Annotated in this window: 27 protein-coding genes (1 of these 27 running past the window's edge); 26 read left to right on the top strand and 1 reads right to left on the bottom strand. The window is 29.0% G+C overall.

Annotated features, from left to right (window positions below; translation table 11 throughout):
* The 3 genes in view from ACQPVP_RS00135 to ACQPVP_RS00125 are tightly spaced (at most 18 nt apart) and all read left to right on the top strand, a layout consistent with a single transcriptional unit that may run on beyond the window.
* Positions 1-778, top strand: the 3' portion of a protein-coding gene (locus ACQPVP_RS00135; RefSeq protein ID WP_430846054.1) for a beta-glucoside-specific PTS transporter subunit IIABC. 1,082 nt of this gene lie to the left of the window's left edge; the window shows 778 of its 1,860 coding nt (coding positions 1,083-1,860); its start codon lies off the left edge, out of view; it ends in the stop codon at positions 776-778.
* Positions 779-796: 18 nt separating this feature from the next.
* Positions 797-2,245 (top strand): glycoside hydrolase family 1 protein, encoded by a 1,449-nt coding sequence (locus ACQPVP_RS00130; RefSeq protein WP_430846052.1) that lies wholly within the window; start codon positions 797-799, stop codon positions 2,243-2,245.
* A gap of 6 nt (positions 2,246-2,251) precedes the next feature.
* Positions 2,252-3,160, top strand: coding sequence for an AEC family transporter (locus tag ACQPVP_RS00125; protein ID WP_430846050.1), 909 nt, complete (start codon positions 2,252-2,254; stop codon positions 3,158-3,160).
* A gap of 258 nt (positions 3,161-3,418) precedes the next feature.
* On the opposite strand, the gene ACQPVP_RS00120 is transcribed toward ACQPVP_RS00125, so the two are convergent.
* Positions 3,419-3,571, bottom strand: a complete 153-nt coding sequence (locus ACQPVP_RS00120) for a zinc-ribbon domain-containing protein (protein WP_195263724.1) — start codon at positions 3,569-3,571, stop codon at positions 3,419-3,421.
* A 275-nt stretch (positions 3,572-3,846) separates the two neighbouring features.
* Between ACQPVP_RS00120 and ACQPVP_RS00115 the strand changes: the two genes are divergently transcribed.
* The 23 genes from ACQPVP_RS00115 to ACQPVP_RS00005 all read left to right on the top strand — a co-directional run bounded on the left by ACQPVP_RS00115 (position 3,847) and on the right by ACQPVP_RS00005 (position 57,529).
* Positions 3,847-5,928 carry a BglG family transcription antiterminator gene (locus ACQPVP_RS00115; RefSeq protein ID WP_430846048.1) on the top strand — a complete coding sequence of 694 codons (2,082 nt, stop codon included), beginning with the start codon at positions 3,847-3,849 and terminating at the stop codon, positions 5,926-5,928.
* 308 nt (positions 5,929-6,236) lie between these two features.
* Positions 6,237-6,521 (top strand): PTS sugar transporter subunit IIB, encoded by a 285-nt coding sequence (locus tag ACQPVP_RS00110; RefSeq protein WP_430846046.1) that lies wholly within the window; start codon positions 6,237-6,239, stop codon positions 6,519-6,521.
* Positions 6,522-6,559: 38 nt separating this feature from the next.
* On the top strand, positions 6,560-7,828 hold the full coding sequence (locus tag ACQPVP_RS00105; protein WP_430846044.1) for a PTS ascorbate transporter subunit IIC: 1,269 nt from the start codon (positions 6,560-6,562) through the stop codon (positions 7,826-7,828).
* Between the two features lie 196 nt (positions 7,829-8,024).
* Positions 8,025-8,474, top strand: a complete 450-nt coding sequence (locus ACQPVP_RS00100; protein WP_430846042.1) for a PTS sugar transporter subunit IIA — start codon at positions 8,025-8,027, stop codon at positions 8,472-8,474.
* Between the two features lie 323 nt (positions 8,475-8,797).
* Positions 8,798-10,774, top strand: a complete 1,977-nt coding sequence (locus tag ACQPVP_RS00095; protein WP_430846040.1) for a KUP/HAK/KT family potassium transporter — start codon at positions 8,798-8,800, stop codon at positions 10,772-10,774.
* 244 nt (positions 10,775-11,018) lie between these two features.
* Positions 11,019-12,800, top strand: coding sequence for a sensor histidine kinase (locus tag ACQPVP_RS00090; protein WP_430846038.1), 1,782 nt, complete (start codon positions 11,019-11,021; stop codon positions 12,798-12,800).
* 14 nt (positions 12,801-12,814) lie between these two features.
* Positions 12,815-14,026: a response regulator transcription factor gene (locus ACQPVP_RS00085; RefSeq protein ID WP_430846036.1), complete on the top strand. Its 1,212-nt coding sequence runs from the start codon at positions 12,815-12,817 to the stop codon at positions 14,024-14,026.
* Positions 14,016-15,902 carry a substrate-binding domain-containing protein gene (locus ACQPVP_RS00080; protein WP_430846034.1) on the top strand — a complete coding sequence of 629 codons (1,887 nt, stop codon included), beginning with the start codon at positions 14,016-14,018 and terminating at the stop codon, positions 15,900-15,902. Before ACQPVP_RS00085 ends, ACQPVP_RS00080 begins: the two co-directional genes overlap by 11 nt.
* A gap of 210 nt (positions 15,903-16,112) precedes the next feature.
* Positions 16,113-22,373, top strand: coding sequence for an immunoglobulin-like domain-containing protein (locus ACQPVP_RS00075; RefSeq protein ID WP_430846032.1), 6,261 nt, complete (start codon positions 16,113-16,115; stop codon positions 22,371-22,373).
* Between the two features lie 414 nt (positions 22,374-22,787).
* Entirely contained in the window at positions 22,788-23,774 is a 987-nt protein-coding gene (locus ACQPVP_RS00070; RefSeq protein ID WP_430846030.1) for an ABC transporter substrate-binding protein, read from the top strand.
* Positions 23,775-23,868: 94 nt separating this feature from the next.
* Positions 23,869-25,383, top strand: a complete 1,515-nt coding sequence (locus ACQPVP_RS00065) for a sugar ABC transporter ATP-binding protein (protein WP_430846028.1) — start codon at positions 23,869-23,871, stop codon at positions 25,381-25,383.
* Position 25,384: 1 nt separating this feature from the next.
* Positions 25,385-26,470 carry an ABC transporter permease gene (locus tag ACQPVP_RS00060; protein WP_430846026.1) on the top strand — a complete coding sequence of 362 codons (1,086 nt, stop codon included), beginning with the start codon at positions 25,385-25,387 and terminating at the stop codon, positions 26,468-26,470.
* A complete protein-coding gene (gene yjfF, locus ACQPVP_RS00055) occupies positions 26,427-27,416 on the top strand; it encodes a galactofuranose ABC transporter, permease protein YjfF (protein WP_430846024.1) in 990 nt (329 codons plus the stop codon). The genes ACQPVP_RS00060 and yjfF overlap by 44 nt, the downstream gene beginning before the upstream one ends.
* Positions 27,417-27,740: 324 nt before the next feature.
* Positions 27,741-29,051, top strand: a complete 1,311-nt coding sequence (locus ACQPVP_RS00050; RefSeq protein WP_430846022.1) for an ABC transporter substrate-binding protein — start codon at positions 27,741-27,743, stop codon at positions 29,049-29,051.
* 228 nt (positions 29,052-29,279) lie between these two features.
* Positions 29,280-30,176, top strand: coding sequence for a carbohydrate ABC transporter permease (locus ACQPVP_RS00045; protein WP_430846020.1), 897 nt, complete (start codon positions 29,280-29,282; stop codon positions 30,174-30,176).
* On the top strand, positions 30,169-31,014 hold the full coding sequence (locus ACQPVP_RS00040; protein WP_430846018.1) for a carbohydrate ABC transporter permease: 846 nt from the start codon (positions 30,169-30,171) through the stop codon (positions 31,012-31,014). Before ACQPVP_RS00045 ends, ACQPVP_RS00040 begins: the two co-directional genes overlap by 8 nt.
* 71 nt (positions 31,015-31,085) lie before the next feature.
* On the top strand, positions 31,086-34,145 hold the full coding sequence (locus tag ACQPVP_RS00035) for a glycoside hydrolase family 2 TIM barrel-domain containing protein (RefSeq protein WP_430846016.1): 3,060 nt from the start codon (positions 31,086-31,088) through the stop codon (positions 34,143-34,145).
* Positions 34,146-34,214: 69 nt separating this feature from the next.
* Complete coding sequence (locus ACQPVP_RS00030; protein WP_430846014.1) at positions 34,215-35,753, top strand: response regulator transcription factor; 1,539 nt, start codon at positions 34,215-34,217, stop codon at positions 35,751-35,753.
* A complete protein-coding gene (locus ACQPVP_RS00025; protein ID WP_430846012.1) occupies positions 35,753-37,504 on the top strand; it encodes a sensor histidine kinase in 1,752 nt (583 codons plus the stop codon). Before ACQPVP_RS00030 ends, ACQPVP_RS00025 begins: the two co-directional genes overlap by 1 nt.
* A 313-nt stretch (positions 37,505-37,817) precedes the next feature.
* The gene (locus ACQPVP_RS00020) at positions 37,818-43,124 is read left to right on the top strand and encodes a beta-N-acetylglucosaminidase domain-containing protein (RefSeq protein ID WP_430846010.1); all 5,307 of its coding nucleotides are present in this window, start codon (positions 37,818-37,820) and stop codon (positions 43,122-43,124) included.
* Positions 43,125-43,380: 256 nt separating this feature from the next.
* A complete protein-coding gene (locus ACQPVP_RS00015) occupies positions 43,381-47,607 on the top strand; it encodes an alpha-L-fucosidase (protein ID WP_430846008.1) in 4,227 nt (1,408 codons plus the stop codon).
* A 49-nt stretch (positions 47,608-47,656) separates the two neighbouring features.
* Positions 47,657-52,042, top strand: coding sequence for a glycoside hydrolase family 2 TIM barrel-domain containing protein (locus ACQPVP_RS00010; protein WP_430846006.1), 4,386 nt, complete (start codon positions 47,657-47,659; stop codon positions 52,040-52,042).
* A 468-nt stretch (positions 52,043-52,510) separates the two neighbouring features.
* On the top strand, positions 52,511-57,529 hold the full coding sequence (locus ACQPVP_RS00005; RefSeq protein ID WP_430846004.1) for a S8 family serine peptidase: 5,019 nt from the start codon (positions 52,511-52,513) through the stop codon (positions 57,527-57,529).
* The last annotated feature ends 142 nt before the right edge of the window (positions 57,530-57,671 follow it).

Raw genomic sequence — 57,671 nt, 5'->3', positions numbered from 1 at the left:
TATTACTGAACCAGCATTATATGGAGTAACTTTTAAATTTAAAAAGCCATTAATAGCAGTTATGATTGGTGGTGGAGTTGCTGGTTTATATGCAGGTATTACTCGATTAGTACGTTTTTCATTCGGATCACCAGGTTTTGCAACACTTCCAGTATTTATTGGAGAAGATCCATCTAATTTTAAAAATGCATTAATTACAGTAGCAATTTCATTTATAGTTACATTTGTACTAACTTGGATAATAGGATTTGAAGATGAAATAGATGAAAATAATAAAGAATCAAATAAAGAAGAATTTAATCAACAAAAAATTAATTTAAATAATCAAACTGTAGAAATTATTACTCCACTTCAAGGAAGAGTAGTGCCTTTATCTGAAGTAAATGATCCAACTTTCGCAAGTGGGGCAGTTGGTCAAGGGGTAGCAATACTTCCAACAGATAATAATATTTATTCACCAGTTAACGGAGAAGTTGTAACTGTATTTAATAGTAAGCATGCAATTGGAATTAATGGTGAAAATGGTGAAGAAATATTAATTCATTTAGGAATTAATACTGTTGAATTAGAAGGTAAGTATTTTGATATTAAGGTTAAGGATGGAGAAAAGATTACAAAAGGTCAATTACTAGGAACTTTTGATAGAGAAAAGATAAAAAAAGCTGGGTATGAAATTATATCTCCAATTCTTATTACTAATTCAAAGTTATTTTTAGAGGTTATTCCAACAAAGAATGAGTTAGTAGGCAAAGATGATAAGTTAATTACATTAATATAGAAAGAGAGGAAAATAGATATGTCAAAAAGATTTCCAACAGATTTTTTATGGGGTGGAGCAATTGCAGCAAACCAATGTGAAGGAGCATATTTAGAAGATGGTAAGGGCTTAAATACAGCTGATATGATTAAAGGAGGAACTCATACAACTCCACGTAAAATTACAACGACTTTAGAAGAAGGAGCATATTATCCTAGTCATGAAGGAATTGATTTTTATCATCATTATAAAGAAGATATTAAATTATTCGCAGAAATGGGGTTTAAAGTATTTCGTTTCTCAATTAACTGGTCAAGAATTTATCCTAATGGTTATGATGAAGAACCAAATCAAAAGGGATTAGACTTCTATGATAGAGTATTAGATGAACTTAAAAAATATAATATAGAACCTTTAATTACGATATCACATTATGAAGCACCATTTGCAATGGTACAAAAGTGTAATGGATGGGCTTCTAGAGATATGATTGATGCTTATGTTAAGTATTGTAAGACTTTGTTTGAACATTTTAAGGGAAGAGTAAAATATTGGTTAACATTTAATGAAATTAATTGTCTATCTAGACCTTTAGGAGCATTTTTTGCAGGTGCATTATTAATTGATGATAGTGGTACATTTAATAACACTAAGGTAGATAGTTTACAATTAAGATTCCAAGCTTTACATCATCAGTTCTTAGCAAGTGCAGAAGCTTGTAAATTAGGTAGAAGTATTGATGAAAATTATAGATTTGGTTGTATGATCACTTATCACAACTATTATCCATACAGTTGTAGTCCAGATGATTCATTATTGGCGCAAAAAGAAGATAACATTTCAAACTTCTATTGTAGTGATGTACAAGTAAGAGGGGAATATCCATTTTATGCTAAACGCTTTTGGAAAGAAAATAATTTAAATATAGAAATGCAATCTGGGGATGAACAGATCTTAAAAGAAGGTTGTGTGGACTTTTATTCATTTAGTTACTATCAACCTGTTACTGTTGGAGTAAATCCAGATACTAAGGACCTTACTAATGGAAATATTATTGGTGGAATTAAGAATCCATATCTTGATTGTAGTGATTGGGGATGGGAAATAGATCCAAAGGGATTACGTTGGTCATTGAATCATATTTATGCACGTTATCAAATTCCACTAATGGTTGTTGAAAATGGGCTTGGTGCTGTAGATAAGGTAGAGGAGGATGGAAGTATTCATGACAATTATCGTATAGCATATTTAAAAGGACATATAGAGCAAATGCGTGAGGCAATTGAAGATGGTGTTGACCTAATGGGATATACTTGGTGGGGACCAATTGATTTAGTAAGTATGAGTACAGGGGAAATGAAAAAACGTTATGGTTTTATCTATGTTGATAAGCATGATGATGGAACTGGAACATTAAAGCGTTCGAAGAAAGATTCATTCTATTGGTATAAAAAAGTTATAGAAAGTAATGGGGAGAATTTAGAGTAGTCATTAATGGGTGTTGTTTTAGAAAATGCCATTACATTCTTTTTAATTATCTTTCTTGGATACTTGTTTAAAGCAAAGCACATTCTGAAAAAGGAAGATGGTAAAAAAATTGCGAAAATTGTTCTAAATATTACATTACCATGTGCCTTAATATCAAGTGTTTCGAATTTAGAAGTTGGAACAACAATGTTTTTACTAATTTTATCTGGAATTTGTTTTAATGTGATAATGTTAATTATAGGATATATTATGTCTAGAAAAAGAGATAAAGAAATTCAAGCATCCCATATGCTGAATGCCTCAGGATACAATATTGGAAATTTTGCAATTCCTTTTGCTCAATATTTTTATCCTGGATCAGGAATATCATATATAAGTATGTTTGATATTGGAAATGCATTTATGGGATTAGGATTGAGTTATTCTATAGCATCTAGTGTTGTAAATAAAGAAAAGGGTTTTAATATAAAAGATGTTATTAAGAAACTAATATCTTCTATTCCTTTTGATACTTATATGTTTATATTTTTAATTTCTATATTAAATATTCAAATTCCAAAATTTATTCAGGATATTACTCTAAGATTAGGAAATGCAAATACTTTCCTTTCCATGTTTATGGTTGGACTTTTATTAGATTTTAAAATTGATCGTAGTGAGATAAAGGATGTATTGAATATAATTATTACACGAAATGTTATAGCAGTACTATTTGCTATAGGTATTTGGAGATATATGCCAGTTACGATTTTGGCTAAGAAGATGTTAATAATTTGTTTATTTTCACCTACGACTAGTGTAGCACCTATATTTTCTTTGAAATGTGGATATAAAAAAGATATGCCAGCTATGATAGGTTCTATTAGCATGTTGGTATCTATCATAACTATGTCTGCAATAATTACTTGGTTGTAATCATAATAAAATTTGAAAAGTCTTGTCTTAGATATAATGTAATAAATTTAAGATTCAACAGAGTTTTAAATTAAATAATAAAAAAGCAACATATAGTGTAATAAAGTTCCTACAACTTTAGATATAGTTTTTCTATTGTTTTGGTAGGAGCTTTATTTATTTCTTGGAATAATATCTTTCATAGTCTTCCTGATGAATGATTATATATTAAATAACAAAAAAGCTATAGTTTTCACTATAGCTTATAACAATCTAAAATTATCTTCTATTTTGTTCTTTTCTAGCTCTTCTACAAGAAATACATCTTGTTGGCTCATTATCGAATCCTTTTTCTTTATAGAATTCTTGTTCTCCTACTGAAAAAATGAATTCGCTACCGCAATCTCTGCATGTTATTGTTTTATCTGACATATATAGTCCTCCTAAAATTAAAGATTCTACTTTGGATAATAATCTCTAATTTTGAGAAACTAATTATCTAAATGAAACTTTTTTATTTTGTTAGCATTTTTGCTACTCATTTATAATATCACACATATAAATATAATGCAATACTATTTATTAAAAATATTAATTATTTTTAGAAAATTTTAAAATTAACTTTTATATAAGTATATAGGAAATATTATCTATATACTTGGCATATGGTATAGTAATGCAAGTAAGGATTATAGAGGAGTGGAGGAATGGATAAAGAGTTAGTAGTAATTATAAAATTGTTATTAGAGAAAACATTGGTAACAATAAAAGATCTAGAAGATGATACTGGACTAACAACTAGACAGGTTACATATAGACTTAATAAAGTAAATAATTTATTAAAATCTAATGGTTCAGAAATTATAGCTTTAAAACATAAAAAGGATATAATTCTTAAATCAGAAATTAGGGATTCACTTCTTGAGATTCTTAATGAGTATAGTAAAGAAAATATTTATTATTTAAGTAAAGATGAAAGACTAACATTTATATATTTAACTCTTTTTATTAACCTTGAATATCTTTCACTTAATCATTTTATTAATTCAATGAAAGTAAGTAGATCTAGTGTCCTTTGTAATATTAAAGAGTTAGAGGACATACTTAAAGAAAGTAATATATATATTAAAAATAATAGGACTTTAGGATATTATTTAGTAGGTCCAGAAGTAGAAATAAGAAGGTTTATGATATCTTTTGCTAGTAAATCATTATCTGGAAATAGAGATTGTAAAATTTTGGATTTATTAATAGATGAATATGACTTAGATAGCTTTAAAGACTCCAGAGATATTATATCTAAGCTAGCAAATGACCATAATATCACTTTTGTTGAAGATAGATTGCAAGATTTTATTTACATTTATATATTTCTTAAATCTAGAATGTTGTCTAATGAAAAAAAAGAATATCCTATATCTAAATTATCTAATATCTCTGTAATGGAATCTATGAAGGAATATGATTTTGTAAAGGATTTACTGAAAAATCACGGGAATATTGATAACATTAAACCTTTTGATTTAAATTATATAAGTGCTTGGATTATTGGGATATCAGTAGGAAATATCAAGGATAAAACAGCTGATATGGCGATAATATCTAGAATGGTAATAAAGATAATGAAAAGATTTGAAAATATAAGTGGGTTTCATTATATAGATCAAGAGAAGATATTTGAGCAATTATATTCTCATTTTAGATCTGCCTATTATAGACTCCTATTTAAGCTTCCTATAGATAATCCTCTTTGTGAAAGAGTTAAAGAAGAGTATAAGGAGTTGTATAAGATAGTAAAAGAAACAATGAAACCTTTCAATGATTTATTTGAACAAGAAATACCAGAGGATGAGATAGGATACTTGACTATACATTTTGGAGCTATTTTGTTTAATGAAAGAGAGCATACAATATCTACTAAAAAGATAGCACTTATAACTTGCTCTGGAGGGGTGGGAAGCTCAGCTCTACTTTATGCAGAGCTTAATAACTTATTTCCAGAGTTAAACTTTCTATTACCAGTTGAGATATCAAAGTTAAAAGAGTTTGAGGAAAGTGTAGATATAGTTTTTACTTCGAATTATTACGATGAAGTTATAAAATTAAAAAAGCCCATTATTAAAGTAAATCCTGTAATGACTTTAAAAGAAAAGAATAATATTAAGCGTGATGTAAGTATTTTGTTAGGAAATGGATTATTAAAACAACCAAAGGTAGAGGAGGTAATTAGTATTATTAAGAAATATGTACAAGTATCATCAGAATCTATGTTATATAATGAACTTGCAGCATATTTTTATAACATGGAAAATCTAAATCATACTAAAAATACAGGTATTACCTTAAGTAATATGATAAATGAAAATCTTATTTGTTTTAATGTTAAAGCTAATAACTGGGAAGATGCTATTAGAAACTCTGCTGCTGCGTTAGTAGATAATAAAGTAGTTACAAGTGAATATGTAGATTCTATGGTAAATATAGCTAAAGACTCTGGTCCATATATAGTTGTAACAAAGCATGTTGCATTACCACATGCAAAGCCAGAAGATGGAGCAAAAGAAACTGCAATGGGTATTGGAATTTTAGAAAATCCAATACATTTTGGTAATAAAGCTAATGATCCTGTTAAATATGTGTTTAGTTTAAGTTCGTTAGATAATGAAAAACATCTCCAAGCAATGTCGGAACTAATAGGACTTTTAGAAGATGAAGAATTTTATAGTGTTTTAGATAACGCACAAAATGCTAAAGAAGTAATGGATTATATAAAAAGCTGTGAATTGTAATAGGTGAAAAAGACTGTAAGTGAAATTAAGCTTATAGTCTTTTTGTTTTATAAATAATTTTTATATTAGGCATAAATATAATTAAAATTTACAAAAGTTGAACTAAATAAATAGAAAATATGAAATCAATAAATGAGGTGTGAGTTATATTTATTTTATAGACATAAGTTAAACCCAATAACTGTTGTAAATGTATACAGAGAAAAATAGAATTAATGTATAAGGATAATAAATAATTTATTTTCTATGATGCCGGCAAAATTAGAAAATAAATTTTGAAATTAAATAAAAGTGAGAGGATGAAAGTTATGTATAATGCATTAGTTGCTTGTAGAACAGGAATGGGATCAAGTATGTTGCTTAAAATTAAGGTAGATCAAGTAGTAAAAGAAAATAATTACCCAATACAAGTTGTTCACTCTAATCTTGATGCTATAGAAGAGAGAAAATGGGATTTCATTGTAACAATGGCTGATATAACAGATGACGTGAGAGAAAAGGTTCAATATTGTATATCCATACACAATTTGATGGATAAAAAAGAAATAAAAAAAGGAATAGAGGGCTTTTTGGAATTTATAAAAAATAAATGATGATAAAATAAATTATAAAAATAAGGAGTGAAATAATAGTGAAAATTATTATTAGTTTGTTAAGTAATGCTGGAATTTTAGTGGGAATTATTTCGATGATAGGATTAATATTACAGAAAAAATCAGCAGATGAGGTATTTAAAGGAACTGCAAAAACTATTATTGGCTTTATGATTTTTAATATTGGTAGTTCAGCAATTAGTGGAACACTAGGAAATTTCAATAAGTTATTCCAAACAGGGTTTGGAATTCAGGGGGTAGTTACTCAAGTTGAAGCCGCAACTGCTCTTGCTCAAGATAAGTTTGGAACTATAGTTGCAATTGTAATGATAATTGGTTTTGCTATGAATTTATTTTTTGCTAGATTTACAAAATTTAAAAATATATTCTTAACTGGACAACATAGCTTATACTTTGCGTGTGTTTTAACTTTAGTATTAAAAGCTTTTAATGTTAGTGATGTAGTTACTATTATTTGTGGAGGTATTATTTTAGGATTTAGTGCTGCAAGCTTACCAAGTCTATGTCAAAATTATATGAATAGGATAACTGGCAGTGATAGTTTAGCTATTGGACACTATAATCATATGGGTTATGCACTTTCAGGATTTATTGGTTCTAAGATAGGAGATCCAGAAGAAAGTACTGAAAATTTTAAATTTCCAAAATGGTTATCAATTTTTAGAGATTTTTTAATGAGTATTGCTATTGTTATGATTGTATTATTTTATGTTGCAGCTATTGCAGCAGGGAGGGAAGCTACACAAGAACTTGCAGGAAGTGCTCATTGGCTAGTATTCCCATTGCTTCAAGGTTTACAATTTACAGCTGGTATGAGTGTTTTAATAACAGGTGTTCGTATGTTTATATCAGAAATTACTGCAGCTTTCGTAGTAATTTCCGAAAAGTATATACCAAACTCAAGGCCTGCTGTTGACTGTCCAGCAGTATTTCCATTTGCCCCTACAGCAGTTATTCTTGGCTTTATAAGTGCTTATGCAGCAGGACTTGTAGCAATGGGATTTATGATCTTATTTAATAGTCCGATTATAATGATTCCAGCTGCTAGTATAGCATTTTTCTCAGGTGGAACTGCAGGTGTATTTGGTAATGCAACAGGTGGATGGAAAGGATGTATTGCAGGTTCCTTCATAGTAGGAATATTATTAGTAACACTACCATTATTACTATATCCTATATTTGCTGATATGGGTATTGTTGGAGCATCTTTCCCAAATATAGATTACAATATTATAGGAACTATACTTTATAAGATTACTGAATTTATAACATCAATATTTCATTAATTAAATAAAGTGCTAAGCATTTAGTTTAGAACAGTTTATGTATTTAGAGCAGACAAAACTTGAACTTAAATAAGATTGAATAATTTATATTGAAAATTTACAATGTATATATTGGTAGATTAGATATATTAATATAAACAAAACAATGTTATTAACACTTGTAAAGGTATTCAAATATAAAAGGAGATGGAACATTATGTTAAGCAGTTATATAAATGAAAATCTTATTAGACTTAATGTATTAGCAAAGGATTGGGAGGATGCTATTAGAAAAGCAGGTTCTGCTTTATTAGAAAACAATAAAATTACAGAATCATATATTGATGCAATGGTAGAGTCTAAAAGGGAATTTGGACCATATATAGTTATAACAAAGCATGTGGCTCTTCCTCATGCTAGACCTGAGATGGGAGCTAAAGAATTAGCAATTGGAATAACTACTTTGAAAAATCCTATTGAGTTTGGCAATAAGGCTAATGATCCTGTTAAATATGTTTTTTGTTTAAGTGCTAAGGATGGTGAAAGTCATATTCAAGCTATGTCAGAATTAGCAGAACTTCTTGAAGAAGAAAAGTTCTACAGTATTTTAGATAATGCTAAAGAACCTTCTGAAATTATGGATTATATAAGGGAAAATGAAAAATAAAAATTAGCTATTTAAAATCCCAGTGGAAGTACCATTGGGATATTTTTTTAGGAAGATTTATGGAAGTGATGAAATCTTAATTGCTAATTTTTGTATCTAAGTTATTAGTATTTTAAAGGTGTATTCAAAATAAAAACGGTTTCACATTAATAAATATTAATAATTTATTAATAAATAGATAAAAATTAGAAAAATGATTAGAAAAATTATTAAAGTAGTAAAGTTTCTGAAAAAGAACTTCCAATGTAGACACTTTACATTTAGAGGACTATAATCTAGTGAGTTAGACTTTTAGTACAATTTATGGAGGAAATAAACTAAAAATGAAAAAGAAGGTTAGTATAGCATCGTTACTTATAGCATTAGGGATAGTGTATGGAGATATAGGTACATCCCCTTTATATGTTATGAAATCAATGTTAACAGTAAATCATGGACAAGTTTCAAAGAATCTTATTTTAGGAGGAATCTCTTTAGTAATTTGGACTTTAACCCTTCAAACTACTATAAAATATGTAATGATAACATTAGAAGCAGATAATAAGGGTGAGGGAGGAATATTTTCTTTATATACATTAGTTAGAAGAAATGCAAAATGGCTTATTATTCCGGCTGTAATAGGAGGAGCTTCCTTACTGGCAGATGGAATGATTACTCCGCCTGTAACAGTAACATCTGCAATAGAAGGTTTAACATTAGTTTTACCTATTGATACAGAAGGAATAATACTAATAGTAGTTATAATATTAACTATTTTGTTTTCAATTCAAAGATTTGGAACAGATGTAATTGGAAAACTATTTGGACCAATGATGGTTTTATGGTTTTCGATGCTTTTCATATTAGGATTTATTCAAATATTTACATATCCAGAAATAATAAAAGCTTTAAATCCTTATTATGGTATACATTTAATTTTAACAAGTCCTAAAAGCATATATATTTTAGGTGCTGTATTTCTTTGTACAACAGGTGCTGAGGCATTATATTCAGACTTAGGACATTGTGGAAAAAGAAATATCCACTATACATGGGTTTTTGTCAAGATATGCTTAATTATAAATTATTTAGGACAAGGTGCATGGCTTATTGCAAGAGAAGGAATTATGATAAAAGATAATCCATTTTTCTTAATTATGCCAGAATGGTTTATAGTACCTGGAACAATAATAGCAACAATAGCAGCTATTATAGCTAGCCAAGCCCTTATAACAGGATCATTTACTTTAGTATCAGAAGCAATAAAATTAAATTTATTTCCAAAGCTTAGAGTTAGATACCCTAATAACGATAAAGGAAAAATTTATATACCGGCTGTAAATATTCTACTTTATATTGGATGTATATTGTTAGTTTTTAAATTTAAAAAGTCAGAGAATATGGAAGCTGCCTATGGATTAGCTATTACAATAACAATGCTTATGACAACAATTTTATTAACACAGTATTTAAGATTTAATAAGAAGAAAAAAGTTTTATCTTGGATAGTTTGTATTACATTTATGACAATTGAAGGCGGATTCTTATATGCAAACTTATTTAAGTTTTTACATGGAGGATATGTAACTGTAATTATTGCAGGACTTCTTATTTTCCTTATGTATATATGGATATATGGGACTGTTATTAGAAAAAGATTTAGGCAGTATGTTAATATATTAGATTTTAAAGATCATTTTAAAGATCTTCAAGATGATCAAGAATTACCTCTTTATGCAACTAATATAGTATATCTAACAGAATCTTTAAATTATAAAATGGTTGAGAAAAAAATAGTTTATTCTATATTTAATAAGCAGCCAAAACGAGCAAAATTTTATTGGTTTGTAAATATAAAAGTAACAGATGAACCATATACAGAAGAATATGTAGTTAGAACTATAGTTCCAAATGAAGCTTATAGTGTTCAGTTTAATCTTGGATTTAGAATAGATCAAAGAATAAATATATTTTTATATAAAGTAATTCAAGATTTAGCTAAAAACGGAGAAATAAAGTATGACCCAAAGAAGTATATGATGAATCAAGAGAGTGAATTTGTATTTGGAGATTTTAAATTTATATTATTAGAAGAAGTTCTTTCAAATGAAAGTGAGCTTTCAAGATGGGATAATTTTATAACAAGTACAAAGTTATCAATTAAAAAGCTAACAGTATCTCCAGCAAAATGGTTTGGAATAGATACTAGTAATGTTGAGATAGAAAAAGCACCTATTATAATAGGACATAAAGAAGTTCCAAATTTAAAAAGAGTATTTCCAAAGTGTATGAAACCTTGCACGGGAAAGAAAGTATTGTAGAATGGATAGGGCTGTTGCACAAACAGTCCTAATTAAGAATTTAAAATTAAGAATGAAGAATTATTGATGTAATTCTTACAGAATTACTAAAATTAATTTCCTTTCAAAACTCTTTCAGGAGTTTTGAAAGGAAATTAATTTTTTGTTGTACGACATCTTTATTATTTTTCCAAAAACTTTCCAATTATGCTTTCGTTTTATGTATGTTAAATGTATAATTTTATTAGGGGGTATTTGGATTTTTATGTATAAAAGAAAAATAAGAAATAGGCTTTTGATATTCTTTTTGGTTATTACTTTTTTGCCTATAACAACTTTAGGGGTGTTTTCTAACTTAATTTATACAAAAATTGTTGAGAAAAAAGTTAATCAGCATACAGAACAAATGATAAATCAAATAGAGTTAAATATAGATAACTATATAAAATCAGTAGAGAATATTCTTATGTATATAGCTAATTCAGAGGATATAATAAACTTTCTAAATCAATCAGATGAAAGTAATGAAACTTATGAATTAAATACTTTGGAGGATAGAATAAAAAGAAGTTTAGAAGTATATACTGATATAAATTCTGAAATATTTGGATTATTAATTGTTAATAATGATGATAAATATATAAGCAACGAATTAGAGAAAAAAACAAGAGATTCACTGACAATGGAAATATGGTATAAGGAATCTATTAATGAAAGTGAAAAGGTACATTTTTTTAGTAAGCCTATTGGACGGAATTTAAGGGCATATAAAAGTTATAGTGCAGAAGATATAATATCTATCAGTAAAGCAGTTATAGACAAAAATACTAATGAGCCTATAGGTGTTGTTATGGCTGATATTAATTTAAAGAAATTTGATGATATAATAAAGGACAATTATATTGGTGAAAAGGGATTTTTTTATCTTTTAGATAATAACAATAATATAGTGTATTCTCCTGTTAATCCGATAATATATAGAATAAATAGTAATAATTTTGATAGTAATACAGATAGCTTTATAAGATCTATAAATAATGAAACCTTTAAGATAATGTATACTACAAGTAATGTAACTGGATGGAAAAGTATAGGTGTATTTTCATTTAAGGATATATCTAAAGACATAACAGTTATGGAAAGGTTTACTTTGGTAATAGCTATAGCTACTTCTTTTTTAGCTGTATTTTTTTCACTTTTATTTACAAATAGTATAGTAACGCCTATTAAGGAGTTAAAAACTTTAATGAAGGGAGTAGAGTCTGGAGACTTAGATTTAAAGTTTGAAGAGGAGAAATATAGAAATGAATTTGGGGAGTTAGGTCATAGTTTTAATCATATGGTAAGCGAAATAAAAAAACTTATCAATATGGTATATAGGGAGCAAAGAAGTAAAAGAAAGGCTGAGATAGAGACTTTACAAGCTCAGATAAAGCCACATTTTTTATATAATACCTTAGATACTATAGCTTGGATGGCAGAAGATTATAATGCAAAAGATATTGTTAATTTAGTTGGAGCATTAACAAAGGTATTTAGAATTGGATTAAGCAAGGGGAAGGAAGTAATTAATCTTAAAGATGAAATTGAACATATTAATAGTTACTTAATTATACAAAAATATAGATATGAAGATAAATTAAGCTACGAAATAAATTTTGATAAAGATATTTTAGATACATTAATTTTAAAGCTTATCACTCAACCAATAGTAGAAAATGCTATTTACCATGGTATAAAAGAAAAGAGAGGAAAGGGTAGAATAAGCATTAGTTTTAGAAAAATTGATGATGAAATAATAATTACTGTTGAGGATAATGGAGCAGGAATTCCAGAGGAAAAACTAGAAAATATAAATTCCATGTTAGATACAAGTAATAGCTTTTGTATTGATTCAGAAAGTGGATCAGGATATGGAATATCTAATGTTAATACTAGGATTAAGCTTACTTATGGACAAATATATGGCTTACGATATTACAGTAAATTAGGAGAGGGGACAAAGGTAGAAATAAAATTACCATTTGAAAATAATTATAAGGGGTAGGAGGGAAATTATCTTTGATTAAAGTTTTGATTGCTGATGATGAGCCCAGAATAAGAAGAGGAATTAAAAGTATAATAAACTTTGAAGAAGAGGGATTTGAATTAGTTGGTGAAGCAGAAGATGGAGAGGAAGCATTAAGTTTAGCGAAAGAAAAAAATCCAGATATATTATTATTAGATATTTGTATGCCTTTTTTAAATGGTATTCAATTAATAGAAGAGTTAAATGGAGTTTTATATAATCCAGTTGTAATAATAATATCAGGACATGATGAATTTAATTATGCACAAGCTGCTCTAAGACTTAAAGTTTTTGATTATATTTTAAAACCTATAGATAGAGATAATTTTAAAACTTTGCTTTTTAAGGCGAAGGAAGAGGTTATTTTTAGGAGAAAAGAAAGTGAAAGAGAAAACTTCAAAAATATGATTCTTGAAAATAATATTTCTTATTTAAAGGATGATTTTTTTAAGTCTTGGGTAAGTGGAAAAATAGAGTGTGATGAATTAAAAATAAAAATGAAGAATTTTAATATAGATTATTCTAATAATATGGGACTTGTATTAATAAAAATATTAGAAAAAAATTTTGTTGGTATTGTTAATAAAAATGAAAGAGAATTAATTTCATATGGGATTGTTAATCTTTCAAAGGATTTTATGAATAGTTTTAATAATCTATATGTATTTCAATATTCATCCTCTAGAGTAGTGCTATTATGTGAGGTAGAATCTATAAGGTTATGGAAAGATACTTTGTTAAATTTAGAAGAGAAAATAAGTAGTTTATTTAGTATTGATATTATAATTGAAAATTCTTTATTAAGTAAGGACCCTGTGGAGATTAAAGATGTCTTTAGTAAATTAAAAAGTAATGTTTTAGAAAAAAGCAAGAAAACACCTATAGTTTTAGAGGTTGAGAAATATATAAAAAAGAATTATGGAGATGAAAACTTATCTATTGAGAAGCTATCTAACAGACTTGGAATTAGTCAGACTTACTTAACACGTTTATTAAAGAAGGAGCTTGGAATGAATTTTATTGATTACTTAACCTATATTAGGATTCAAAATTCCATAGAGCTTATGAAGGAGTCTTCTATTAAAATATATGAAATTGCTAGTTTAGTAGGATATAGTACTCAGCATTATTTTAGTAATGTATTTAAAAAGCATATGGGGATGTCTCCAAATGATTATAGGATGTGCATGAATAATGAAGATTAAGTATGAGGATTCTATTTATTTTATTGCTATTGTTTTACTTGCAGTTTTCTCTATATTTACAATAGGAGTTATTGGTTGTAGCAAAGTAATTATAAATGATGAAGAAGAGGAAAAGACATTTATAATAGGTGTTTCTCAATCTCAATTAATGGAACCTCTGCAAATTAAAATAAATGAAGAGATAAAAAAAGAAGCTAACAATTATAATAATATTCAAGTTATATATTTAGATGCAGTAGGAAGTGCTAGTAAGCAAATTGATGATATTGATAAGCTTATGAATTTTGATATAGATTTATTAATTATTTCTCCAGCAAATTCTAAGAGTGTTACTAAAAAGGTTTCAGAAGTTTATAAAAATATACCAGTAATAGTTTTAGATAGGGGCGTAGAGGGATATGATTATACATTATATATAGGGCCAGATAATAGTACATTAGGAAAACAAGTAGGTGATTATGCTATAGATTTATTAGGTAAAGATGGTGGAAATGTAGTTGAGATAAAGGGAAACTTGGATTCTAATGCAACTATTGAAAGAAGTAATGGTTTTAGGAGTAAGATTAATCAAAGTAATAATATAAATATAGTCAGTGATATAAGCATAAATTGGAATCGTGATGAAGCAGAAGATAAAATGAAAGAGATTTTTGAGAATAATGATAATATTGATTTAGTTTTTGCTCATAATGATGCAATGGCATTAGGAGCATTTAATGCATATAAAAATTCTAATTATAAGAAGAATGTAAAGTTTATTGGTATTGATGGATTAACAGGAGAAATGGGAGGATTAAATTTAGTTGAAAATGGGATTTTTAATTCAACCTTTACTTGTCCAACAGGGGGAAAAGAAGCAATTCAATATGCAGTCGATATTTTGAATAAAGAAAAGGGAATTCCTAAAAAAGTTATATTAAGAAGTAGTTTAATTACCAAAGATAATATTAATGAGTACACATTACAAAAAGAAATAAATAAAGAAAAGGATAAAATAACTTTAGGATTTTGTAATGTTGGAGATGAAGGCGGTTGGAGAGAAGCTAATGAGAAATCAATAAAAAATTCAGCTAATGATTTTGGAATCGATTTAATATATGCTGAAGCAGATTTAAATTATGAAAAGCAAATAGATATACTAAATAGATTTATAGATTTAGATGTAGATATAATTTCATTTTCTCCTGTTAAGGAAGATGGATTTGAGGAAGTGTTAAAACGAGCAAAAAAAGCTAATATACCAGTTATCTTAGCGGATAGAACTATAAATATAGAAGATAAAACCCTGTATAATACTTTTCTAGGATCAGATTTTAGAGAAGAAGGAAGGCGAGCAGCCAGATGGTGTATTGATAATTTAGGAAATAGTGTAAAGGTTTTTGAAATTCAAGGGATTTTAGGTTCAACACCAACTACTGAAAGAAAAAAAGGCTTTGAAGAAGTTATAGCATCCTCTAATAATGATATAAAAATAGTTCAGTCTGATAGTGGGGATTATAACTTTGAAGGTGGAAAAAAGGTAATGTGGAATTTTCTTAATGAAAGCTATAAAAAATATAGTGATTCACAAATATTAGTTTTTTCTCATAATGATGACATGGCGCTTGGAGCAATAGAAGCAATTGAGGAGTATGGACTTAAACCAGGTGTAGATATAAAAATAGTATCAATAGATGCTATAAAACAAGGAATTTTAGCAATGAAAGAAGGAAAAATAAACTGTATTATAGAATGTAACCCACTCATTGGTCCAGAAATAATGAAAATTTCAAAAGATATATTAAGTGGAAAAGATACAACAAGCATGATAATTACAGACGAGAAGATATTCGAAGAACAAGATTTTGATAGAGAATGGCTAAATAGAACATATTAGAATTATTACCTTAAGTTTTGAAGTGCTTCTATTAATTTTGCGATGACTTGGAGCGAATGCGACGGAATAAGCAAAATTATATAGAAGTACTTTTTTATTTTGTGCAGAAAATCGAAAATCAGTTAGTTTTTTTATAAATACTTACATGGTAAAAAATGTTAATATATATCTGATATTTATAAAAATTTGAAAGGGGAGATGTAAATGCTAATGAATAAGTTAAAGCGCTGTATATCAACTTTATTGATGCTAGTATTTTTACTTTCTATGTGTTTCGAAAACGTTGTATACTCTTTGAACTTAGAATCTGAGGTAGGCTTAAATGATTTACTTTTATATTATGAGTTTAATGAAACATCAGCTACTTCTGGGACAATAATTAAGGATTCTTCTGGAAATGGAAATGATGGGGTGTTAAAGGGAAGTGGTGCAGAAATTAGTGATGGTGTATTAACATTACCAGGGGGAAATGCTAATAGTAATGCAGCTTATGTTGAAATGCCAAAAGGACTTTTGGATGGTAAAGATACTTTAACTATTTCAGTGTGGTTAAAAAATGAAACGGGTGCAGGAAATTATAGCGCTATGTTTTTTGGAACTACAGAAAGTTTACCAACTCAATACTGGCTTTTGAATCCATCAGCGCCTAATGGATGTTTCAAATCTGTATTTACTAATTCCATGAATGTAAGCCAACCATGGTCAACGGAAAGAGGAATTTCATCAGGACAAAAAACTGATAATACCTGGGCATTATTTACAACAGTAATAACGCCAAAAACTGATAGTAATAATGGTGAATTAAAGGCATATTACAATGGAAAATATATAGGAGGAGATGTTTTAACTAGAAATGTAAGTGATTTTGGTAAGAATTTAGTAGCTTATATAGGAAGATCATCTTATTCAGATATTTTCTATAAAGGTAAGGTGAAGGAAGTAAAAGTGTATAATAAAGAACTTTCAGATGAGGAAATAAAAGAAGATTATTTTAATTTAGCAAGTGAAGAGTCTATAAATAATGCATTATTAGAAGATAGTAATGCTTTAAATATAGAAAATAGCAACATTATTGAAGACATATCCTTACCACAAAAGGGAAGTATACATTATTCTAAAATAACATGGACTTCTTCTAATGAAGAGTATATTTCAAATAGTGGTGTTGTTAATAGACCAGAAGATAGTGATAAGGAAGTATCTTTAAATGCAACATTGACATTGGGTGGAAAGAGTATTGATAAAACTTTTAACTTAACAGTTTTAGCAAGCAATGTTCAAAATGACTTAAATGAAGTAGTGAGAAATTTTAATTTAAATGTAGGTTATGTAGATAAAGATTTTATATTACCTAATACGGCGGGAAAGGACTCTAAAGTAAAATGGACTAGTTCCAATGAAGACTATATAACTAATGAGGGAAAGGTAACAAGACCTAAAGTAGGAGAAGGAAATAAAGAAATAACTTTAAAGGCTGAAATTGAATTGAATGGTATAAAGGCTACAAAGGAATTTTTAGTAACAGTTATAGAAGAATATTATGGATATCTAATGAGCTATACAAAATCAGATAATGGTGTTTTAGATAATAGCTTACACTTAGGATATAGCAGTGATGGAAGCAATTTTACAGCATTGAATTCTAATAGTGGAATTTTATTTGCTAAAAATACATCTACTACTAAAAATGATAATAAAAATGGACTTAAATCTCCATTCATATTTAGAAAAAATAATGGAACATATGGAATAATTGCAACAAATAATGATAGCTCTTCATACGTTTATATTTATGAATCTAAGGATTTAATTAATTTTTATAATGAGACTAAGATAACTTTAAATAAAAGTAATATAAAAGTATTAGCTCCCCAATGTTATTATGATAATTCTACTGGAGATTATATTATAAATTGGACGGATGGTAATAATAAGTATAAAAATACAACTAAAGACTTTATAAACATAAGCCAACCTATTGAAGAAGAGTATGAAGTTTTAGGAAAAAATGATAATGTAGTTTTACCTGATAAGGCTATAAATGGAAGTATAATTGAAGTTACAAAGGAGGAGTATTTTAAGGTAGTTAATAAACTAGGGGTTATATCCAACACAGGAATAGAAGATGTTAATATAAATATTTCAAATAATGAAGAGCTTAACTTACCAGAATTAGTAACTGGAAATTATAGTGATGGATCTACTGCATCACTTTCTGTTGAATGGAGTCAGGAAGATATAGATAAAATTGATTTTAGTAAACCAGGAGTCTATACAGTAAGTGGCTCTGTTAGTAGAAAAGAATATGAAAATCCATTTATTGAAGAAAAGGCAGATCCATGGATTACAAAAGGTAGTGATGGATATTATTATTTTACAGCATCTTATCCTATGTATGGATCAGGTGATAAAAATGGATACAGCAAGGTTACTTTAAGAAGATCAGAAACAATAGAAGGACTTATGGAGGCAGATGAAATTACAATTTGGGATAGTAAGAATTCTAGTAAAATATTTAGATATATATGGGCTCCAGAAATTCATGAAATAAATGGAGTTTGGTATGTTTATTTTACAGGTAGCACAAGTTCTAGTAATGTTTGGGGAATTAAACCTCATGTGCTTCAATGCACAGGTGATAACCCAATGGATTCAAGTTCTTGGGTAGAAAAAGGAGTATTCCAAACAACTGAAGGTGATAGTTTCTCCTTTAAAGATTTCTCATTAGATATGACTTACTTTGAGAATAATGGTGAGCATTATGTTATATGGGCTCAAAAAGGAGTAGCATCAGATTTATATATGGCAACTATTAATCCAGATGAGCCTTGGAAGCTAACTTCTAAGCCTATGTTATTAACCACTCCTGAATATGCTTGGGAGAGAATATATGAGAATGTAAATGAAGGGGCAGCTGTAATTAAGAGAAATGGTAAGGTATTTGTTTATTATTCAGCTTCTGCAACTGGTGTTGAGTATTGTATGGGAGTTTTATCTGCAGATGAAAATTCAGATTTAATGGATCAAGAGTCTTGGAGTAAAAATCCATATCCTGTTTTAACATCTGATGATGTTCCAGGAGAATATGGACCAGGGCATAACTCATTTACTATTGATGAAAATGGAAATGATGTTTTTGTTTATCATGCAAGATCTGAAGAGTGTTATGAAGATAAATGTGATTATGCAAGTGAATCACCTTTATATGATCCATGTAGACATGCAAGAGTTAGAAATGTTCACTGGGCAGCTGATGGAACGCCAATATTAAAAATGACAAGTGAGCAAGCAGTTTCTTCAGAAAATAAAAATATAGAAGCAACAATTACAGTTGAGGGAGTTGTTGAAGAAAGTAGTAATATACTTCATTATGATATGACTATTGAAAATGGAACATTAGTAGATAAGTCAGGTAATAAAAATGGTAGTATAAAAAATTTAAAGGACGAAGATATAAAAGATGGTAGATTAGTATTTAATAATGATAGTGATCCTTTATATGTTGAGATACCAGATGGAACAGTAAATGGATTAAAAGATATTACAATTTCAGCTATAGTAAATTGGAAGGGTGGAGTCAATGCATCTTGGTTATATACCTTAGGAAGTGATAGTGGTAAGTATTTATTCGTGACTCCATCTAATAATTCATCTAAGCTTCAATCGGGTTTTGCATATGGAAGTAATTTAAATGGTTGGCAGACTGAAAAGGCAGCATATCACACAACAAAATTAGCATCTAATGAATGGTCAATGGTTACGATTACTTTTGATTCAGATAATAACACATTATCTCTATATCTAAATGGAAAGTTAGTAGGAGAAAATAAAAATATTAGTTATAAATTAGCAGATATATTAAAAAGTGGAAGTGTTAATGGATATATAGGAAAATCTTTTTATTCTGCTGATCCTTATTTTACTGGAGAGTTAGCTGATTTTAAAATATTTAATAAAGCTTTAAATTCAGATGAAATTACTGAATTAAATAAGGAAAGTGATGATTTAATATTAGATCTTTCGGCAAGTTCTGTGGAGTATGAAACTATATTAAATGGAAATAAGGACAAGGATAATATAGTAAGTGATTTAAATCTTCCAACTTCAATAGGAGCTGTAAGTATAGAATGGGAAAGCTCTGATGAAAGTGTTATATCAAAGGAAGGTAAGGTAATAGCTTCTACAGAAAATAAAGAAGTAGTACTAAAAGCTAAATTTAAATATGCTAATAAATCTATTGAAAAAACTTTTAATTTTACAGTGTTAAGAGAAATGACTTCATTAGAAAAGTTAAACTATGATAAAGATTTATTAACAATTAACAATATTGATGATGTTAGAGGAAATTTAACTTTAATAAATAATGGATACTATGGATCTAATATAACATGGACATCATCTGATGAAGCTATAATTACTTCAAAGGATAATGGGGATATTAAGGCAGGAGTTGTTACTAGACAAGAAGATGATGTGGAAGTTAAGCTAGTTGCAACATTGACCTTAGATAATGAAATAGTAACAAAGGAATTTGCAGCTAAAGTAAAGGCAAAAGTAAAGAATCTTGATTATAAAGGATATATATTTACCTATTTTATAGGAGAAAACTTTGCAAATGGTGAACAAATTTATTTAGGAGCAAGTAAGGATGGACTAAATTGGGAAGAGTTAAATGATAATAAGCCAATTTTAACCTCTGACTTAGGGGAAAAGGGGGTAAGAGATCCATTTATAATTAGATCACCAGAAGGAGATAAGTTCTATTTAATTGCTACAGATTTAAAAATCTATAATGGAAATGGATGGGGAGCAGCGCAAAGTAGTGGAAGTCAAAGCATTATGGTATGGGAATCTACTGATTTAGTTAATTGGTCTAATCAAAGAATGGTAGAGGTAGCAATTGATACAGCTGGATGCACTTGGGCACCGGAGGCAGTGTATGATAAAACAACTGGAGAGTATGTAGTATTCTGGGCATCAAAAGATAATGATAGACCTGATTCAAATGGAAATTATCATCATAGAATCTACTACGCAAAGACTAGAGATTTTTATACCTTTACTGAACCAGAGCTTTATTATTCAATAGAGCTAGATAATAATTCAGCAACAGATGTAATTGATACAACTATTATTGAAGATAATGGAACCTATTATAGATTTACTAAAAATGAAGTAACAAAGAAGGTATTTTTAGAAAAGAGTGATGCTATATTTGGAACATGGACTAAGGTAGATTCAAATGTCACAGGCTTTGGTGGTGTTGAAGGACCAACTATTTTTAAATTTAATGATAGAGATGAATGGTGTCTATTATTAGATGAATATGGTGGAATAAAGTATTATCCGTCAGTAACTGATAATTTAGAGGGGGGACAATTTGTAAAGTTAGATACATCAGAGTATTCATTACCAAAGGGTGCTTCACCATACGGGCCAAGACATGGAACAGTGATATCAGTTACTCAAGAGGAATATGACAATATAATGAAAGCTTATGGAGATGGTAGTTATGTTGCTAAGTATAATTTAGAAATAGCAGTTTCAGAAGCAAGAAAGATAACTGATGAGAACTTAGAAAATGTAATACCAAGTGTTGCTATAGAGTTTAGAGAAGTATTAGAAAATGCAGAAAGTATATTAGCTGATGAAGCATCAACTCAGGAGCAAGTTGATATAGTTACAGATAATTTAAAAACAATAATGATAAAATTACTTTCATCCCTTAAGGGAGATAAGAGTGATTTAATTGAATTAGCAAATAAAGTAGAAGTTTTAGAAGGGGATAAGTATTTCTTAGAAGGCTGGAATAAGCTTCAAAGTGAATTAGAAAATGCAAAGATTGTTATAAATGATGAGAATGCATTAGAAGAAGATGTTAATAAGGCTTATACATCTTTATTAGAAGCATATTTAAATTTAAAGCCAAGACCGAATAAAGAATCCTTAATTAATTTAATAAATAGTGCAAAGGATATAGATTCTTCAAAATATACAAAGGAAAGCTTGGAAGTACTTAAAAGTGCTTTAGTACTTGCTGAAGAAGTGTTAAATAATGAAGAAGCTACAGAAGAAGAGGTTCATAACGCTGAGGATATTTTAAATGAAGCTATTAGTAATTTAAAAGAAGATGACTCTAATAATCCTGGAAATGGCGATGATGATAATGGAAACAATAATAACGGCAATAACAATGGAAATAACGGTAATGGAAATAATAATGGCAACAGTGGAAACAACAGTGGCGGAAACAATAATGGAAACAGTAATGGAGATAACAACGGAAACAATAGTGGCAATGGTAATAATGATGGTAATAACAATAATAGTAATAATGGTTCAAATAATAATAAAAACAACAGGCTACCAAGTACAGGAGGAAGAAATACTTCATTAATTTTCTTAGGTGCAGTATTAGTAATTGGAGTAGGAGTTTTATTTATAAAGAAAGAAAAAATAAAAAAAGAATAAGATAAATAAAAATTGAAATTAAAAAGATTGATTTCTTAATTAAGTGATCAATCTTTTTTACTCTTTATGAAATTATAAAAATGTTACCCTATGAATAACTTTTTATAATTTCCTTCCTTCAGCTCTGAAGTATTAAAATATCATAGCAAGGTGAATTGAAGGTTACGACATAACAAAAATTCTTAATTCCGAGGAATGAGGAATTATTACCTTCAGTTTTTAGAAGTAAATATGTTATATTAGTTGCTCCGTCGCAAGCTCCAAGTCGCCCTAAAATAACATATTTACTTGTTTTTTATTTTAGTTGTGCAGAATTTTATAAATTATACTTTTTTATTATAAATACAATTTCTGTAAAAAATATTAAAATTTAATTGTAATCGTAATCAAAGAAGTTTATGAGGGGGATTAAAAATGAAATTAAAAAAATTATTAGCGTTAGTATTAGCTGGAGCAATGGCTCTTTCTATTGGATGTTCTAGTGGTGGAAAGCAAGCTGAAGGTGAAGGAGGGGATTCTTCAGGAGATAAGAAAATTGTTGTAGGTTATGCACAATTAGGAGCAGAAAGCGAATGGAGAACTGCATGCACAAACTCAATTAAGGAGGAAGCTGAGAAGAGAGGGATAGAATTGAAATTCTCTGATGCACAGCAAAAACAAGAAAATCAAATTAAAGCAATTCGTTCTTTTATAGCACAAGGAGTAGATGTTATAGGTGTATCTCCAGTTGTCGAATCAGGATGGGAAACTGTATTTAAAGAAGTTAAGGATGCAGGAATTCCACTAGTATTAGTTGATAGAAAAGCTGATGTTTCAGAAGATCTTTATACTAGTTATTTAGGTTCTGACTTCGTAGAAGAAGGAAGAAAGGCAGCAGATGAGCTTGCAAAATTAATAAATTCAAAGGGAAATATAGTTGAACTTCAAGGAACTGTTGGATCTTCAGCAGCTGTTGGAAGACAAGAAGGATTCTTAGAAAGATTAAATGAAAAATATCCTGATATTAAGATTATTAAGTCTCAAACTGGTGATTTTACAAGAGCTAAAGGAAAAGAAGTTATGGAAGCTTTCTTAAAGTCTGATGGTGAAAATATAGATGCTTTATTCTCTCATAATGATGATATGGCAATAGGAGCTATACAAGCTATTGAAGAATATGGTAAGAATCCAGGTCAAGATATAAAGATTGTTTCAGTTGATGCAGTTAAGGGTGCTTTTGAAGCTATGATAGCTGGTAAATTAAATGTTACAGTTGAGTGTAATCCGTTACTAGGACCTCAATTCTTTGATGTTTGTGAAGATATAGTTGCAGGTAAAGATGTTACTAAGTACATTCCATCAGAAGAGGGTGTATTTAGACAAGATACAGCAGCACAAGAGCTTCCAAATAGAAAATATTAATTTAAATTAATTTTCTTTAATTTAATGTGAGCTGTTGCATATAGAAACTTATACTGCAACAGCTTGTATTAAATCTAAAAAAGGAGTTGTAGCAATGAAAGAAAAAGATGTATTACTTAAAATGAAAAATATAAGTATAGAGTTTCCAGGAGTAAAGGCATTAGATAAAGTTAATTTTACTTTAAGAAATGGAGAAATACATGCACTAATGGGTGAAAATGGAGCAGGAAAGTCAACTTTAATTAAGGTATTAACAGGAGTTGAAAAACTAGATAGTGGAGATATTGTTTTTTTAGGAAATAAAATAAATCCAAAATCAACATACGAAGCTCAAGAGCTTGGAATAAGTACAGTATATCAAGAGGTAAACTTATGTAACAACATATCAGTGGCAGAAAATATCTTTATTGGAAGAGAACCTATGAAGTTTGGCAGAATCAATTGGAAGGAAATGAATAGAAGGGCAATTTTAGCTATGAAAAAACTAAATATAGATATTGATGTAACAAAGAGCTTAGATAGTTATTCTGTTGCTATTCAACAAATGGTTGCAATTGCAAGAGCAGTTGATATTGAAGCTAAAATATTAATTTTAGATGAACCAACAGCAAGTTTGGATGAAAAAGAAGTTGAAAAATTGTTTGAAATAATGAGAAATTTAAAATCTCAAGGAATAGGAATAATATTTGTTACTCATTTTTTAGATCAAGTATATGAAATTACAGATACTATTACAGTTTTAAGAAATGGAAAGTTAGTTGGAGAGTATAAAACTAGTGAATTATCTAAGGTTCAATTAGTAGCTAAAATGATTGGAAAAGATTATGGTGAGATAAATTATAATATCAAGCCAGTTGAGGATATAAATACTGAAAATGAAAGAGAAGTTTTATTAGAAGCAATAAATCTAGGAAAAAGAAATTCTATAAATCCATTTGATACAGTTATTTATAAAGGAGAAGTACTTGGGTTAGCGGGGTTATTAGGTTCTGGTAGAACTGAACTTGTTAATTTATTATTTGGAATAGAAAAGGCTGATACAGGAGAAATAGTTATTAATAATAAAAAGAAAAAAATGGACAATCCTTTAGTAGCTATGAAAAATGAAATTGCGTACTGCCCTGAAGATAGAAAAAAAGAGGGAATAATACCTAATCTATCAATAAGAGAAAATATTATGTTAGCTCTTCAAGTAAAGAAAGGTTGGTTTAAATATATTCCAATTAAAGAGCAAGAGAAAATCGCAGAAGAATATATTAAGTTATTAGACATTAAGACTCCATCAGCAGAAAAACTTGTTAAGGAGCTAAGTGGAGGTAATCAACAAAAAGTTATTTTAGCAAGGTGGTTATTAACAAAGCCAAAGCTTTTAATCTTAGATGAGCCTACAAGAGGAATAGATATTGGAACAAAGGCTGAAATTCAAAAATTAGTATTAGATTTAGCAAAACAAGGAATTTCAGTAATATTTATTTCTTCAGAATTAGATGAAATGCTTAGAACTTGCAGTAGATTAGTAGTTTTAAGAGATAAAATTAAAATTAAAGAGCTTATAGGTAAAGACTTAGAAAGTAATATTATTATGAATACTATAGCAGGAGGGAAGTAGGATGAATGCATTAAAAAGTATAAGAAAACATCAGGTATTTTGGCCTCTTGTAGCACTATTTTTAGTTTTATTATTTAATTTATTTTTCACCCCAGGTTTTTTCAAAATAGAAATGAGAGATGGCCATTTATTTGGAAGTTTAATAGATATTATTAATAGAGGAGCTCCATTAATGATTTTATCTATAGGATTAACTCTTGTAATAGCAACAGCTGGAACAGATATTTCCGTTGGATCTGTAATAGCAATTACAGCAGCTGTAGTAGCAAGTTTAATTGGTGGACAGATGACTTTTGTAGATGGGGTTCAAGAATATGTTAGTTTAGTTCCAATGCCTTTAGCAATTATAATTGGGTTAGTATTAGCTTCTCTTCTTGGCTTTTGGAATGGAGTATTGATAGGAAAGATAGGAATACAACCAATTATTGCAACTATGATATTGATGGTTGCAGGTAGAGGAATAGCTCAGCTTATAACAAAGGCTCAAATTATTACAATTTATTATAAGCCATACTTCTTTTTTGGAGGAGGATATTTGTTTGGATTACCATTTTCAGTTTATATAGTGGCGGCTTGCCTTTTAGTTATTATGCTTATTGTTAAGAAAACTGCATTTGGACTTTTTATAGAATCTTCAGGTTCTAACTCTACAGCAAGTAAATATGTTGGAATTAAAGTTGATTGGATTAAAGTTGCTGTTTACACAATATCAGGTTTATGTGCAGGCATTGCAGCAATATTATTAAGTTCTAATATTAAGTGTGCCGATGCAAATAACCTAGGTTTATATATAGAGCTTGATGCAATTTTAGCTGTTGCTATTGGAGGAAATTCTATGTCAGGAGGTAAGTTTTCTATTCCATGTAGTATAGTTGGAGCCTTAATTATCCAAAGTCTAACAACTACAATTTACTCTTTTGGTGTTCCACCTGAAGTAACTTTAGTTGTAAAAGCTTTAGTTGTAATAACTATTTGTTTATTACAATCAGAAGAATTTAGAGCTATCTTTAGGAATTTGTTTGATAAGAAGAGGGGGGCTAATAGTGAAAAACTTACTAGTGGTAAAAAACAAAATATTACAAACTAAATACTTACCTATTTTTGTAACAATAGTTTTATTTTTAGGATTATGTGCATTTGGAACTTTTAAATATACTGGTTTCTTTAGATTACAAACATTTTTAAATCTATTTATTGATAATGCATTTTTGCTTATAACAGCAATTGGGGTTACTTTTGTGCTAATTACAGGAGGGATAGATATATCTGTTGGAGCTGTAATTGCCTTCGTATGTATGCTCTCTGCATATCTTCTTGAAAATAAGGGATGGAATCCTTGGATTGTTATTATACTTATGCTTATAATTGGGTGTATTTTTGGAACTATCATGGGGGTTTTGGTAACAAAATTTAAAATTCAACCATTTATAGCAACTTTAGCAGGAATGTTTTTGGCTAGGGGATTATGCTATCTTGTAAGTATAGATACAATAACTATTAGCAATGAAACTTATGCAAAGATAAGTCAGGCTAGAATTAACATTGGTAATGGTTTTATTTCATGGAGTGTAGTTATAGCTTTAGTAGTTTTGGTATTAGCTATATATATTTTACAGTATACAAAGTTTGGAAGAACAATATATGCTATAGGTGGAAATGAACAATCAGCAAGGCTTATGGGACTACCTGTGGATAGAACAAAAATTTTAGTTTATACATTAAGTGGATTTTGTTCAGCTCTTGCTGGTGTAGTATTTAGTTTTTATATGCTATCAGGATATGGACAACATACAGTTGGATTAGAGATGGATGCAATTGCATCAGCTGTAATAGGTGGAATAATGCTAACAGGTGGAGTTGGTTATGTGTTTGGTACTTTACTTGGAGTATTAACACAAGGAGTTATACAAACAATAATAACTTTTGAAGGAACTTTAAGTTCTTGGTGGACAAAGATTGTTGTAGCTGCACTTTTGTGTTTATTTATAATTTTACAGCGAATATTTATTATCATTAAGGATAAAAAAGCCTAATTTGAACTTTAATTAATTTAAAAATAAATAAAATATATAGAATCCAAAGGAAATTATATTCACCTATGGATTCTTTTTTGTATGAGAAAAAATATCTAAAAATAATCCTAATATCTAAAAAGATTAAAAAATTTATGTAAAATTAAAATTACAATCTAAAAATATTAAAAGTTTTAATCAATAATTTTCTAAATTAATTATAACTTCATATGGTAATATAATTATAGAAGATGTAAAGCATTACAAAAGACTTGTAAATACTAACACTAATAAGTTATTTTGTTGGTAATTTACATTATTATATATTGATATGGAGGGATATAAATGAAAATTAAAAAAATAGCATCAATTTTGGTGGCAGCAGCAATGACTTTTGGACTAGTTGCTTGTGGTGGAAATTCAATGGGTGGAACGGATGATAATAATACTACTAATACTGGAAGTAATAAAATTACTATATGGGCTTGGGATGAATCATTTAATATAGTGGCGGCAAATAAAGCAAAGGAGATATATTTAAAGGATAATCCAGATGCAGAAGTTGAAGTTGTAACCATGGCTCAAGATGATATAGTTGCAAAATTAAATACAAGCTTATCATCAGGATCTTATGAAGGACTTCCTAACATTGTGTTAATTGAAGATTACAAAATACAAGGATATTTAACAGCATATCAAGATGAATTTGCCGATTTATCTTCAGTAGCTACTCCAGATGATTTTGCAGAATATAAAACTGGTGTTAATTATATAGATGGAAAGTTATATGGAATTCCTTTTGACAGTGGAGTTGCAGCAACTTTCTATAGAACAGATTTAATAGAGCAGGCCGGTTATACTCAAGAAGATATGCAAGATTTAACTTGGGAAAAATATATTGAAATCGGAAAAGCAGTTAAAGAAAAAACTGGAGTTGATATGTGTACATTAGATCCAAGTGACTTAGGACAAATAAGAATGATGTTGCAAAGTGCAGGGGAATGGTATACAGATGCAGATGGTAAAGTTTCTATAGCAGATAATCAAGCATTGAAAGATGCAATTAAGATATATAAAGATTTAACAGAGTCAGGAGCTGTAAAGCAAGTTGCAGATTGGGATCAATTCGTTGGTGCATTTAATAATGGTGAAGTTGCATCAGTAGTTACTGGTTGTTGGATTGCACCTTCAATTAAGAAGGCAGAAGATCAAAGTGGAAAATGGGCTGTAGCATCATTCCCTAAGATGAGTGCTAGTAGTGATTCAGTTAACGCATCTTCAATAGGTGGAGGTGGATGGTATGTACTTAAGAATGTTGGAAATACAGATATGGCAGTAGATTTCTTAGGTAAGACCTTTGCATCAAATGTAGATTTAATGAATGACTTAGCAGACTCAATAACTTTAGTTAGTACTTTAAATAAAGCAGCTGAAGCACCGAATTATTCAAAGGCAAATGATTTCTTCGGTGGACAAGAAGTATTTGCTGATCTTGCTAAATGGACAAGTGAAGTACCTTCAGTAAATTATGGTTTACACACTTATGCAATCGAAGATATTATGACAGAAGCTATTCAAACTATCTTAGGTGGAGCAGATATTGATTCAACATTACAAACCTTCCAAACTCAAATTGAATCAGCAGTTGCTCAATAAAAAAGTATTAAAATATTATATCAGTGTTCTGTCGCAAGCTACAAGTCACTCTGCTACGATATTTTAACACTTCAAAGCTGAAGGAAATTAATAATTCCTCATTTCATTTGGAATTATGAAAAGGGATAATGGATAATTTCTTTATAAATTCATAAATAATAAAAATAGCTATTTATTAAAGGAGAAATTAGTAAATGGCTATTTCTTTTCTAAAGGAGGGAAATAAGGTTGAAAGATAGCAGTATAAATATATCATTAAAACGTAAATTAGATAGAAACGCATGGTTATTTATTTTACCAAGTATAATTTTAGTAACAGCCTTTGTATTTTATCCTATGGTACAAGCTTTTATTATATCCTTGAAAAGTGGAATGGGTAATAATTTAAGCTTCACTGGGATAGATAATTATAAAAGATTACTTACAGATTCAACTTTCAAAAAGGCATTATTTAATACAATCCTATATTTAATAATTCAAGTTCCAATTATGATAATTTTAGCTCTTGCTGTTTCTGCATTATTAAATGATAAAAAATTAAAAGCAAGAGGATTTTTTAGAACAGCAATATTCTTACCTTGTGTAACATCTTTAGTTGCTTATTCTATAATTTTTAAAAGTTTGTTTGCTACAGATGGATTTATAAATATGTTTCTAATGCAGATAAATGTAATTTCAGAACCAATAGCATGGATTACACATCCAATTTGGGCTAAAGTTCTAATAATTATAGCTATAACATGGAGATGGACAGGATATAATATGGTATTTTATTTAGCAGGAATGCAAGCAATTGATGATTCGATATATGAAGCAGCGGAAATAGATGGAGCAAGTGCTTTTATGAAGTTTAAAAGCATAACCCTTCCATTATTAAAGCCTATTATTTTATTTACAACTATTAATTCTACAATTGGTACATTACAATTATTTGATGAAACTGTGAATATTACTAATGGGGGACCTGCTAATGCAACTATAACTATTTCACAATATATTTATAATCTATTATTTAAATATTCACCAAACTTCGGATATGCAGCAGCAATATCATATGTAATAGTATTAATAATAGTAGTATTGTCATTTATTCAATTGAAAGCCGGAGGTGATAAAAATGACTAAAAAGTTTAGAATAATAAGTCTTTTAAAATATACTTTTTTAAGTATATTATCATTTGTTTCTATTTTCCCATTTATATGGATGATAATTGCAATTACTAATAAATCTGTAGATGTAACAAGGGGAACTTTAATTCCGGGAACTTATTTTATTCAGAATTTAAAGAATTTATTAGCATCAGATTTAAAATATACTACTGCCTTTAAAAATTCTTTAGTAATTGCAGTTATTACAACTGTATTAGCCATGATAATTTCATCTTTAGCAGGATATGCTTTTGAGGTTTATAAAAGTAAAACTAGAGAAAAAGTATTTAATTTCATATTACTTTCTATGATGGTTCCTTTTGCAGTTTTGATGGTACCTTTATTTAGATTATTTAGTAAATTTAAAAGTATGGGCCCATTAAAAGTCATAGGGTTAAACACTAATGGATCAGTAATAATAATAGCTATTGCTACAGCATTCTTAATATTTTTCTTTAGACAAAATACAAAAAGCTTTCCTAAGGATTTGATAGAAGCAGCTAGAATAGATGGTCTTGGAGAAGTAGGAATTTTCTTTAGGATTTATATGCCAACAATGAAATCAACTTATGCAGCAGCAACAATAGTAACATTTATGGCAAGTTGGAATAGTTATTTATGGCCGCTTATTGCTCTACAATCACCAGAAAAGAGAACATTACCATTGGTTATATCAGCCTTAGGCTCATCTTACACACCAGATTATGGTATAATAATGACAGCAGTTGTTATAGCAACATTACCAACAGCAATAATATTCTTTTTAATGCAAAAGCATTTTGTAGCAGGTATGACAGGATCAGTAAAGGGTTAATAGAAATTAATGATCCCCTGGGATTCTTGAAATGAATTTCAGGGGATTAAGCATTGATAGGAGGTTTAAAAATGGTAATAACAGAAATTAATCCAACTTTAGAATGGTTGGAGGATCCAGAAGTATTTAAGGTAAATAGAATAGATGCTCATTCAGATCATTTATATTATGAAAGTATTGAAGAGATGTCACTAGGATATGATATTCCACTTAGACAAAAATTAAATGGTAAGTGGAAGTTTTCTTATGCTATCAATCCTTACAGAAGAGAAAGGGATTTTTATAAAGAAGATTATGACTGTAGTACTTTTGACTATATAAATGTACCAGGGCATATTCAAATGCAAGGCTATGATAAATGCCAATATATTAACACAATGTATCCTTGGGATGGAGCAGAAGAACTTCGACCTCCATATATATCAAAGGAATACAATCCAGTTGGAAGTTATATAAAGTATTTTAAAATAAAAGATGAACTAAAGGGAAAGAAAACTTTTATATCTTTTCAAGGAGTTGAAACGGCATTTTATGTATGGATTAATGGAAAGTTTGTTGGATATAGTGAAGATACTTTTACTCCATCAGAATTTGAAATAACTAATTATATTAAAGAAGATGAAGAGAATAAATTAGCAGTTGAAGTATATAAAAGAAGTAGTGCAAGCTGGATAGAAGATCAAGATTTTTGGAGATTTTCAGGTATATTTAGAGATGTATATTTATATGCAATACCAGAAATTCATATAAGAGATATATTTATAAAATCATTATTAGATGAAGGTTATAAAAATGGTAAGATAAACATTGATTTAGAATTAATTAAATCGAATGAAAATAAAAATTTTAAAATAAAGTCGTATCTTAAGGATAGGGAAGATAAGTTAGTTTATGACTTTGGAGATATTAGTCCTAAAAAAACAATAATAAATTTAAATACTGTAATTAAAGATGTAAAGTCTTGGAGTGCTGAAAATCCTTATTTATATACATTATATATTGAAATTTTAGATGAAAACAACAAGTTAATTGAGATAGTTCCTCAAAAAATTGGGTTTAGAATCTTTGAATTGAAAAATAATATTATGCATATAAATGGAAAAAGAATAGTTTTTAAAGGTATAAATAGACATGAATTTAGTAGTAAAAGAGGTCGTGCAATAACTGAAGAAGAAATGTTGTGGGATATAAAATTTATGAAACAGCATAATATTAATGCAGTTAGAACGTCTCATTATCCAAATAAAAGTTTATGGTATGACCTTTGTGATGAGTATGGAATTTATTTAATAGATGAAACTAATTTAGAAAGTCATGGTTCATGGCAAAAGATGGGGGCTTGTGATCCAGAATGGAATGTTCCAGGTTCACTACCAGAATGGAGAGATGTAGTAATTGACAGAGCAGAATCCATGCTTCAAAGAGATAAAAATCATCCATCAATTTTAATTTGGTCCTGTGGAAATGAATCTTATGCAGGAGAAAATATCTTGGCTATGACAAAGCACTTTCATAAGAAAGATGATACAAGATTAGTTCATTATGAAGGTGTTTTTTGGAACAGAGAGTTTGATGATGCTAGTGATATGGAAAGTAGAATGTATGCTAAGCCTAAGGATATAGAAGAATATTTAAATAGTAATCCTAAGAAACCATATATTAGTTGTGAATATATGCATGCTATGGGAAACTCTTGTGGAGGAATGAAGCTTTATACAGATCTTGAGGATAAATACCCAATGTATCAAGGAGGATTTATTTGGGATTATATTGATCAAGCTATAGAAATAGATAGAGATGGAGTAAAGACATTAGCCTATGGAGGGGACTTTGATGATAGGGCAACAGATTATTGTTTTTGTACAGATGGAATAGTTTATGCAGATAGAACAATATCTCCAAAGGCTCAAGAAGTTAAATATCTTTATTCTAACGTTAAGATAATCCCAGATAAAAATGGTGTTAATATTAAGAATAATAATTTATTTATAGGGACAAAAGATTATGACTTTATAGCTTATATTGAAAAAGAAGGAAAGAAAATATTTGAGAAAAAATTAGATAATGTAGATATAAAACCAGGAGAAAGCCAATATATAACTATAAATTATCCATTAATTGAAATTTTTGGTGAATATAGCTATAATATATCTATGAGGATAAATAAAGATGAATTATGGGCAGAAAGTGGGTATGAAGTAGCCTTTGGACAATCTGTATATAATGTTATTTCTAATGAATGTAAAGGTTGTAAGAAGGTTTTAGAGGATAATTACTTAAAAATAATTCATGGAGATGTAAATATAGGAGTTGTAGGTAAGAACTTTAAAATGATGTTTTCCATTCAAGAAGGTGGATTAATTTCTCTTTGTTATGATGGTGAAGAATATATTACAAGAGCACCAAGGACATCTTTCTTCAGAGCTACTACAGACAATGATAGAGGAAATGGACATAATTTTAGAACTTCAGATTGGCAAATAGCAGGACAACATCAAAAATTAGTAGATTTTAAATATGAAGAAAAGGATAATGAAATAACTTTAATTTATAAGTTTGAGATGCCAACAAGTATTAAAGCTAGTAATACAGTTAAATATACTGTTACAGAAGATGGCAATATAAAAGTGAATATTCATTATGAAGGGGTAGAGGGGTTAGCAGAGATTCCTTTATATTCAATGGATTTTAAATTCAAAAAAGAATTATGTAATTTTGAATATTATGGTTATGGTTCAGAAGAAAATTATATTGATAGAAATAATGGAGCAAAACTAGGAGTATTTGAAAATACAGCTAAAAATAATTTATCAAGATATTTAATACCTCAAGAATGTGGAAATAGAACAGAAGTTAGATGGCTAAAAATAAAGGGAGAAAATGAAAAAGGGCTTAGATTCAGTTATATTGATAAACCATTTGAAATAAGTGTTTTACCATATAGTGCTTATGAGCTAGAAAATGCAATGCACATATATGAGCTACCACCAATTAATTATACCTGGGTTAGAATAATTGCAAAACAAATGGGAGTAGGTGGAGATGATAGCTGGGGAGCACCTGTCCATGAGGAATTTACAATTGCATCTACAGAAAATATAGATTTAAGCTTCATAATATCTAAGCTATAAAAGGAAAAATACACCCCAGTTGAAGCAAGTTTTGCTCAGCTGGGGTAAAAAATTGGGCGAGGTGGTTTGATGAATAAAAATTATTGTAAGGTTCTAATTGTTGAAGATGAATTTATAATGCGACAAGGCATGAAGCATATGATTGAATGGGAAAAAGAAGGCTTTACAATAGTTGGTGAGGCAACTAATGGTCAAGAGGCCTTAGAACTAATAGAGGTTTTAAAACCTAACATAGTTATTTCTGATATAGTTATGCCTATATTAAATGGCGTTGATTTTTCTAAAATAATTCAAAGAAAATATCCAGAAGTTCAAATTATAATTTTAAGTAGTTATGATAATTTCGAATATGTAAAGGATACACTTCTAAGTGGAGCTGTAGATTATATTTTAAAGCCAACCTTAAGTCCGAATCAGCTTTTAGTTACATTAAATAAGGCAGTTGATAGAATTCCAGGATTAGAAATAGTTAAAGATGAAGATGATTATTATAGTAACATTATTGAAAGATATATTCTTGGTTTTGATGATAGCATAGATAGTAATAGCTTTTTTAATATTTTTCCAAATACATGTTTTAGGTTATTTGGAACTAGCATAAAACAAGCTTCTGTAAAGAATAGAGAAATTTTAAAGGATGTAAAAGGGGTTATTAAGGAGTTTTTTATAAATAATAACTTTATTTTTGTTAAGTTTATAATTAATGAAGATAACTTATTATACTTAATTAATTATAAGATTAGTGAAGATAAGAATATAGTTAGTAAACTTGAAAAATATATGGAAAACAATATTGTTCAAGAGAATATATTTTTTGTTATTACTCCACAGTTTAACAATATAAATAAGGTTAGACAAATGTATAATGAAAAGGTTATACCTTATTTATCTCAAAAGTTTTATTATAAAAATAAAATAGTTCTAGATACGGATACAGTTTTTCTAGAAAGTAAATTAGAAAAGTTTGATTTTTATAAGTACAATTCTTTAATAAAAAGAAAAGACTTTACCTCTGCAATAAATTTAATTAAAACATATATTGATACAGCAATAGAATGTAATATGGATGAATATAAACTGAAAAATTTAGTTAAAAACTTATTATATAACTTAATAGTAAGTTTAGAATCCTATGATATAGAAGCCGAGGGATTGAGACAAAAGTATTTTAAAAAGATAGATAAAATCCAATATTTGCAGGAATTTAAAACTGAAATTAATAATATAATTTTGGAGCTTAAAGAGTTTGTTAATAAGAATATAAATTTAGAAGAGGATAGGATAAATGAAATTCTAGAATATATAGAGGAGCATTATGATAAGGCACTAGAATTAAGTGATATATCTAAGGCGTTTAATTTTAACTATTATTATTTGTCTTATTATTTTAACAATCATTGTAAGGAAGGTTTTTCAGAATACCTAAATAGAATTAGAATAGAAAAGGCTTGTGAGTTATTAAAAGAGAATAAAAGGTATGTATCTGAAATTAGTTCAATGATTGGATATTCAGATCATAGCTATTTTTGTAGAGTTTTTAAAAGAATTACAGGGTATACACCAAGTAGCTACAGAAGATTAATGTGTGGTTCAGGGAGTGGTATATAGTGAAAAGAAAGATTAAGATAAATAGTTTATTCTTTAAAATATTATGTGTAGTAGTTATTGGAGTAATATGTGTTTCACTTTCTGTAGGCTATATTACAATAAATATTTCAAGGGGGATATTTACAGATAACTATAGAGATTCTCAAAAGAAAATATTTGACCAAGTAAATGATGAAATATTTGATTTTCACAGTGAAATAGTTAAGGTAATAGATTCAGTAAATTCTCATAAGGCTTTTAGAATATATTTCGGTGAAACAAATTTATCTACAAAAGAATTATCAAAAAGTATTTTTGAGTTTAAAAAGCAGTTAAAATCAGCATTAGAATCTAATACATATAATATGAGTGTATTAGTAGTTGGTGTAAATGGAAAAACATATTTAAATAGTTCAGAACCTTTAACTATGAATTCACAGGAAATACTAGAATTAGATATAAGTAAAAATTCCCTTGAAAATAATAAGGCAATAACATATCACTATATTGAAAAGGGGATAACCTCTACAACTAAGGATAGTCCTGTAATAGTTATTTCAAAGACTTTGAATTTACAAGATAATAAACCTTATGGAATTATATATTTTATTATTAAGGAGAAAGATTTTGAAAAGTTTTATGATTATTTCACAGTAGAAATAAATGATATAGTTTTGTTAGATGATAATAATTTAGTTTTATCTTCAAACAAGAAAACAAATATTGGACAAACCCAAGAGGACTTTAGGGATAAAATAAATGAGTTAATTGAAAATAAAGAGTTGAGCAAAAGTTATGATGATAATGGAGATACAATATTTATTCAAAGATTACCTTATTGTAATTTAACTATATGTGGAACTTTAGATAATCATAAGGCTTTAGGAAAGATGTATGACATTAAGAGCATTTTTTTTATTTGTACAAGTATAACATTATGTATTTTAGTAGGTATATTTTTTCTAGTTAGACAAATGACAAAGCCTTTATATTTATTGACAGAAAAAATGTCTAATGTAAGAAATGGAAATTTTGATGAATATATAGAAGTTAGTGGAGCCGAAGAAGTAAAAGAATTATCATCCACATATAACTATATGATAGAAGATATAAATTCCTATGTTGATAAATTAGTTGAAGTTCAAAAAGAAAAGAGAAAAGCAGAAATACATGCGCTTCAAATGCAAATAAATCCTCATTATTTATTTAATACTTTATCTAGTATAAAATGGCTTATTTGGCAAGGTAGTAAAGATAAGGCTGTAAATGCAATAGATGCTTTTATTAATATGATTAGAAATACTATTAGTAAAACTGATGAGTTTATATCTATTGAAGAAGAAGTTGAGAATTTAAAAAATTATGTGCTAATTAATAATATAAGATATGGAGATAGAATAAAGGTAGAGTATTTTATAATGCCTGATTGCTATGAATACTTAATTCCTAAACTAATACTGCAACCCTTTATAGAAAATTCTTTCTTTCATGCCTTTCCATCTGAAGAAGAGGGAGAAATCCAGGTATTTATTAAAGAATATGATAAAGATAATATAAAAATTGAAATATATGATAATGGGATAGGAATAGATAAAGAAAAATTGGATGAAGTAAAAGAAAAAAAGGAAAATAAAAATAGACATTTTAGTGGGATAGGTATTAATAATGTTGATAGCAGAATTAAGTTAATTTACGGAAGTAACTATGGAATAGATATAAAGAGTAAATTAAATAAAGGCACTACCATAACTATAGTAATTCCAAAAAGTTAGCAATGTATATTTACTTATTAAGCTTACCACTATTAGGAGCAAATAAGATAATTTATTAACAAATTTATTGAAAAAGTTTTCTTTCTATATTATAATAAAAATGGGAAAAATTATGAGATATATAGAATTTTTAGGATAAAGCGTGTAATCAATTAAATTTGAGCATTAGCTGAAAAGGTATTTTTATGCCTTTTCAGCTTTTTTTTAAATAAAAAGCTACTTTAAGATTAATTGAGAAATTTTTAAGGTTAAATTATTCGCCAAACTAAAGATTCATATAACTTTATAGTAATAATATTAAGGAGGTTAAATTATGATAAAGAAATCTAAAAGATATTTATCAGTAATGCTAACAGGTGCAATGGTATTGTCTAATATGCTAGGTACTATTACAGTATCAGCAGAGACTAAAACTAATGAATCATCTACAGCTGAAGTTACTACTAATAGTAGTAATGAATACGAAATTTACCCTGCTCCACAAAGTATAGAATATCAAGAGGGTATTACTAATCTTACTAATGGAGTAAATGTTGTATATGAATCTGGAATAGATGAATATACAAAAGCTAGATTAGAAGATGAAATTTTAAAAGCTAATAATATTAGTTATGAAGTTTCAACTTCTAATAAAATTGTTAATAACAAGACTAATATTTTAGTTGGAATTGAAAACTCTAGCGAATCCGTCGACACTTATGCTGATAAGTATAATATATCAACAGAAAATCTATTTAGTAAAACAGATGCGTACTTTTTAGCTGTAGATAATAATACTATAACTGTTCTTGGAAAAGATACAGATTCAGCATTTTATGGCTTAACTACTTTATACCATGTAATAAATCAAATAGATAATAATGAGATTAGAAATTTTAAAATAGAAGATTACGCAAATGTTGTAACGCGTGGATTTATAGAAGGATATTATGGAAATCCATGGTCAGTTCAAGATAGAGTAGATCTTATGACTTATGGTGGATACTATAAGTTAAATGCTTATTTCTATGCTCCAAAGGATGATCCTAAGCATAGAACAGAGTGGCGTACACTTTATACTGAGGATGAATTAAAGTGGATAAAAGAGCTAGCAGATGCAGGTAATGCTTCTAAAACTAGATTTGTTTATGGAATTCATCCATTTCCATCAAATGATGCCTTTAGTGCAAAAAATTATGATAAAGATTTAGCAGATTTAAAGGCTAAGCTTAAGCAGGTTATAGATCAAGGTGTTAGACAAGTAGCAATACTAGCAGATGACTTTACTAATCCAGGGGGAGAACTAGGACTTAGATTAGTAAATGATATAACAACTTGGTTACAAACTGAAGTAAAGCTTCAATATCCTGATATGAAAACTACATTACCATATATTCCTTTTGATTATATGGGAAATGGCTCAAGTACAGAGTTTAGTTATTTAAAGCAAGCACCAGAAAATGTTCAACTAGTTATGACTGGGGGAAAAGTATGGGGGGAAGTAGCTCAAAGCTTCTCAGAAACTTTTAAAAATAATACAGGTAGAGCACCTTATTATTGGATTAACTGGCCATGTTCAGATAATTCTAAGAAACATTTAATTATGGGTGGTAATGATACATTCTTACATCCAGGAGTAGATCCTACACTTATTGAAGGTATAATGTTAAACCCAATGCAACAATCAGAGGCAAATAAATCAGCTTTATTTGCAGTTGCAGATTACTCATGGAATATTTGGGAGACTAAGGATCAAGCAGATAAGAATTGGAATGATTCATTTAAATATATGGATCATAATACAGCTATAGAAACAGAAGCTTCAAGTGCCTTAAGAGAAATAAGTAAGCACATGATTAATCAAAATATGGATAATCGTGTTACTTCATTAGAAGAATCTGTTGAATTAGCTCCAAAATTAAAAGCATTTAAAGAAAAATATGAAGCAGGTAAAAATGTTAAAGAAGATGCACTAGCTTTAATTGAAGAATTTACAAAGCTTAAGGATGCAGCTAATTACTATAAAAATAATCCAGGAAATGAAAAGACAAGAGATCAAATAATTTATTGGTTAAATTGCTTTGAAGATACAACAACTGCTGCAATTGGATACTTAAATGCTATTATTTCAAATGAAGAAGGAAATAATAATGATGTTTGGATAAACTATTCTAATGCACAAACAGCTTTTGAAAAGTCAAAAACTTATGGATTTAATTATGTAGACCATACTGAATATGCAGAAGTTGGGGTTCAACATATAGTACCATTTATTGAATCATTAGAAGGATATTTAGAACCTATTGTTTTAGGAATAGTTGATCCAAGTACAATTGATCCTAATAGAGCTTTAGCAACAGTTATTACTAATAGAACAGATGTACCAACAGGAAATCTAAATAATGTTCTAGATAATAAGGAATCAACAGAAATTGTTTATAAAAATCCAGCAAGTATAGCAACAGGTACTTATATTGGTATTAAGTACAATAAAGTAATTAATATTAAAAATATAGAGTTTAATTTAGGTGCTATTGCTAATGCAGAAGATACAATGCAAGAAGCTAAGGTTCAATATACAGTTGATGGTGAAGAGTGGATAGACTTAGAGCCGGGAAAAGTATATACAACACCAAGTAAAATTACTATAGAAGGCTTAAATTTAGATGCAATGGGAGTTAGAGTTATTGCAACTAAAGATAGAGAAAATAAATGGTTTGGAATTAAGGATATTACTGTAAATAAGAGTGATTCTGAAGAAACACTAGGAGGATTTACTTATACTGTAATTAAATCTAGTCCATGGGGAATATACCAAGGTATAGAAGAAAGTCTTTATGATGGAGATGATAATAGTTTTGTTTGGTATGATCCAGATAAAGCATATGGTAGCGGAGGAAATAGACCAACAGATCCAGATGCAGCATTAGTTGATGATTATTTAGGCTATGATTTAGGAAAAGTAATAAATCTTGAAAGTACTCATATAGTTGTTGGAAATTCTGGTGGAGATAAATTGGTTAAATATGCAATTGAAACTTCAGTTGATGGAAATGATTGGACTCCAGTAGAGGGTTATTCAAGCTATACAGGTAATTCAGAAGGTAAAGATGTTCTTGATATTAATTTAAATAATCTTGAAGCTAGATATATCAGAATAAGAAACTTAGAGTTAAAAAATAGTTGGATTAAATTTAGTGAATTTACAGTTAAAGAAGCTGTTAAAGCTAGCAGTAAGTATGTATATACAAATACTGATGTTGAATTAAATTCACTTTTAGTAAGCGAAGAATTAACTAAGCTACTTCCAAAAGAAAATATAACTTTACATGCAAATGAGTATGTAGGAATAAAGTTAAATAGAATAAAAGACCTAAGCGAAATTGCTTTAGAAGTATCAAGTATGGATGGATTAACACTACAAAGCTCTATGAATGAAAAAGAATGGGATGATGTTAATTTACAAAGTAAAAGTGATTTAGAAAATGCAAGATATATTAGATTAATAGCTAATAAGGATGTTACTTTCAATTTAAATAAATTTGAAGTTAAATCTAATGAGGTTTATCCAATATCTTTAGATTCATCATTTGTTAATATTAATGGAAATGTATCATCAATATTTGATAAAAACTTTAATACAGCAGCATCATTTGATTCTTTCCCTATAAAAGATAAGAGCATAGTGTTTGATTTAGGACAAACTATTGATATAAGTAATCTTACTTATGCCGTATTAGACACAGAAAAAAATTATTTAAGAGATGCTAAATTCCAAATATCATTAGATGGTAAGGAATGGACAGATGTAATAACTATTGGAGATGGTGTTGAAAATAGTAATAGCGATATTAATTCTAAGCCAGTTGATGCTGGATATAATCATGGAGATAGTACAACTATAGTACCAATATCTCATGCCTTTGTAAAAGGTGAGTTAGATTCAGCTAAGGAAGCAAGATATGTAAGAATATTATTTACAGCAAATTACATGCATAGATGGGTTAATATAAGTGAAATTTTAATAAATGATGGAGAATATATTTCAAATTCTAATAATCCAACATATGTATCTAATCCAATAGAATTAGAAGGCTTTGCGCCATCAAATATTAATGATAGAAACTTAACTACAGCTTATAAGCCAAATACTAATAATGGACAAATAAAATCAGGAAGCTTAACATATCGTTTATCTGAAAATACTAATGTGAAGAAGATAAATATTGTTCAAAGTGGTAATGATATTTCAAATGCTAAGGTAATGGTTAGAACAGGATATAATGAAGCAGGGGAAGAAGTTTGGAATCAAATTGGAACATTAGATAAGAGTTTAAATGAAATTGTAAATTCTAAATATGAGAATATTTATGAAATAAGAATTGATTGGGAAGGAAAAGCCCCTACTATTTATGAATTAGTTACAATTAATGATAACAATCTACCAAATGTAACTGATTTAGAACAACTAGTAGAATCCTCTAATAATTATGTAAAAGATAATTATACAGTTGGAAGCTTTAATAAATTTACAGAAGCTTTAGAAAAGGCAAAAGCTGTATTAAACAATGCAGAAAGTGCATCTCAAGATGATATTGATAATGCTAGAGAAGAATTATTAAATGCAATCACTGGATTAGTTGACATTCAAGATTTAACAGCTGTTATAAGTAAAGCAAATACTATTATAGAAAGTGATATAGAATACACAGAAGCAACAATTAATGCTCTTAAAAAGGCTATAGAATCTGCAAATGTTATTTTAGCAAATGCTGATGCAACAAAAGATATGGTAACAGAGGCTATAAATGATGTTAATAAAGCTATTGATTCTTTAGTTGTAGTTGAAACAAAACCTGCAAATAAGGAGCAATTACAAGCTTTAGTTGATAAGGCAAGCTCAATATCTGAAGAAGATCTTTCAAAGGTAGAAGATAAATCATTAGTTACTGAATTTAAGGAAGCTTTAGAAGAAGGTAAATCTATATTAGCAGATAAAAATGTAACACAAGATGTTATAGATGCATCAGTAACTAGATTGAGTAAAGCTATAGAAGCTTTAGCATTAGAAAATAACACTAAGGAAGAATTAACTTCTTTAATGGAAAAAATAATGAATTTAAATAGTGAAAACTATACAGAAGATTCATGGAAGGCTTTATCAGATAAATTAGAAATAGCTAAAGAAGTACTTTTAAATAATAATGCAACTGAAGAAGAAGTTGCAAAGGCTTATAATGAACTATTTAAAGCTTTCTCTGAATTACAATTAAAACCAAGTAAAGAAAGACTTAAAGCTTTAATTGATAAAGCAGAAAAATATAATAAAAAAGATTATACAAAGGAAAGCTTTAAGGTTCTTAGTGAAAAATTAAAAGAAGCTAAGAAAGTATTGAAGGATAAAAAGGCTACAGAAGCAGATATATTAAAAGCAGAGCTTGAACTACAACAAGCAATAGATCAGCTAGTAGTAAAAGATAATAATTCTAATAATGGAAGCAACAATGGTAGCAATACATCAGGATCTGGAAGTAATGATTCTAGCAAGCTACCTATAACAGGTGGTACTTCAGCACTTGCATTAGCAGGAATTGCAACATTACTAGTTGGTGCTGGATCTATTTTAAGAAGAAGAAAGTAATTTTCATTTCCCCGGGTCTCAGGGGAAATCCCTGAGACCTAATTATTTATAAATAAATATATAAAAATTCTTAAGTAAATCTATAAATTTCTAATAGGTTTATCAAATGATAACAAATTAATTATTATTAATGCTATACTTTAATGGAATAAATTGAGTATAAACTAAAAATGAAATGAAGGGATAAAATATCAGAGGTATTGAGTGGGTAAAATTTAATTAATATTTTATATAAGATTTATGGAGGGGAAAATATATGAAAAGGGTAAAAAAACTAGTATCTACTATAATTAGTGCAGGTATGGCATGTCAAATACTACCTATAACTGCAATTGCTGCTGAACTTAATACTGTAAAGCCACCAGAAGCATTTGGTGCAACACCTAATGAGTCTCAATTACAGTATCATGAAGAAGAACTGGCAGCTTTTATTCATTTTGGGATGAATACATTTACAAATAGTGAGTGGGGAAATGGAAAAGAAGATCCAAATACTTTTAATCCTACAGATTTAGATGCAGATGAATGGGTAAAAACATTAAAAGATGCAGGATTCAAACGTATTATTATAGTAGGAAAGCATCACGATGGATTTGCAATATGGAAAAGTGCAGTTACAGAACATGATATAGAAAAGAGCACTGATTGGCAAGCTACTCAAGGTGGAGAAGGGGATGTATTGGAGGAGGTTTCTAAGGCATGCACTAAGTACGATATGGATATGGGAATTTATTTATCACCATGGGATGCTAATGCACCTTCTTATGGCTATGGAACAGGGACTAATGATGAAACAGATAGCAATGGTGATTATAATGAATTTTATATGAGTCAATTAAGAGAGATACTAGGAAATGATAAGTATGGGAATAACGGAAGATTTGTTGAAGTTTGGATGGATGGTGCTAAAGGAAGTGGAGCAGCAGCTCAAAATTATAAATTTGAAGAATGGTTTGATTTAATAGAAGAATTAGAACCTGGTGCTGTAGTATTTAGTCCATATGGTTCAACTGTAAGATGGATAGGTAATGAATCAGGAAAAGCAGGAGATCCAGTTTGGTCAAAAGTTAACCAAAAGCGCATAAGAGATAGATATAACTCAGGCGCAGGAGATGAAAATCAATATCTTAATAATGGAGATCCAAATGGTGATATATGGAGTGTAGGAGAATGCGATGTATCATTAACAAGTGGATGGTTTTGGCATTCAGGAAATGGCCCAAAGACTATGGAGCAATTAACAGATATATACTTTAGTTCAGTAGGAAGAGGTCAACCTTTGTTACTTAATGTAGCACCAGACAAAACAGGACATTTTACATCAGAAGATATTGCTAGAATAAAGGAGTTTTCAAGTGCTATTAATAACTCATTTGATGAAAATTTAGCAGAGCCAACAACAACTAGTGCTACAGCTTCATCAGTTAGAGGAAATAGCAATGATTACAGTGCAAATAACGTATTAGATGATAATAATGATACTTATTGGACAATGGATGATGGACAAACTACCGGAAATATAACAATAGATTTAGGTGGAGAAAAGACTTTTGATATTGTATCTATTGAAGAATATATAAAGCTAGGACAAAGAGTGTCAGAATTTTCAGTGGAAACGTATTCTGATGGAGAATGGAAAGAATTTGGAAAAGGATATACAATAGGAGCAAAACGATTAGTTAGAAGTGCACCAGTAAAAGCTACTAAAATTAGAATAAATATTAAGAGTTCTTTAGCTGTACCATTAATTGAAAATGTTGAAGTTTATAAGGCAGATGAAGATTTTGAAGTGAAATCAGTAGTACCATCTGGTACAGACTTTATTGATAATGTAAATTTTGAAAATAAGAATAGTTGGACCCAAGAAAATATTGGTATAGGAAATACTGGAATGTATTCAAATACTAAAGGAAAAGATGCAAGTTTTACATTTACAGGAACAAAAGCATGGGTTATTGGGACTTTTGATCCAGGACATGGAATTATGGAAGTGTGGGTTGATGGTAAAAAGGTTTCAGATGTGGACACTTATAATGCAAAAAGATCAATTTCTCAAATCTTATATGAAACTGATGATTTAGATTATGGACAACATACGGTGAAAATAGTTATTAAAGGAGAAAAGAATGCCTCATCTTCAGGTGCATTTATAGGATTAGATGGTGCTTATTATTTAAATAATAATGCAGCAGGAATGTTTGAAATAGAAGATACTAATTATACAGTTAATGAAGGTGAAACAAAAGAAATAACTATAAAAAGAGTAGGAGGAAGTAAGGGAGAAGCTACAGTACATTTTTCCACTTCTCCAGATAGTGCTGTTCACGGTAGACATTACAAGGATATAACTAAAACAATAATATTTGCTGATGGACAAACAACAGCTAAGGTTTCTATTGAAACTATAGATAATGAAGAAAAGGGCGGAAATGTAAAATTCTATTGTAATATTGATACTCCTACAAATGGGGCGATAATAGGATTTAATAAGAAATCAGAAGTAACTATTATAGATAATGATATTAACATCGATAAACCTTATACAGAGGAAAATCCTTTTGTATTACCTAGCACTTTAGAAGAGAAAAAGCTATTAGAAGCTGAATTATTTACTCTTAATCCTATAGAAGGTAGTAAATATGTAAGAATAACAGAAAAAACTGAAGCAAGTAATGGGAAAATGGTTACTTGGTTTGAAACAGGAAACAAGATAAGAGTTCCTTTTTATGCTGAAAAGCCAGGGGTGTATACTTTTAATATGTCCTATCAATCAGGAAGAAGTGAAGGTAATCTAAATAAGGTTAATTGGAGTGGAACTAATATTGAATCAGGTAGTAAATCAGTACCAGGAACAGGTAATCAAAATCCAGTTCCTATAATAAAGACAAGCTTTGATGTTACAGTAACAAAAGCTGGTGCTGGAGAGTTAATATTTACAGCTGATGCACAATCTTCACCCAATATTGATGTTTTTGAAGTAACACCTAAAGATTTAAAAGAAACTACACATACTGTTACTGCTACTGCAGGAGAGAATGGTAGTATTAGTCCATCTGGATCAGTTACTTTAGAAGAAGGAAAATCTAAAACATTTACTTTTACACCTAATGAGGGTTATGAAGTTAGTGATGTTATAGTAGATGGAGCTTCAGTAGGGGCTAGAGATAGCCATACTATAGAAAACATAAAGAAGGATATGACTATAAGTGTTATTTTTAAATTAAAGAATACAGAAAATAGCAAGCTAAATAGTGAAGAAAATCCTATTATATTAACATCTGAACCAATAGTAATTGAAGCTGAGAAATTAGAGTTAGATGGTATAGGTGGAGAAATAGAAAATAAAGAAGGCGCTAATGAGGGGAAAGTTGTAGGTTGGCTAGGTAATACAAGTAGAGGAAATGCATGGCTAAATATGTGGGTAAACTCAGAATTAGCAGCATTATATGATATCGAAATAAGATACTTTGCTGGAGCAAATAATACTTTATATTATACAAATAATGATGAATCAATATTAGGGGAAATAGAATGTAATAAAACAGAGCCTAATTTTGAAACAAAAACTATTAGAGTTTCACTTAATAAAGGATTAGATAAATTAAAGTTTTTTAATAATAACGAATCAACAGTGAATATTGATAGCATTAAGATAACAAAAGTAGGGGATTTAGTTGATAAATCAGAACTAAATACAGCTATAGAAGAAGCTAATAAAATAGACACATCAAAATACACACCAAAAAGCTTAGAAAAATTTAATGAAGCATTTATAATTGCACAAAATTTAGCATCTAGTGAAGAAGCAACACAAGAAGAGGTTAATGAAGCTGTAAACACACTAAAGGATGCAATAGAAAAATTAATTCTTATAATAGATAAAACAGAATTAAATGCAGTTATAGAAAGTGCAAATAAAGTAGACATATCAAAATACACACCAAAAAGCTTAGAAAAGTTTAATCAAGCATTAAAAGTTGCAAATAGTGTAGTATCTAATAAAGAGGCGACACAAGAAGAAGTTAATGAGGCTATGAATATACTAAATAGTACTATAGAAAATCTTGTAGTAAAAGCAGATAAAACAGAATTATTAAATTTAATAGAAGAATCAAAAACTATTGATCTAGATAAATATACAAATGAAAGTGTATCAATATTAGAATCTCTAATTAAAAAATCAGAAACTATAATGAGTGATGAAAATGCAACACAGGAAAGTGTAGATAGCATAAAATTAGAAATTTTAAATGCTATTGATAATTTGGTTGTAGCTAATAACGATAATAATGGTAATGAAAATAACAACAACGATAATAACAATAATGACGGAAATAATAACAATAGTAGCGGTAATAACAGTAATAATAACGGTTCTAAAAATTTACCTAATACGGGTTCTGAATTGGGAAATATATCTAGTACTATAGCAATTGCATTATCTTCAATTGGTGCAATATTATTTAGAAAAAAAGAAAAATAATATTGTTCAAATAAACTAACAAAATTACATGATAAGAGGAGGATTTTAGATGAGAGAATTTCAAAAAAAATGTTGTGCATTATTGGTAGGGATGTCTGTAATGACAAGTTCAATTCCAATAACTGTGAAAGCAGAAACGAGACAGACACAAAATGCAGAAACAGTTTATGTAGGTTTTATTAAGGATGGAGAAAGATCTACAGTATTTAATCAAGATTGGCGTTTTTATAAAGGTGATCAATCTGATGCAGAGGCTGTTGATTTTAATGATTCATCTTGGCGTTCTTTAAATTTACCACATGACTGGAGTATTGAAGGAGATTTTACTGTTGAAGGTGAAGCTGAAAGTGGGTTTTTACTTGGAGGTACTGGATGGTATCGTAAACACTTTGTTGTTCCAGAAAAATATAAAGGAAAGGAATTTACTATAAACTTTGATGGAGTATATATGAATGCCGAAGTTTACGTGAATGGAAAATTAGTAGGTGAACATAATTATGGTTATACTGCATTTGCCTTTGATATTACTGATGAATTAGTATGTGATGGACTAACTGAAAACGTAATAGCTGTAAAGGTTAAGAACCCAATTCCTTCAAGTAGATGGTATTCTGGAAGTGGAATATATAGAGATGTTACTTTAACAGTTACAGACGAAATACATGTTGGACATTTAGGAACAACAGTAACAACACCAAATGTTGAAACACAAAAAGGTGGAAATGTTGACGTAGTAGTTGATACTGTAGTAGAAAATGAATCAGATAAAGCTACTGATATTAAACTTAAAACTACTGTTATAAATTCTAATGGAGATGAAGTTAGTACACCAGTAGAATTAACTAAGAATATAGCTGCAAACGAAAGTTCTGATTTTGAACAAACTGCAGTAGTAAATAATCCTGATTTATGGTCAGTAGACAGCCCAAATATGTATAAGGTAAAAAATGAAGTTATAGTAAATGATAATGTAGTTGATACTTACTATACAGATTTTGGATTTAGATATTTTAAGTTTGACAGAGATACAGGTTTCTCGTTAAATGGAGAAAATATGAAGCTTAAGGGTGTTAGTATGCACCATGACCAAGGATCCTTAGGTGCAGCTTCTTATTATAGAGCTGTAGAACGTCAAATGGAAATAATGAAGGAAATGGGAGTAAATGCAATTCGTGTTACTCATAATCCTGCAAGTGAAGCATTATTAGAGATTTGTGATAGATTAGGACTTTTAGTAATAAATGAAGCCTTTGATACTTGGACAAACTCTAAAAATGGAAATGTAAATGACTTTGCTAAATACTTTAATACTACAATTGAAGAGGATAATGAAATAATTAACGGAGAGACAGGAATGTCTTGGGGAGAATTTGAAGCTAAAACAATGGTTAAGACTTCAAAGAATAATCCATCAGTAATTATGTGGTCAATAGGAAATGAAGTTTTAGAAGGAATTGGTGGAGATTCATCTAATTATGCTACAATTGCACAAAATATTATTGATTGGATTCAAGAAGAAGATACAACTAGACCCGTTACTATTGGAGATAATAAGAGTAAGGGTGGACTTGCTAATACAAATGCTGTAGCTATTTCTGATGTTGTAGCTAATGAAGGAGGTATAGTTGGATTTAACTATGCTACTGAAAGTCAATTTAATAGTTTAAGAAATAGTAAAACTAACTGGATACTTTATGGATCAGAAACTAGTAGTGCAGTTCATAGTAGAGGATATTACAAGGTAAGAGAGAAAAACGCGCAAAGTGATTCAGATTTACAATTACCTGAATTTGATAATGATAAAAATAAGGTAGGCTGGGGACATTCAGCAAGTGATGCGTGGAAATATACAATAAAAAATGACTATAATGCTGGAGAATTCGTTTGGACAGGTTTTGATTATATTGGAGAACCTACACCTTGGAATGGAACTGGAACAGGTACTGTTGGAGGGGGAAAAGGAGCAGCTCCAAAATCAAGTTACTTCGGTATAGTTGATACAGCTGGATTTGAAAAAGATGTTTACTATTTATATCAAAGTCAATGGAATGATGATGTAAATACATTGCATATATTACCTACATGGAATGAAGAAGATATTCCAGTTTCAAATGGAAATGTACAAGTTGATGTATTTACAGATGCTTATAAAGTAGAATTATACGTAAATAATAAACTTATTGAAACTAAAACAGCAAAAGAAAACACAACAGCTGCAGGATATAAGTACTATACTTTTGATAATGACTCATTATATCCAAGCTTTAATGTTAAATATGAAGAAGGAACAATTGAAGCTAAGGGTTATGATAAAGATGGTAACTTACTAACTAATACAGAAGGTAGATCAATAATTAAAACTTATGGAGATGTAGCTACTGTAGATTTAAGTGCAGATAATACTACAATAGATGCAGATGGATATGACTTATCTTATATAACTGTTGATTTAGTAGATAAAGATGGAAATATAGCATCAGGTGCAAATAATGAATTAACTTATACTCTTGAAGGAAATGGTAAAATAGTTGGTTTAGATAATGGTAATGCAGCTGATACTGATAGATATAAACCAGAAACAGATAAGTCTGGAACTAGAAGTGCATTCAATGGTAAAGCTTTAGTTATAGTACAGTCAACTAAAGATGCTGGAAAAATGACATTAACTGTTTCAGGTGAAGGTATAGAATCTAAATCAATTAGTATTAATACTGTCAATAATGCTGGAGACGATAAATATTTAGAATCTTATGATATAGTAAAAGATTATTATGTATCATTAGATGAGAATCCAGTATTACCAAAGGAAGTTACAGCTAGATATAGTGATGGAACAACAGAAACTTTAAAGGTTAATTGGAATGAATTTGATAAATCTCAATTAAGCACTCCACAAATATTTAAAGCTACTGGTAAATTAGAAGATACAGATATAGCAGTTGTTGTAAATATACATGTAGTAGGTAATGTGGCATCTATTGAAAATTATTCTACATTTACCTATGCAGGAACAACACCAATATTACCAAATACATTAAGAGGTTATCTTGAAAATGGTTCTGAATCAGAAGAATTTGTTGTTAACTGGAATCTTGATGGATTAGATTTTTCTAAGGAAAATACTAATGTAGTAGTTCCAGGTACTATAGATTTACTAGGAAAAACTTATAATGTTACAGCAAGTGTACGTGTAGCACCAGCATTAAAGACAGCTAGAAATCTTGCTATAAATAAATCTAGTGAAAATAATGATGTTCCAAAGTTATCACAAAGTCCTACAACAATATCAGATAACTTAAGTTCAATTAATAATGGAGTTAAAGCTAATACATCAGATACTCAAGAGCGTTGGACAAACTGGAATGAACGTAATTTAGCAGATGATAATGGTGAACCTAAAGGAGCGTATGTTCAATTTGATTGGAAGAATAAATATGATATAGATCGTTTAGATTTATGGTTATTTACAGATAATTTAAGTGGAGCAATTCCAAAGAAAGTTGAAATTAGTTATAAAGATGAAAATGGAAACTATGTAGTTGTACCACATACAAATACTACAGAAGTATCATATACTTCTGGAGAAACAACTTATTTCTTAAATAATGTTATAAATACTGATAGCATTAGAATTTATATGCAACAGCCACAGTTAGGCAAGTGCATTGGATTATCAGAAGTAAATGTTTATGAATATGTTGAAAAAGAAAATGCTAAAACAACAAATACTTTAACTGAAATAAAATTAGATGGTGAAGTTTTAGAAAACTTTGATCCAGCTACAAAGGAATATACAATTAATTTAGAAAAATTACCTGAATTAGTTGAAGCATCAGCAGAGGAGAATGCAGCAGTAACTATATTACCAATTCATAATAATAAATCAGTAATAGTTGTTCGCGCAGAGGATGGAAGTAAAAATGTTTATACTGTAAATTATGTATTACCAGCACCAAAGGAATATACAGTTACAGTAAATACTGTAGAGGGTGGTTCAGTTGCTGGAGCAGGAAAATATGTAGAAGGTCAAGAAGCTACGTTAATTGCGACTGCAAATGAAGGATACAAGTTTATAGGATGGTTTGATTCAGAAGGAAAGGAACTTAGCAAAGAGGCTACTTATAGATTTATAGTAGAATCTGATTTAGTAGTAACTGCTAAATTTGAGAAGACTCCAGAAGTTGTAGATCCTATTGAACCTACAGATCCAGAAGAACCAACTAATCCAAGCAATCCAGAAGAACCAACTAATCCAGAAGAACCAAGCAAACCAGATAATTCTGGAAATCAACAAAATGGTACTGATGGAAAACAAGATAATAAATTACCTGCAACTGGATCAGTAGTATCAAATACTCAAATAATTGTATTAGCAGGAGTGTTAATAGCCGGTGGAATATTTATAATGAGACAAAGAAAGCCTAAAGTTAAGTAATTTATAAATCTATAAAATAAAAATAAATTGTAATAAAGGAACTTGCATAATGTAAGTTCCTTTTATTTTGCTTTCTATTTTTAAAATAAAATTGTATATTTATGTCGAAATATAGAATTAAAGGTAGTGAATAAAATTTTATATATAAAATTTTTGTTAAAATATTAAAAAAATCAATATTTTAGAATTTTTTTAAAAATATTTTTTAATAAATTTCTAAAATAACATAAAAATAAGTAATTTATTGACAAAAATATAGTTGTTATATATACTAATTCTATCAACATTATTTTCCAAATAAACTAAAAAATATATAATGTGAAAAGGTTTGATTTAAGTTAATGATTTTTAAAGCTATAACTACTGAAATTAAGGAATCGTTTTTTATATAAAATTTGCGAGACCTTGATATATATTTAATAAAATAATGTGAAGATTTTTACATTATCAATAAAAAGGGGGAAAAATATGTTAAAGCGAAAATTGGGGCTAAAAATAGCAACTAGTATCCTTGCAATGACAGTATTTATGTCATTATTAACGCCTATAAAGGCAAGTGCTTACTACAATAATGATAGGATTAATTCAGTAAAGAGCTTGGCAGAAAAGTATAAAGAAGAAATTGAAAATGCAGCAGCTGAGATAAAAATTAATCCTATAAGAGAAGGGGTAGATACAACTACAGAGGAATATCAATCTATAATAGTTGAATTTAACTCACTTCCACTTATAATGCAAGAATCATTAAATAATGGGGCGAAAAATATAGATTCTAGCAAAGAACTTGAAAATGAACATAAGGCATTTGAAGAATTCTTAGCTGAAAAATCTAAAGAAAGAAGTCAAGCATATAAAATAAAATATTCTTATTATAACACATATAATGGTGTTTCTATGGAAGTAAAAGGTACAGATATAGAATCATTATTAGAAAGTGGAGTTGTAAAAGCAATATGGAAAGATGAAGTTGTTAATGTTGATCCAGTTTCAACAGAGGCAGTAAGCTATTCTGTTAATGAAGAAAATTCTAATTCTCGTATGGTAACAAGTACACCTTTAATAGGAGTGGACAAGCTTAGAGAAGAAGGAATAACTGGTGAAGGAATAAAGGTTGGAGTTATTGATACTGGTATTGATTATAATCATCCAGATTTAAAAGATAATTATAAAGGTGGTTATGATTTTATAGATAATGATAATGATCCAATGGAAACAACATATGAGGATTGGCTTGAAAGTGGAGCAGTAGAGTTTATTCAAACTAGTTCTTATTATACATCCCATGGTACTCATGTATCTGGAACAATTGGAGCTACTGGTTCAAATTCAGAAAGTGAATTTGCAGTTACAGGCTTAGCTCCAGATGTAGATTTATATGCATATAGAGTTTTAGGACCATATGGAAGTGGTGCTACATCAGGAATAATTGCAGCAATTGAAAAATCAGTTGAAGATGGTATGGATGTTATAAACTTATCTTTAGGAAGTGGAACTACAGATGCATTATTTCCAGGATCAGTTGCTTGTAATAATGCTACACTAGCTGGTGTCGTTACAGTAGTTGCAAATGGTAATGCAGGTCCGGAGCTTTCAACTATAGGATCACCAGGAAGCTCTGCTTTAGCAATTTCAGTTGGAGCAAGTAGTACTGATATAAAAGTAGAAACATTTGATATTAACTTATCAACTGGAGATTCAGTAAATGGTAGATTACTTGGCAGAAATTTTGAATCACTTGATGATTTTGTTGCTGGGGAATATGAAATTGTATATGGTGGTTTAGGTAGTGAAAGCGAACTTTCTCAAATTGATGCTAAAGGAAAAATAATTCTTATAGATAGAGGAGAAATTACTTTTAGTGAAAAACATACCAATGCGTTAAATGTAGGAGCAGCAGGTATATTAATAGCTAATAATATTGCAAATGAAGAGATTAATCTTTATCTTGGTGAAGATAAAAAGATAGTTACATCTATAGCTATCACTAAAGAAGATGGAGAAAAAATAAAGTCTCTAATCAATGAAGCAAAGGCTAATGAAGATGTATTAAAGACAACTCTTAATATTACAGGTACAACAAAAACAGAAGCAGATATATTAGCAGATTTTAGTTCAAGAGGACCTTCATCAGATGAAACTATTAAGCCAGATGTTGTAGCACCAGGAGATGGAATATTCTCAACTTATCCTGAATATATTAATAGTCCTGAAGATGGAATTGATTATTCTAAGGCTTATTCAAGAATATCAGGTACTTCAATGGCAAGTCCACATGTTGCTGGTATAGTTGCTTTAATGTTGGATAATAATGGAGATATGACTCCATCAGAAGTTAAAGTTGCTTTAATGAACAATTGTGTTGATTTAAAAGGGGATTATCCAATAAATGCTGTTGGGGCAGGAAGAGTTGATGCATATAAGGCAGTTCATAGTGATATTAGTGTAAGTGTAATAGATAAAGCTAATTCATATGATGAAAATTCAGATTTAATTGAATTAGATTATATTACAGGTTCACTATCTTTTGATAGAAATTATATTGATGGTAAAAATAAGGAGAAAACATTAGGATTAAAATTAAAAAATGATGGTGATATCCTAAAAAACTTCAATGTTTCAGTAAAATATTTAGGAGAAGAATCCTTAGCACAAAATGCTGAGTCAAATGGAGTTAGTTTAGAAGTTCCAAATACACTATCAGTTGGAAGTGGTGAAAGCGTTGACTTTAATGCTACTATTAACATTCCAAGTTCTGCTACTTTAGGTAGATATGAAGGTTATGTAATTTTAACTAATGCAGAAGATAGCAATGAAGAATATAAGATACCATTCTCAGCATCTTATATTGAAGCAGGAATAAAGAGTTTAACTTTATCAAGATATGCTATAAGTAATGATTTAGAAATGATGCACTATGCAAAACTTTCAGGAATTGGTGCAACTATTGAAGTTAACTCACCTCTAAGTTACATGGAGATTTATGTAAAGAACTATGAAACAGATGAAACAATAGGATTAGTTGGAAAGGTAGATTTATCCTCTATTCCAGCAGGGTATGGAAATTCATTTTATGCTTTAGATTCAAGAGCATCATACTTCCCAATTGATGAAGATGGAGAAGTAACATACATTAAGAGGGCTTTAACTGATGGAAAATATACTTTAGAATTTATTGCTCATTCTAAGGAAGTAGAAGAAGTTTTTGAGTATAACTATGGAATTTTAGTTGATAATCAAGATGTTACTATGGATATAGATAAAGAAGCTGGAGTATATGAAGTTACAGAAGAGATGATGACTACAGAAGAATATAATGGTCAAGAATATACTGCTTTTTGGCTTCATGGTAATGTTGATGATAATAGTATAGCTGAATTACAAGAAATGGGTTATAACTCTAGTAAGAAAGATATAATAGTTAGTGGATTTAAAAATGGAATGCCGGCTTTTGGTTTGAAAATAGATGAAAATGGTGACTTCATGATTGGCTTCGAAGAATCTGATATGAGTAGCAATGTGATGGAATTCTCACCTATGGCTACAGATATGGCAACTTCACAAAATTTATATTTAGCTCCAAGATATTTCTTTGTTAAAGAAGGTACACCTTATACAAGTGTTACATTAGATAAGGACAGTATGGTTGAAGGCGAAAATATTATTTCAACTATAGGAGTGAATAATTTACAAGCAGGAAGCATATTTAATTTTGAACTACAATATATGAAGGGCTTTGAAGTTATGGATATAAGACTTAATGATGAGCTTCAAAAAATTATCGATGATAATGGTTATACTGTTAGCTTTGAAAAAAGTGTAGATGGCGATTTTTATAGAAGTTTACTATTAAATTTATCTGTTAAGGATAAAGATGGAAACAATGTTAATATATCAGATGATATTGATCTAATAGACGTAGAACTTAAGTTAGTTGATGATTCTGAATGTGAGTTCTATAAAGAATATATTCAATGTATGAGTTCTGAAGTTTTAGATAAAGATGATAATTATGCTGAGATGTCATATACTTCAACTTATGAAGGGGTAAATATAAAACAAAATACATCATCTGTCAGAACAGTTCAAATTGCACAAGGAATTATTGATGCTGTTCAAAGAAATAAGTATACTGAAGATTTAACACAATATATTTGGGTTGAAGATAATAATGGTAATAGGTATGACTTAGAGTATTATGCTAATAATGATGAATATGTTGCTTTTGATTTACCAATTTCAACTGAAGAATACAAAGTTGTTACAGATGTTCCAGGACATTTTAGAAAAGAAGGAAGGTTTGTACCATCTAGAGTTTCTAATGGAGAAGTTTTAGGTAAAGTTTACTACTTATTAGGTTCAGAATTCTATCAATATGCATATGCAGGGGATGTAAATGGAGATGATGTCATTGATATCCATGATGCAATTGAAGTTGCTAAGTATTATGGGAAAAAAGTTGATTATAAGAATGCAGCTGTAGATTTCAATTTTGATGGACTTGTAAATGCTAATGATATGGATTATATAGTAGAAAACTACTTAATAACAAATGAGCAAAATCAAGATGCTAATGAAGGCGAAGAATATTATGATGGAAAAAATCTTGAAGATATTTTAACTGAAATTGGATATTATGATGAAGTTAGATTAGAAGAAATAAATATTAGTGAAAGTAGAATAACTTTAGAGTTAAATGATCCTGAAAATAATACTAAACAACTTGCAGCAACAATGAATCCAGAAAATGTTCCAAATATAGAATTAGAGTGGAAATCTAAAAATGAAAATATAGCTACAGTTGACCAAAATGGTTTAGTTACAGCTGTAAATGCAGGAACAACAATTATACAAGTTTATCCTACAGATGGATCTGCAATACTAAATTGTTATGTTACTGTAACTAAAGATGGTAAAATACCATACATTGAAAATACTGTTGTTAAAAATCCTAATTTAGAAGTAATTGTTGGAGATGAGTTTGATTTAGAATTTAGCTTAAATCCAGAAGATGTAGTAATAAAATCAGTTAGCTATGTTTCATCAGCAGATAGTATAGTATCAATAGTAGATGGAAAAGCAGTTGCTAATAGTGCTGGGAAGGCTATAGTTACAGCTAATATAAATGAAGGGGCAGCATTTATTACCTGGGAAATAAATGTCAAAGCTAAAGATAATAATGGCGGAAATGAGCCAGGAGATGGAGAGAATCCTGGAGATGATGGTAATGGAGATATTGATAATCCAGGAGATAATGGAACTAATCCAGATGATGGAGATAATTCTGGAAACAATGGAAATAATGGAGGCTCAGGAGATGAAGACAATTCTGGTGATATAGGAGGCTCTTCACAAAATTCAATTGATTCAATAAAGCCAAATGATGGAAATTTACCAGCTACAGGTGGAATAGACACATTGCCAATACTAGTTGGATCATTAATATTAGTAGGATTAGGAATATTTTTATCAAAAAAGAAAAGAGCATAATTAAGTAAAGTAAAGCTGTGTACAATTAAAGTTGTACACAGCTTTTCAGTTTGTTGAAAAACCCCCTGTTTAAAAACAGAGGGTTTTTCTATTATTAGTTGTGGATAAAATTTAAGATTAAAAATATTATCAAAATTAATAA

The organism is Clostridium nigeriense (assembly GCF_050585265.1).
GTDB classification, from domain to species: Bacteria; Bacillota; Clostridia; order Clostridiales; family Clostridiaceae; genus Clostridium; species Clostridium nigeriense_B.
The sequence above is the reverse complement of the archived record's forward strand: the minus strand, read 5'-3'. Positions and strand labels throughout refer to the sequence as shown.

Coding starts and splice junctions, on each gene's coding strand:
- ACQPVP_RS00130 (WP_430846052.1), top strand. CDS start 797: ATGTCAAAAAGATTTCCAACAGATTTTTTATGGGGTGGAGCAATTGCA.
- ACQPVP_RS00125 (WP_430846050.1), top strand. CDS start 2,252: ATGGGTGTTGTTTTAGAAAATGCCATTACATTCTTTTTAATTATCTTT.
- ACQPVP_RS00120 (WP_195263724.1), bottom strand. CDS start 3,571: ATGTCAGATAAAACAATAACATGCAGAGATTGCGGTAGCGAATTCATT.
- ACQPVP_RS00115 (WP_430846048.1), top strand. CDS start 3,847: ATGGATAAAGAGTTAGTAGTAATTATAAAATTGTTATTAGAGAAAACA.
- ACQPVP_RS00110 (WP_430846046.1), top strand. CDS start 6,237: ATGTATAATGCATTAGTTGCTTGTAGAACAGGAATGGGATCAAGTATG.
- ACQPVP_RS00100 (WP_430846042.1), top strand. CDS start 8,025: ATGTTAAGCAGTTATATAAATGAAAATCTTATTAGACTTAATGTATTA.
- ACQPVP_RS00095 (WP_430846040.1), top strand. CDS start 8,798: ATGAAAAAGAAGGTTAGTATAGCATCGTTACTTATAGCATTAGGGATA.
- ACQPVP_RS00090 (WP_430846038.1), top strand. CDS start 11,019: ATGTATAAAAGAAAAATAAGAAATAGGCTTTTGATATTCTTTTTGGTT.
- ACQPVP_RS00080 (WP_430846034.1), top strand. CDS start 14,016: ATGAAGATTAAGTATGAGGATTCTATTTATTTTATTGCTATTGTTTTA.
- ACQPVP_RS00075 (WP_430846032.1), top strand. CDS start 16,113: ATGAATAAGTTAAAGCGCTGTATATCAACTTTATTGATGCTAGTATTT.
- ACQPVP_RS00070 (WP_430846030.1), top strand. CDS start 22,788: ATGAAATTAAAAAAATTATTAGCGTTAGTATTAGCTGGAGCAATGGCT.
- ACQPVP_RS00065 (WP_430846028.1), top strand. CDS start 23,869: ATGAAAGAAAAAGATGTATTACTTAAAATGAAAAATATAAGTATAGAG.
- ACQPVP_RS00060 (WP_430846026.1), top strand. CDS start 25,385: ATGAATGCATTAAAAAGTATAAGAAAACATCAGGTATTTTGGCCTCTT.
- ACQPVP_RS00050 (WP_430846022.1), top strand. CDS start 27,741: ATGAAAATTAAAAAAATAGCATCAATTTTGGTGGCAGCAGCAATGACT.
- ACQPVP_RS00040 (WP_430846018.1), top strand. CDS start 30,169: ATGACTAAAAAGTTTAGAATAATAAGTCTTTTAAAATATACTTTTTTA.
- ACQPVP_RS00035 (WP_430846016.1), top strand. CDS start 31,086: ATGGTAATAACAGAAATTAATCCAACTTTAGAATGGTTGGAGGATCCA.
- ACQPVP_RS00030 (WP_430846014.1), top strand. CDS start 34,215: ATGAATAAAAATTATTGTAAGGTTCTAATTGTTGAAGATGAATTTATA.
- ACQPVP_RS00020 (WP_430846010.1), top strand. CDS start 37,818: ATGATAAAGAAATCTAAAAGATATTTATCAGTAATGCTAACAGGTGCA.
- ACQPVP_RS00015 (WP_430846008.1), top strand. CDS start 43,381: ATGAAAAGGGTAAAAAAACTAGTATCTACTATAATTAGTGCAGGTATG.
- ACQPVP_RS00010 (WP_430846006.1), top strand. CDS start 47,657: ATGAGAGAATTTCAAAAAAAATGTTGTGCATTATTGGTAGGGATGTCT.
- ACQPVP_RS00005 (WP_430846004.1), top strand. CDS start 52,511: ATGTTAAAGCGAAAATTGGGGCTAAAAATAGCAACTAGTATCCTTGCA.